The organism is Clostridium tetanomorphum (assembly GCF_017873215.1).
Lineage (GTDB): Bacteria > Bacillota > Clostridia > Clostridiales > Clostridiaceae > Clostridium_AO > Clostridium_AO tetanomorphum.
This window is the reverse complement of the sequence record NZ_JAGGKA010000003.1, coordinates 173015-230685: the sequence shown is the minus strand read 5'-3', so window position 1 is coordinate 230685 and position 57671 is coordinate 173015. Positions and strand designations below refer to the sequence as shown.

61 protein-coding genes and 1 pseudogene (2 of these 62 running past the window's edge) are annotated in these 57671 nt (G+C 28.5%); 9 read left to right on the top strand and 53 right to left on the bottom strand.

Annotated elements, in window-relative coordinates:
- The 5 genes from J2Z24_RS04635 to J2Z24_RS04615 form a co-directional block, all read right to left on the bottom strand.
- A protein-coding gene (locus J2Z24_RS04635) for a M56 family metallopeptidase (protein ID WP_051593186.1) crosses the window boundary here: on the bottom strand, positions 1–2176 show its 5' portion. It extends 5 nt beyond the left edge of the window; only the first 2176 of its 2181 coding nucleotides appear in the window; it begins with the start codon at positions 2174–2176; its stop codon lies beyond the left edge, outside the window.
- 12 nt (positions 2177–2188) lie between these two features.
- Positions 2189–2545 carry a BlaI/MecI/CopY family transcriptional regulator gene (locus J2Z24_RS04630; RefSeq protein WP_035146560.1) on the bottom strand — a complete coding sequence of 119 codons (357 nt, stop codon included), beginning with the start codon at positions 2543–2545 and terminating at the stop codon, positions 2189–2191.
- A 107-nt stretch (positions 2546–2652) separates the two neighbouring features.
- The gene (locus J2Z24_RS04625; RefSeq protein ID WP_035146558.1) at positions 2653–4869 is read right to left on the bottom strand and encodes a HelD family protein; all 2217 of its coding nucleotides are present in this window, start codon (positions 4867–4869) and stop codon (positions 2653–2655) included.
- Positions 4862–5476, bottom strand: a complete 615-nt coding sequence (locus J2Z24_RS04620) for a TetR/AcrR family transcriptional regulator (protein ID WP_035146556.1) — start codon at positions 5474–5476, stop codon at positions 4862–4864. Before J2Z24_RS04620 ends, J2Z24_RS04625 begins: the two co-directional genes overlap by 8 nt.
- Positions 5477–5733: 257 nt before the next feature.
- Positions 5734–7800, bottom strand: coding sequence for a penicillin-binding transpeptidase domain-containing protein (locus J2Z24_RS04615; protein ID WP_035146554.1), 2067 nt, complete (start codon positions 7798–7800; stop codon positions 5734–5736).
- 318 nt (positions 7801–8118) lie between these two features.
- Here J2Z24_RS04615 and J2Z24_RS21990 point away from each other — a divergent pair.
- Positions 8119–9399 (top strand): annotated as a pseudogene (locus tag J2Z24_RS21990) (oxidoreductase); the annotation flags it as partial.
- A gap of 60 nt (positions 9400–9459) precedes the next feature.
- Here J2Z24_RS21990 and J2Z24_RS04600 read toward each other — a convergent pair.
- The 7 genes from J2Z24_RS04600 to J2Z24_RS04570 all read right to left on the bottom strand — a co-directional run bounded on the left by J2Z24_RS04600 (position 9460) and on the right by J2Z24_RS04570 (position 15442).
- Positions 9460–9783 carry a hypothetical protein gene (locus J2Z24_RS04600; RefSeq protein WP_035146549.1) on the bottom strand — a complete coding sequence of 108 codons (324 nt, stop codon included), beginning with the start codon at positions 9781–9783 and terminating at the stop codon, positions 9460–9462.
- 12 nt (positions 9784–9795) lie between these two features.
- Positions 9796–10401, bottom strand: coding sequence for a hypothetical protein (locus J2Z24_RS04595; RefSeq protein ID WP_035146546.1), 606 nt, complete (start codon positions 10399–10401; stop codon positions 9796–9798).
- Between the two features lie 193 nt (positions 10402–10594).
- The gene (locus J2Z24_RS04590; protein WP_111947527.1) at positions 10595–11350 is read right to left on the bottom strand and encodes a YibE/F family protein; all 756 of its coding nucleotides are present in this window, start codon (positions 11348–11350) and stop codon (positions 10595–10597) included.
- A gap of 4 nt (positions 11351–11354) precedes the next feature.
- Positions 11355–12533, bottom strand: coding sequence for a YibE/F family protein (locus J2Z24_RS04585; protein WP_051593185.1), 1179 nt, complete (start codon positions 12531–12533; stop codon positions 11355–11357).
- A gap of 215 nt (positions 12534–12748) precedes the next feature.
- Entirely contained in the window at positions 12749–13624 is an 876-nt protein-coding gene (locus J2Z24_RS04580; RefSeq protein WP_111947528.1) for an AraC family transcriptional regulator, read from the bottom strand.
- An 18-nt stretch (positions 13625–13642) separates the two neighbouring features.
- Complete coding sequence (locus tag J2Z24_RS04575; RefSeq protein ID WP_035146542.1) at positions 13643–14758, bottom strand: C45 family autoproteolytic acyltransferase/hydrolase; 1116 nt, start codon at positions 14756–14758, stop codon at positions 13643–13645.
- Positions 14759–14848: 90 nt separating this feature from the next.
- Positions 14849–15442: a TetR/AcrR family transcriptional regulator gene (locus J2Z24_RS04570; protein ID WP_035146540.1), complete on the bottom strand. Its 594-nt coding sequence runs from the start codon at positions 15440–15442 to the stop codon at positions 14849–14851.
- A gap of 104 nt (positions 15443–15546) precedes the next feature.
- On the opposite strand from J2Z24_RS04570, the gene J2Z24_RS04565 reads away from it, so the two are divergent.
- On the top strand, positions 15547–15831 hold the full coding sequence (locus J2Z24_RS04565; protein ID WP_035146538.1) for a YciI family protein: 285 nt from the start codon (positions 15547–15549) through the stop codon (positions 15829–15831).
- Positions 15832–15886: 55 nt separating this feature from the next.
- Here J2Z24_RS04565 and J2Z24_RS04560 read toward each other — a convergent pair whose 3' ends face one another.
- The 9 genes from J2Z24_RS04560 to J2Z24_RS04520 form a co-directional block, all read right to left on the bottom strand.
- A complete protein-coding gene (locus J2Z24_RS04560; protein ID WP_085059012.1) occupies positions 15887–16249 on the bottom strand; it encodes a MutS-related protein in 363 nt (120 codons plus the stop codon).
- Positions 16250–16307: 58 nt separating this feature from the next.
- On the bottom strand, positions 16308–16502 hold the full coding sequence (locus J2Z24_RS04555) for a DUF4177 domain-containing protein (protein ID WP_035146535.1): 195 nt from the start codon (positions 16500–16502) through the stop codon (positions 16308–16310).
- Between the two features lie 43 nt (positions 16503–16545).
- Positions 16546–17436 carry a LysM peptidoglycan-binding domain-containing protein gene (locus J2Z24_RS04550; RefSeq protein WP_051593184.1) on the bottom strand — a complete coding sequence of 297 codons (891 nt, stop codon included), beginning with the start codon at positions 17434–17436 and terminating at the stop codon, positions 16546–16548.
- Between the two features lie 209 nt (positions 17437–17645).
- Complete coding sequence (locus tag J2Z24_RS04545; RefSeq protein ID WP_035146533.1) at positions 17646–18251, bottom strand: methyltransferase family protein; 606 nt, start codon at positions 18249–18251, stop codon at positions 17646–17648.
- Between the two features lie 59 nt (positions 18252–18310).
- Entirely contained in the window at positions 18311–18715 is a 405-nt protein-coding gene (locus tag J2Z24_RS04540) for a hypothetical protein (RefSeq protein ID WP_035146530.1), read from the bottom strand.
- A 26-nt stretch (positions 18716–18741) separates the two neighbouring features.
- On the bottom strand, positions 18742–19179 hold the full coding sequence (locus J2Z24_RS04535; RefSeq protein ID WP_035146529.1) for a LytTR family DNA-binding domain-containing protein: 438 nt from the start codon (positions 19177–19179) through the stop codon (positions 18742–18744).
- 303 nt (positions 19180–19482) lie between these two features.
- Entirely contained in the window at positions 19483–20778 is a 1296-nt protein-coding gene (locus J2Z24_RS04530; protein WP_035146527.1) for a DUF4272 domain-containing protein, read from the bottom strand.
- Positions 20779–20797: 19 nt separating this feature from the next.
- Complete coding sequence (locus J2Z24_RS04525; RefSeq protein ID WP_051593183.1) at positions 20798–22180, bottom strand: hypothetical protein; 1383 nt, start codon at positions 22178–22180, stop codon at positions 20798–20800.
- 87 nt (positions 22181–22267) lie between these two features.
- Positions 22268–22456, bottom strand: coding sequence for a DUF7021 domain-containing protein (locus tag J2Z24_RS04520; RefSeq protein WP_035146525.1), 189 nt, complete (start codon positions 22454–22456; stop codon positions 22268–22270).
- Positions 22457–22784: 328 nt separating this feature from the next.
- On the opposite strand from J2Z24_RS04520, the gene J2Z24_RS04515 reads away from it, so the two are divergent.
- On the top strand, positions 22785–22952 hold the full coding sequence (locus J2Z24_RS04515) for a hypothetical protein (RefSeq protein WP_035146523.1): 168 nt from the start codon (positions 22785–22787) through the stop codon (positions 22950–22952).
- Positions 22953–23197: 245 nt separating this feature from the next.
- Here the strand turns inward: J2Z24_RS04515 and J2Z24_RS04510 are convergent, their stop codons facing one another.
- The 19 genes from J2Z24_RS04510 to J2Z24_RS04420 form a co-directional block, all read right to left on the bottom strand.
- Positions 23198–23596, bottom strand: a complete 399-nt coding sequence (locus tag J2Z24_RS04510; protein WP_051593182.1) for a DUF3592 domain-containing protein — start codon at positions 23594–23596, stop codon at positions 23198–23200.
- Between the two features lie 13 nt (positions 23597–23609).
- On the bottom strand, positions 23610–24266 hold the full coding sequence (locus tag J2Z24_RS04505) for an ABC-2 transporter permease (RefSeq protein WP_035146521.1): 657 nt from the start codon (positions 24264–24266) through the stop codon (positions 23610–23612).
- Positions 24267–24271: 5 nt separating this feature from the next.
- Positions 24272–25123, bottom strand: a complete 852-nt coding sequence (locus J2Z24_RS21585; protein ID WP_035146519.1) for an ABC transporter ATP-binding protein — start codon at positions 25121–25123, stop codon at positions 24272–24274.
- Between the two features lie 3 nt (positions 25124–25126).
- Complete coding sequence (locus J2Z24_RS04495; protein ID WP_035146516.1) at positions 25127–25501, bottom strand: GntR family transcriptional regulator; 375 nt, start codon at positions 25499–25501, stop codon at positions 25127–25129.
- A gap of 224 nt (positions 25502–25725) precedes the next feature.
- On the bottom strand, positions 25726–26613 hold the full coding sequence (locus J2Z24_RS04490) for an AraC family transcriptional regulator (RefSeq protein ID WP_035146514.1): 888 nt from the start codon (positions 26611–26613) through the stop codon (positions 25726–25728).
- Between the two features lie 156 nt (positions 26614–26769).
- Entirely contained in the window at positions 26770–27264 is a 495-nt protein-coding gene (locus J2Z24_RS04485) for a DUF7832 domain-containing protein (protein WP_051593181.1), read from the bottom strand.
- Between the two features lie 85 nt (positions 27265–27349).
- A complete protein-coding gene (gene ybiA / locus J2Z24_RS04480) occupies positions 27350–28177 on the bottom strand; it encodes a riboflavin biosynthesis intermediates N-glycosidase (RefSeq protein ID WP_035146513.1) in 828 nt (275 codons plus the stop codon).
- Between the two features lie 106 nt (positions 28178–28283).
- Entirely contained in the window at positions 28284–28694 is a 411-nt protein-coding gene (locus J2Z24_RS04475) for a peptide deformylase (RefSeq protein ID WP_035146511.1), read from the bottom strand.
- Positions 28695–29205: 511 nt separating this feature from the next.
- Complete coding sequence (locus tag J2Z24_RS04470; protein WP_035146509.1) at positions 29206–29532, bottom strand: hypothetical protein; 327 nt, start codon at positions 29530–29532, stop codon at positions 29206–29208.
- A 220-nt stretch (positions 29533–29752) separates the two neighbouring features.
- Positions 29753–30076 (bottom strand): DUF4238 domain-containing protein, encoded by a 324-nt coding sequence (locus J2Z24_RS04465; protein WP_162175677.1) that lies wholly within the window; start codon positions 30074–30076, stop codon positions 29753–29755.
- A gap of 560 nt (positions 30077–30636) precedes the next feature.
- Positions 30637–30822, bottom strand: a complete 186-nt coding sequence (locus J2Z24_RS04460) for a hypothetical protein (RefSeq protein WP_051593180.1) — start codon at positions 30820–30822, stop codon at positions 30637–30639.
- 56 nt (positions 30823–30878) lie between these two features.
- A complete protein-coding gene (locus J2Z24_RS04455; protein ID WP_035146505.1) occupies positions 30879–31220 on the bottom strand; it encodes a hydrogenase maturation nickel metallochaperone HypA/HybF in 342 nt (113 codons plus the stop codon).
- 80 nt (positions 31221–31300) lie between these two features.
- Positions 31301–34000 (bottom strand): FAD-dependent oxidoreductase, encoded by a 2700-nt coding sequence (locus J2Z24_RS04450; protein WP_035146502.1) that lies wholly within the window; start codon positions 33998–34000, stop codon positions 31301–31303.
- Positions 34001–34034: 34 nt separating this feature from the next.
- On the bottom strand, positions 34035–34706 hold the full coding sequence (hypB, locus tag J2Z24_RS04445; protein WP_035146498.1) for a hydrogenase nickel incorporation protein HypB: 672 nt from the start codon (positions 34704–34706) through the stop codon (positions 34035–34037).
- A gap of 88 nt (positions 34707–34794) precedes the next feature.
- Positions 34795–35775 (bottom strand): DUF5692 family protein, encoded by a 981-nt coding sequence (locus J2Z24_RS04440; protein ID WP_035146496.1) that lies wholly within the window; start codon positions 35773–35775, stop codon positions 34795–34797.
- 347 nt (positions 35776–36122) lie between these two features.
- Positions 36123–36725, bottom strand: coding sequence for a GyrI-like domain-containing protein (locus J2Z24_RS04435; protein ID WP_035146494.1), 603 nt, complete (start codon positions 36723–36725; stop codon positions 36123–36125).
- Positions 36715–37791 (bottom strand): BtrH N-terminal domain-containing protein, encoded by a 1077-nt coding sequence (locus tag J2Z24_RS04430; RefSeq protein ID WP_035146491.1) that lies wholly within the window; start codon positions 37789–37791, stop codon positions 36715–36717. Before J2Z24_RS04430 ends, J2Z24_RS04435 begins: the two co-directional genes overlap by 11 nt.
- Positions 37792–37996: 205 nt before the next feature.
- The gene (locus J2Z24_RS04425; protein WP_035146489.1) at positions 37997–38812 is read right to left on the bottom strand and encodes a MerR family transcriptional regulator; all 816 of its coding nucleotides are present in this window, start codon (positions 38810–38812) and stop codon (positions 37997–37999) included.
- A gap of 164 nt (positions 38813–38976) precedes the next feature.
- Positions 38977–39648: a Crp/Fnr family transcriptional regulator gene (locus tag J2Z24_RS04420; RefSeq protein WP_035146485.1), complete on the bottom strand. Its 672-nt coding sequence runs from the start codon at positions 39646–39648 to the stop codon at positions 38977–38979.
- Positions 39649–39747: 99 nt separating this feature from the next.
- Between J2Z24_RS04420 and J2Z24_RS04415 the strand changes: the two genes are divergently transcribed.
- The 4 genes from J2Z24_RS04415 to J2Z24_RS04400 all read left to right on the top strand — a co-directional run bounded on the left by J2Z24_RS04415 (position 39748) and on the right by J2Z24_RS04400 (position 42371).
- Positions 39748–40230 carry a permease gene (locus J2Z24_RS04415; RefSeq protein ID WP_035146482.1) on the top strand — a complete coding sequence of 161 codons (483 nt, stop codon included), beginning with the start codon at positions 39748–39750 and terminating at the stop codon, positions 40228–40230.
- A complete protein-coding gene (locus tag J2Z24_RS04410; protein ID WP_035146479.1) occupies positions 40227–40952 on the top strand; it encodes a ferredoxin in 726 nt (241 codons plus the stop codon). Before J2Z24_RS04415 ends, J2Z24_RS04410 begins: the two co-directional genes overlap by 4 nt.
- Before the next feature lie 304 nt (positions 40953–41256).
- Positions 41257–41526 carry a CD3324 family protein gene (locus J2Z24_RS04405; RefSeq protein WP_035146476.1) on the top strand — a complete coding sequence of 90 codons (270 nt, stop codon included), beginning with the start codon at positions 41257–41259 and terminating at the stop codon, positions 41524–41526.
- A 128-nt stretch (positions 41527–41654) separates the two neighbouring features.
- On the top strand, positions 41655–42371 hold the full coding sequence (locus tag J2Z24_RS04400) for an SAM-dependent methyltransferase (protein WP_035146607.1): 717 nt from the start codon (positions 41655–41657) through the stop codon (positions 42369–42371).
- A 95-nt stretch (positions 42372–42466) separates the two neighbouring features.
- Here J2Z24_RS04400 and J2Z24_RS04395 read toward each other — a convergent pair whose 3' ends face one another.
- Entirely contained in the window at positions 42467–43861 is a 1395-nt protein-coding gene (locus tag J2Z24_RS04395) for a L,D-transpeptidase family protein (RefSeq protein ID WP_035146472.1), read from the bottom strand.
- Between the two features lie 420 nt (positions 43862–44281).
- Here J2Z24_RS04395 and J2Z24_RS04390 point away from each other — a divergent pair, with 420 nt between their 5' ends.
- Together J2Z24_RS04390 and J2Z24_RS04385 are read left to right on the top strand one after the other, a co-directional pair.
- A complete protein-coding gene (locus tag J2Z24_RS04390) occupies positions 44282–44560 on the top strand; it encodes a CD3324 family protein (RefSeq protein ID WP_035146469.1) in 279 nt (92 codons plus the stop codon).
- 254 nt (positions 44561–44814) lie between these two features.
- Positions 44815–45474: a FusB/FusC family EF-G-binding protein gene (locus J2Z24_RS04385; RefSeq protein ID WP_035146466.1), complete on the top strand. Its 660-nt coding sequence runs from the start codon at positions 44815–44817 to the stop codon at positions 45472–45474.
- A gap of 102 nt (positions 45475–45576) precedes the next feature.
- On the opposite strand, the gene J2Z24_RS04380 is transcribed toward J2Z24_RS04385, so the two are convergent.
- From J2Z24_RS04380 to J2Z24_RS04325, 12 genes are all read right to left on the bottom strand, one after another.
- Positions 45577–46488, bottom strand: a complete 912-nt coding sequence (locus J2Z24_RS04380; RefSeq protein WP_035146463.1) for a PhzF family isomerase — start codon at positions 46486–46488, stop codon at positions 45577–45579.
- Between the two features lie 28 nt (positions 46489–46516).
- Positions 46517–47842 (bottom strand): MATE family efflux transporter, encoded by a 1326-nt coding sequence (locus J2Z24_RS04375; RefSeq protein ID WP_035146460.1) that lies wholly within the window; start codon positions 47840–47842, stop codon positions 46517–46519.
- 101 nt (positions 47843–47943) lie between these two features.
- Positions 47944–48771: a MerR family transcriptional regulator gene (locus J2Z24_RS04370; RefSeq protein ID WP_035146458.1), complete on the bottom strand. Its 828-nt coding sequence runs from the start codon at positions 48769–48771 to the stop codon at positions 47944–47946.
- 227 nt (positions 48772–48998) lie between these two features.
- Positions 48999–49913, bottom strand: a complete 915-nt coding sequence (locus J2Z24_RS04365; protein ID WP_035146455.1) for an SPL family radical SAM protein — start codon at positions 49911–49913, stop codon at positions 48999–49001.
- 90 nt (positions 49914–50003) lie between these two features.
- Positions 50004–50423, bottom strand: coding sequence for a hypothetical protein (locus J2Z24_RS04360; RefSeq protein WP_035146452.1), 420 nt, complete (start codon positions 50421–50423; stop codon positions 50004–50006).
- 123 nt (positions 50424–50546) lie between these two features.
- On the bottom strand, positions 50547–51398 hold the full coding sequence (locus J2Z24_RS04355) for an AraC family transcriptional regulator (protein WP_035146449.1): 852 nt from the start codon (positions 51396–51398) through the stop codon (positions 50547–50549).
- Between the two features lie 104 nt (positions 51399–51502).
- On the bottom strand, positions 51503–52171 hold the full coding sequence (locus J2Z24_RS04350) for a SanA/YdcF family protein (protein WP_035146447.1): 669 nt from the start codon (positions 52169–52171) through the stop codon (positions 51503–51505).
- 255 nt (positions 52172–52426) lie between these two features.
- Positions 52427–53854, bottom strand: a complete 1428-nt coding sequence (locus J2Z24_RS04345; protein ID WP_173702717.1) for a methyl-accepting chemotaxis protein — start codon at positions 53852–53854, stop codon at positions 52427–52429.
- Between the two features lie 317 nt (positions 53855–54171).
- Positions 54172–54375: a PH domain-containing protein gene (locus J2Z24_RS04340; protein ID WP_278320935.1), complete on the bottom strand. Its 204-nt coding sequence runs from the start codon at positions 54373–54375 to the stop codon at positions 54172–54174.
- A gap of 3 nt (positions 54376–54378) precedes the next feature.
- Positions 54379–56589, bottom strand: a complete 2211-nt coding sequence (locus J2Z24_RS04335; RefSeq protein ID WP_035146444.1) for an FtsX-like permease family protein — start codon at positions 56587–56589, stop codon at positions 54379–54381.
- 39 nt (positions 56590–56628) lie between these two features.
- Positions 56629–57327: an ABC transporter ATP-binding protein gene (locus J2Z24_RS04330; RefSeq protein ID WP_035146441.1), complete on the bottom strand. Its 699-nt coding sequence runs from the start codon at positions 57325–57327 to the stop codon at positions 56629–56631.
- Between the two features lie 10 nt (positions 57328–57337).
- Positions 57338–57671: the end of an HlyD family secretion protein gene (locus J2Z24_RS04325; protein ID WP_035146438.1), read on the bottom strand. 1091 nt of this gene lie beyond the right edge of the window; only the last 334 of its 1425 coding nucleotides appear in the window; its start codon lies off the right edge, out of view — the gene reads right to left on this strand; its stop codon occupies positions 57338–57340.

The following is a 57671-nucleotide window of genomic DNA, read 5'->3' as shown; positions in this document are numbered from 1 at the left end:
TACCCATTTCAGCTATTCTCCAACCGCTTTTTTCAGCTTCTTTTTTCATGGTACAAAGATGAAAATCAGCACCATCATCTGATGTGATAAATTCAAAGTATTTAAAATCAGCTGTTGCCTTATAGATTAGTGTTTTGTCGTCATTATCAGCACTATCTAATTTTTTTACTTCTAATAGCTTTACACTTTTTATATTTGTATCACCAGCATCTTTTTCCTTGTTAAATAAATAATGATTATCCATATTAGATGTTAAATACTGGCATAAGGTCTTTCTTGTAATGGTTGCCCACTGCATTTTAGTATCATTTTTATCCAATGCTTTATAATGTTCCTTGATTATATCCTCTGGTTTCATTTTAGATAACTTTATTTCTAATTCGTCATCATAATTAATATAATTTTCAATCCACTGATCCCAATTTTTTTCTGTAATATTTTCCAGTGACTTTCTATCAAGAGAACAAGCAAATGAATAATGTCTTCCCATATCTATATATGCTCCAATTATTTTATCCTTATACTTTAAAATAACTCCCCTTGCATTTCTTTGAGGTTTCAAAAATTCTGGCAAAGGTTCCCTTAGTATATAAATTTCCGCTGTTATATTCTTTCCAAGATAGTTCCTAAAATTCAATCCAATTTGCTTAGACAATTCATTATTATAGGCCCAGTATATCTTAACTGGATATTCCCCTGCATTATGTTTTAAATTCTCTGGAAGCTTTTCTTTTAAAGTATTTATTTTATAATCAACAGTCCAATTATATTTTTTAAATAAATCTAATACTGGCTTTTCAATATTTGTATCAAATTTTTGATACTCAATTAAATTACACATATATCTAAAGAAATCATATTTAGGTTTTTTAATCTTTCCTCCTGTTTCTACATATCCAAATTCATAAAGGCTGTCAAATGAAAAGAAAATCTCTTCTTTACTTCCATCCTTTTTAGTTAAAATTAATTTATTACCATTACAATTCATCTTCTCCATATCTTCTAATTTTGTTTTGCCCTTTACCGTTTCACTATTTTCTATCATAGACATAATATCATTGATTATTTTTTTATCTTTAATTGATATATTTTTTAACTTAAAAGGACTAGCAGCATACTCGGCATTATTAAATGTAAAGTCAATTTTTTTAAATGTAAAGTCATTTTTTCCCTTGATGTCTTTATTGGTTAGAGTTACTATCATTATTAGACCTATCAATGTTATACAAAATAATGTAAACCAGATCTTTGGTTTCCTATAGTTCATTATATTTTTAATTCTTGTCTTTATATTTGTTTTTCCAAAACCTATAAAATTCTGTTCTAAAGGATGTATCTGTTTATCAGCAATATCTATTAGTGAATTAGCATAATCCCGTCTTATATCATTTCCCCAAATTCTCATTACATTTTCATCACAGGAAAGTTCCATATCTTCATTAAATAACTTTGCTGCTAACCAAATTATAGGATTAAACCAATATATAGCTACTACTATAACCCATATTAGTTTTAGTATATTGTCATACCTTTTAATATGTATCAATTCATGGATTAATATATGCTTTGATTCCTCTTTTTGTATGGTATCTTTCATAGAGTTTGGTATAATAATTCTTGGTCTAAAAAACTTATATACCATAGGACTTTCTATGCCACACAATGTATAAACATTAATATTTCTCCTTATCTTTACCTTTCTTTTAAGTTCTTCTATATCAAAATTATAAATATTGGACATTTCTAATATCTTTGAAGCCTTATAATATTTAATTAGTCCATGTAATATTAAAAATGCCAATCCTACTATCCATAGTATAGCTGCTGCAAATATAAACTTTTCCATTAAACTTACTGAAGTAGTAGCGTTTCCAATGTCAGTAATAGTTGATGATGCATTATTGATGGTAATGTTAGGTATTGTTTTCCTTTGCACTTCACCAATTATAACCCTGTCCATTACTGTATTTGATTCTGGTATATAATTAAATAAACTTAATCTAGATACAAAGTTTGTGGGAAATATTAATCTAACTAAAACAGCAAACCAAAGATAATAAGAAAAATTTTTAGGTAATCTCCTACCAAATGTAAATCTTATTACAATTATAAATAAAGCTATTATTGATCCTTTAATACCCATACTAACAATGGCCCTAAATAAACCTTCTAGCATACTAGTCATCCCCTATTTCAATTTATTAACAATTTCTTTAAGCTCTTTTATATCTTTTTGGGATAAATTATCCTTTTGAAGAAATGTTGCAAAGAACTTTTTAATAGAGCCATTGTATACCTTATCTATTAATTCCTCCGTTTCTGATAATTGAACTGATTTCCTATCTATAAGTGCAGATACTATTGAATTTTCATTAGATATAATGTTTCTTTCTTTTAATCTTCGTATCACTGTATAAGTAGTAGATTTTTTCCAACCTAATCTCTCATAAGCTAATTTTACTAAATCAGAACTTTTAATAGGTGAGTTTTCCCATATAATCTCCATAAATTTAAATTCAGCATCAAATATCTTGCAGTCCTTCATAAAATCCCTCCTTGGTTTAACATATTAAACCTATTTACTTTAGTTTATCCCATTAAACCAAAGTTGTCAACATTTGGATACATTTTTAAAGCTGTAACTTAATTGATTTATATTATAAACCTACTTTTATCCCCTATATTAACTAGTGATAATCTATGCAAAGCTCTTGTGCAAGCAATATATAAAAGCTTTTTATCCTCCTCTGTATTATAGTTTTCATCATCAGTTCCATAAACAATAACTCCATCAAATTCAAGTCCTTTAGCCATATAAACAGGAACTATACTAGTTCCACTAATATCATTACTTTTGTTAGTAATAATATTAATTTCTATTCTATCTTTTAATCTTTCATAAAGATTTTGTGATTGCTTCATGCTTTTACATATAATTGCAATTAATTCACATCCATACTCTTTATATTTTAGTATATAATTTATTACAGTTTCATCTAGTTCAGATACACTCAACTTTGAAACTATTTCTGGTGGTTCCTCATGTCTTTCAAATCTCTCTACTTGAAAATTCTCATGAAGAAATTTGCTACTAAATTCATTTATTTCATAGGAATTTCTAAAACTTTTATGCATAGATACCACTGTACTTTTAGATTTATTTAATATTGCTTTAATGTCATCATAAATGCAGATATCTGCTTCTTTTCCTATAGTCTGATTTATATCACCTAGCACTGTATATCTAGCATTTTTAAACATTTCCTTTAATATTTCAAAATGTATAGGGTAGTAATCTTGTGCTTCATCAACAACAACTTGTTTGATATCTTTATACTTGTCATATCCGCTAATTTTCACTTTTAAATATGTTAGTGCTAATATGTCTTCATATAACATAGCATCTTCATTATTACTTGAATTATTTAATATATCATCAATATTATCTGGTAGCCTAATGCCCTGCGCCAGCCTATAAAATAAGTCTTTATTTTGTAATAGTCTTTTATATACATTGATATAATCAATTTGGGTAAACTTTTTAATCTCTTTAAGTAATTTAGAACTTTCCTTTATTGAAATTAACCTTGCCAATGATTTTATTTCAAATTGATGTTCAGGATATCTACTTACAAAGGCCTCTAGCTTTTTTATACGTTCTTTTCTAATTGGTTTTATCTTATCTAATATTCTTACTTCGATTGTTTTAAGTCTCTTTTCAATGGGAATATCTATACTATCATTTAATAAAAATTCTTTTATCAAATGTCTATTCGCCATGTATTCTCCATTATAATAAATATCTCTAAAGTCTATCATTTTACGTTGAAAATACCATATAAATCTATTAAGGATTGTTACAAACTCTTTTGAAGTTTTAAATTCTAAACTGCTTTTTATAATATTTTTCTTCTTCTTGTGTTCGCAAACTATTATTTCTTCTAATGTATCATTTTTGGATTTAATACACCTATTATTAAAATTTTCTGAAAATATATTTTCAAATGTCAGTCTTATAATATTCTCTTCTCCAAGCTCTGGAAGAACATTTTCAATATACTTACTAAATAACTCATTAGGTGAAATTATTACTATATTGTTTGCATAAAGCTTTGTAAGAAGCCCTTGGTACATTAAAAACGCTACCCTATGCATTGCTATAGATGTTTTACCACTTCCTGCTACTCCTTGCACTATTAAAAGTTCACTTTCAATATCACGAATTACTATATCTTGCTCTCTTTGTATTGTTTCAACAATAGTTTTCATCTTTGAAGATGTATTTTTAGCTAACACACTTTTCAAAGTATTATCCATAATATTTAAACTAGAATCAAAAAAATAATTTATTTTTCCATTCTTGATATCATATTGACGCTTAAGTAAAACTTCACCCTCCACCTCTCCATCTGGTGAGTTATATTTTGCATTACCTAACTCGTATCTGTAAAATATGCTAGCAACAGGTGATCTCCAATCATATACATAAAAATCATAGGTTTCTTCATCTAAAAGATTAGAAACGCCTATATATATTTTTTCTTTATAGCTTCCCTTTTCTAAAAAATCAATTCTTGCAAAATAGGGTTTTTTAAGCATTCTCTTATATTTATCTATGTTCTTCTCTATTTTTTCATAGCTTGTTGTTTGCCCTTGAACAATTGCTAAATTCTGCTTTATGTCTGCTAGTCTATCAATATCATCAATAAAATGTACAGTATTTTCCCACATATGCCGTCTAACATAAATTAATTCCTCTTTAGCTTTTGATGCTTTGTTTGACTCTATATCTAAATTCTTGTTTATAAGTGACATTGTATTCTCAAGATAAGAAACTTCACTTTTTAATTCCTCATCATAATTACTCATAAAACCCCTCCCCCTCATTTAATAGAAGTCTTGTAAGTTTAATTGCTTCCTCAGTTACATATTTTTTAAAATCTATTTCATCCTGTATTAATGATCTTTTAGCAATATATATGGATACTTCTCCATGTATATAACAATGTACATTGTGTAACACATATTTAATTTTCTCTTTATTAGGAGTAAAGCCATAAAGATTATGCCAAATATTTTCTATTATATCTACAAATGCATTCACGGTTTCTACTGTAGCTATCTTATCATCTTCTGGACGTTCACCCTGTATTATTTCAAACCATGCAAGACGAAACCACCCTTTATTGTATAAAGGGAACTCCACAAAACAACTAAAAAAACATTGTAATTTTAATCTATAATCATCTATTTGTGATATCTTTTCACTAAGTCCATCCAAAAATTTTTTTAATATTGCTATATGAGTACACCATAATAAATCATCAAAACATCCAAAATGATTATATAAATTTGTATGAGCGCACCCTAGTTCACGAGCAATTCCCCTTAAGTTTACATCTCTTATATTTTCTTTATCCTTTATTAACCTTAATGTTTGTTCAACTATTTGTTCCTTTGTAATACCCTTTTTCATTGATATCTCCCCTCATAAATATTCTTATTACCACTGGTAATAAGAATTATACTATTTATTATTGTGAAGTCAAGTAAAATTTATGCATTGAAGTGATTATTAGATTTGGGTGAAGCTTGCTATAGTATTTATGGTACAAAAATACCGTACTGCTTTTTAATATACTGCTTTTATAATAAACAGTTCATATAAAAAACTATTTATATAAATTAGGCATATCATTTTACAGTACGGTAAAAAAATATTATTTTCTATTTTTACTTATTTCTTTCTCTTTGAATAAAATAATACTCTAATACTTTCTTTTCCATAGGTATAACATGATGACTTCCACCTCTTGATTTAACATCTTCAATAACAGTAGCTAATACCATCTTAGGATTATCAGTATTCATAGCAACAAGCCATCCATATTCTTCTCCAGTAGTATCCTCAACACTTTTTTTCAATTCTGCTGTACCTGTTTTTCCAGCCAATTTTACTCCATTTATTTTAACTCCATGTGCTGAACCAGATGGATTCTCTACAACTTCAGTAAGATCTTTCAATAATATATTTGCATTTCCCTCAGAAATAACACCTTTCTTCCATACTTTTGCTGGTGTCTTATCACCTGGAATCTGAAAAGTAGGTGTCATCATGTCACCTTTGTTTGCTACAGCACTATACATTAAAGCTATATGTAGAGGACTCATGAGAACTTGTCCTTGACCATACCCACTATCTGCTAATTGAATATCATTTTTTATAGTATTATCATAAGAAATTTGAGATTTTGCAATTGGGTAATCTATAGGTAGCTTTTCTCCTATACCCAAGGCTTTTGCTTTTTCTATAAAGGACTCTTTGCCCATTTTAAGTGCTTGTTGTGCAAAATATATATTATCAGAATATATAAAAGCATTCTTTAGATCTATTGGTTTTCCTGGGTCTGCCACCCTTGTAACTTTATATCCTCCCCAACTAGCATTAGGCTGCCACTTATTTCCTTGTATGTTAATGGCTTCTGATGGATTTATACTTCCTTTTTCTAATCCTGCTATTGCAGTAAATAACTTAAAGGTAGAGCCTGGTACATAGGAAGCTTTAAATCTATTATCAAATTGTATATTTTTATCCTTTTTCCATTGTGTTTTAATACTTTCAGGAGCATAGGTAGTAAATAAATTTGGATCAAATGCCGGCGAACTTACCATAGCTAAAACTTCTCCAGTTTTAGGATTTATAGCTGTAGAAGCTCCTTTATCCCCATTCATACTTTCATATATTTCCTTTTGAAGTTCCGTATCTATAGAAAGAGTTATGTTCTCTCCATCTTTTGGTTCTGTTTTTGCTATTTGTATTTTTTCTGATTCTCTTCCATCCTTTTGTTTGGATATATAAATAAATTTCCCATCTTTAGCTCTTAATCTACTTTCATAAACTTGTTCTAATCCTCTTTTCCCTATCTTGCTTGTAGAGCTATATCCTTGACCTTGGAATTTTTTAAGTTCTTCTGCTGTTATATCAGCTACATAACCTATTAATGGTCCTATAGCTTCTCCACCTTGATAAACTCTACCTTCCGATTCCTTATGTATTATTCCACGAATTTGCTTAGCATCTGCAATTATATCTTTTTTGTCAGCAGATATATTAACAATAGGTACAAAATATTCAGGGTTACTGTTAGCTTTCAATTTATCTTCTATTACCGAAGGTTTTACATCCAAAATTTTTGCTAGCTTTTTAATATTCTCATCTTTATTTAAATTAAAATCCACAGGTTTAATTCCAATAGTTACTACAATATCATTTATAGCAAGACCATATTTATTTCTATCATAAATTTCTCCTCTTTTAGCTTTAATAGTTTCCACTCTAACCTTATCTTTAGCTTCCATTTGAGGAAATATCATTCTTTCACTCCAATTAACGGTCCAAACTTTTTTACCATCTACCTTTTCTTTAATCATAGGTGCATCATAGTCCTTAACATTTATCTTTCCAGCTACAGTTGTCATAGTTAAAGAAAAAGGGATCTTTTCTGCATTTTTATCTGTATCTTCTATATTTATAGAAATATTATTTGCTTCTATACCATCGTAAATGTTGGAATATCTGCTTATAAAATTCTTTTCACTAATCTTAGCTTTTGCTTCATTAGATAACATGGCATACATGTTTTTATAATCTTTCTTCTGCCAATAATCTTTATATATATTAAAAGTTTCTAAAGAATTTTTGCCTTTGAAAGAACAACCACCTAAGCTAAAAGTTACTGAAATTAATATCATTATTGCAATTAATACAGTAAATGTTTTTTTAAAATTTGCCTTTAACATAAATTATCTTTAGTGAAAGTCATATGACAATTATTAAACCCTCACTAAAATCCACCTCTTTTCTATATAATTTTTGCATTTAACCTTGCTTACTTTGAAACCTTACAAAGTAATTATCGTATGTAAAAAACTTTTTTCATTGTAATAATCTTCAAATAATAGATTTAATCATAATGTAATTATACCACAACAAGTAATATTTTAGATTTATAGTTAGCATTTTCATAGTGAAACCTAATCAAAAATTCCCATACATAATTAGGTATATTATGGTTTATATTTTATTCGATTATTCTTTTGCAATTATGTAAAATAATACTAAATAAAGGATTTGGACGTGCGGCTATACCTCATTTGATGCAAAATGCTATTGCACCATTACGAATCAGCAATCGTTGGGATCCAAATATAATTCAAGAAGAGATGACTGTTGAGCAGATACATACTCTTATTGGTTCCTTTGTTAAGTCTGCTGTAATTGCTAAAAAAAGCGGGTTTGATGGAGTTGAAATCCATGCTGTTCATGAAGGATATCTTCTAGATCAGTTTGCCATCTCCTTCTACAATCATCGTACAGATGAATATGGTGGAAGCTTAGAGAATCGTCTACGCCTTGCCTATGAAGTGGTTCAAGGTATTAAGAAAGCCTGTGGAGAAGATTTCCCTGTTTCACTTCGTTACAGTCTAAAAAGCTTTGTTAAAGACTATCGTCAGGGCGCTGTTCCTGGAGAAGAATTTAAAGAAAAAGGTAAAGATATTGATTAAGGTATCCAAGGTGCTAAGATTTTGATAACTGAAGGTTACGATTCCCTTATGGAAACAGCCCGTGTAGCAGCAATACGAGGCCATGAAGTAGAATTATAGGAGAAGTCTGACAAACTTGGTGGTGTTGTTACCCCAGGAGGAATGCCTGATTTCAAAGAAGACGACCATGCTCTTATTTGTTGGTATGAACATCAGCTGGATAAACTTCCTATATCTATTAAGATGAATAAAACTGCTACAATTGAAGAAATTAAAGCCTATGATGCTGACATAATTGTGATTGCTACAGGGTCTAATCCTATTAATCTTAATTTTGCAGATGACGGAAGTGAAGCCGCAAAATCAAAGACTCTATGCCAAGCAGTAAATGTATTAAACGGTGAAGTTATTCCAGGACAAAAAGTTGCAATCATCGGAGCTGGTCTAGTTGGATGTGAACTTGCACTTTGGCTCAATAAAAAGAATTTGGATGTAACTATTGTAGAATCTACACCAGATATCTGTGGTGGTGGAAAAGATATGTGCTTTGCTAACTACGATATGTTAAGGGACTTATTGAATTTTAATAAGATAAGAGTTATGACAAATACCAAAGCATCTCAGATTACATCTGAAGGACTTTTAGTAAAATGTACTGATGATAAAGGTATTGAAAAAGAAGAAAACCTATCTGTAGACACAATAGTAACTGCAGTTGGATATAAATCAGAAAATAAATTATATAAGGAACTACAAAATGAACCTCGTCTTGTTTATCAGGTAGGAGATGCTCATAATGTTCACAACATCATGTCAGCTATATGGGATGCCTATGAGTTAGGACGCAGCTTGTAATTAATAATTACAATTATATTTTAATCTCCAGGTGAACCATCTATGGCTGACCTGGAGATTTTATTTTGACATGTGTAGTATTTTTTTCTCCAAATAATAAGCAATTAATCCAGTCTGCAGAACAGATAAGAACACAAAACCGTTAGAAGTTGTTATCCCTCCAAGCCTTGCATCAATAAATAAAGAAGTAGGAACATGCATGAATAACCAAATCAATTTTTGAATATAATCCCGTGGAAAACTTGTTCCTGAACATCTATAGCTTTCAACGCTTGGACTAATATATGGAAGTACAATACCTGAATATGCTAGCAACCAAGTTAAAAATAAATCAACAAGTACAACAATAACAACTATTTTATGTTTTTTTATAGTATTAATCATATAACCCTCCAATTAAAATAGCTTCTTGACCTGTTTAATAGCTTTGCTATCCAGAATTCCTCCTGTTGTTACACCAAATACATATTCTAAAATGTCACTGCTAGGTTGTATTTTATGAATTTCAGATAATATAGCTATTATGTCTAATAGGAGAAGTTTCTGTTGGCTGTCTTTTCGCTTGGATATATCTATACTTATAAGTTTATTTATAACTAATGGTAATAAACTTTTTTTATATAAAATCCATTTACTGATGCTCTGAATTGTCTGTCTTGCTGTAATAAATTTTTCATCATCACAATTAGACAAATAGATATCAGCAATCTCTTCAAACTTATTTTGCTCATCCCAACGAATATTTTCTGCAATAAGCATTATACCAATACTTCGCTGATAGGAGTTACTGCTATTTAATTTTTGGCTAAAATCCTCCCAATATGTATAAACATCAGAATACAATTTACTTCTACTCTGTAAAACAAGAAAAGCAGTATATCGTATTTTATCCTTTTTCTCATTTAATAGACTTATAAGATATTTTATATCATCACTTTCCAACTTCTTTGCAATGTCATCAATTTCATGTTCATTTTCAAGTAAAAATTCAATTGTTATCACAGCATAATACCTCCATAAAATGTAGATTTCTATACTTTTCTTTCATTTCCTTTTTCAATGTATATGATTTTAAAAAGATAAAAATCAAAAAATTTTAATATATATATTCAACTATAACTCTTATTCTAAATATATATGCTTGGAGCTTTAATCATTAATTATAGTGAAATTAAAAACTAAATTGTACAAACAGTTATGGATATTTTAAAAATAGAATTTTTGATGTTATAAAAGCAGTAATAGGTATGATAAGTATAATTCCTATTCCACTACATAAAATCTGAAATACTTCGGCACAAAATACCTTTGCATTTAATACATCTGCTATAGAATAATGAAGTTCAGTGAAATATATTATTAAAGTCATAAATCCACTAATAAAGGCAAAAAACAACGTATTAGTCATCGTTCCTAATATATCTTTACCAATATTCATTCCAGATTTGAATAAATTATTTTGTGATATTAATGAATTATTTTTATATAGTTCATTCATAGACGAAGATATTGAAATGGATACATCTATAATTGCACCTAATAATCCAACTAAAATTTCACATATAACTATCTTCGTAAAATTCAGTTGAACATAAAGTGAAAGACTTGAAATACTTTCATATTGTTCATAACCAAACCCTTGTATTTTTGCATTAATTCCTATCTTAGAGGTAATAATCATAGTTAACAATACAACTAAAGTTACTGATAACAAAGATGCAACAGTTTTCTTATTAAATCCATTAATATAAAACAAAGTAATAGAACTAATTATAATAGAAATAAAAATAGTAACTTTAATGGGATCTAATTTGCATGCTATCAATATAAGCATAATAAATAATATTATAAAATTAAAAATTAATGTAAAAAATGATTTAGCACCTTTTTTTCCTCCAACAACTAACATTAAAACAAATAGAATAATTAATAAAGCTGCAATTATGTTCATGACATTAAAAATCTCCAATCTTTTGAGTTTTAATAAGTATTACTGAAGTATAAATAGTAATTGGTATACTTATTACTATCCCTATACTTCCGGTAAGTGCACGTATAATTTCAAGACTCATATTTATATTAATAATATAAGAAAGTGGAAAATTATTTTTAATAAGAAGTAATATAATTGGTATACTACCACTAATGTAAGCAAAAACTAAAGTATTTGCCATGGTACCCATTATATCCTTTCCAATCACCAATCCTGAATTAACAAGAACTTTCCTGTCAATAAGAGGGTTTTTCTCATATATCTCCATCATAGAGGAGGAAATAGAAATTGCAATATCCATTATTGCTCCCAAAGTTCCTATTAAGATCTCAGCATAAAATATATTTTTAGGTGGATGTGTAAGAAATTCCATTTCTTCAAAATGTATTCCTCTAGAATTAGTTAATTTTATTACTATAAAAGCAATTAACATAGAAACAATAGTGCCACCCATTGTTCCAATTATAGAAGAAACGGTTTTTTTATTTATTCCACTTACTATTAAAATAGATACTACAATAAATAATATACTAGCTATAGCTGAAATTAATATTAGATTATATCCATGTAAAAACATTCCTATTATAACAGAAAAAATTATAATGTTTATTATCACACTTGTTAAAGATCTAAACCCCTTTAAGCCTCCTATCAATAAAATTAACATAACAAATAAAATTGTAATATAACCAATATATTTATCACGTTTAAAATCAATAATAGTAGCAGATATAATTTTCTTATTAGTATCTTTTTCAATATTTATAAAAACCTCATCTTTTACCTTTAAATCCATATCATAGACTTTGGAATAGGATGTAGTGTTTTCAAGTCGAATTTCCTTACCTTTTTCAACACCATTCATAATAACGGCTTTAATTTGCTGCTTTTTTATATTTTCCACACTTCCAGTAACGCCATTTGTTTGAGTTTCTTCTTTTTCTGTTATAGACGTAATTTTTGCTATTGTTTTGTTATAGTAATTTTCATTTGTAGATATAAAGTAAAAACTGAATATAGAAATAAGTATTAAAGATATTACAGCTATAAAAGTATATTTATTTCTATTATTATTTATATCATTCTTAAATATAGATATTAATTTCTGTAGTTTATCTTTTTCTAATAATGGTTGTCCCATTTATTTTATATCTCCTTCCTAATTTATTATTTCATTGATAATAATATATATCAAAAGCTATAAATAAATCTTAAAATCTATATTTACGTTATCCAACTATTTCTCATTGTAACATTCGCCTTTCATACAGTGTCTAGTTTACTTGGAAAAGAGCTATATTTTCAGCTTCTTTTTACGTATTTTCTATGGAATAAAGATTAAACTTATAATGTTTATTATACAATAGGAAAATAAATATCTATCTGTGATTTGTCATTTTCAGCACCTAAAAATCGTTCTGTATAACATTCAAAATCATCGCGTATATCAAGTTGATTATTGCTATTTGGAAACCATGTGGCCCAAATGTACTTATAAGTCATATAAAGAGTATCTACTATTCCTGTATGAGTAAACTTTGCATATTTTCCACCAAAAAACTCTTTAATTAACATATTATCAGGTGGAATACTTGTCTTATCAACCTCTATGCCAATGAATGCTGTAGTTAAACTATCCTCGTTAAATATTTTTGCTTCGCAATGATTGCTTATCTCAAAAAAACCGTATCTATTAGAATTAACAGGTGCAATTTTCATCTTTTTAAGGTGTTTATTAAAAATATTCCATTGTGTAACGCTTTTATTATCAGCAACACTTGTTTCAAAACGAATACCCATTATTGTTTTACTCTGTACCATAATTATTTCAGGTATTAATGTTATTTTGCTTTGTCGATGTACTAATTCATCTGCATCTAGCTGTAATTTATTACCAATAAGTGTATTAATACCATTGTTCCTATATTGCTTTGGTGTTACACCATATCTATTTTTAAAGGCACGAGTAAATGCTTCATGAGATTGAAAATGCAATAAAACAGCAATATCTAATATTTTCTTTTTAGTATATAATAGTGCCTTTGCCACTTCAGTAAGTCGTCTAAAGCGAATATATTCACCAATAGTTTCTCCCATCATAATGTGAAAATATCTATGAAAATGATAATATGAATAGTAAACCGCATTGGCAACACTACAAGCAGTTATAGGCTCATACAAATTATTTTCAATAAATATAATTGCCTGCTGAAGTATGTTTTTTCCATCCAACGCGATTTCCTCCATTTCTTAATCTAAATAAATTATATCATAAAATGCTTTATCTGCTTTTTCATATGGTAATTTAACCATATATTCCTGTTCTTCATTGGAGTTAATTGTAAATGTCTCCCACTCATTAACTTGTGGTGACCCAAAAGTCATTTTAATAGTTCTATCAGTTACATCAAAAATCATAGAACGAAGTGTACCAAAGAACTCCTCATAATAATGACAGCACAATCCTTGTGGATATGAAGTTGAAAGTAGTATTTTAAAATCATCATAAGAAATTTTTTTCTTCTCCTCAAAAGTTTTTACTATAATATCATTTCGTAGCTTTGAATTCTCTATAATCATCTTTTCATATGTTTTCAATTCAGGAAATAACACATGATTTGTTACACTTAAATAATTTTTATTGCTATTGCTATCCAATATTTCATAAGATTTATGTCCATCTATGCATTGAAATAATGCTATTTTATTACTTTTATCAGCAAGCATTAAATTAATGTTATAGCCTATAGGTGCTTTCATAGCAAAGTGAATTGCTTCCTGAACATTTTTACAATTTTCAAGAATACTTCTGATAACAATCCAAAACTGAAAGCCCGTTGCACCTGGCTTTTGTCCCCCTGGAAAGTTTCCAACAGGCAATCCATTGCTTGCTTTACAAGCTGCAAGACCATGTTCATTCATACCATCACATCTTCCAAATAGATTTAATAAGGACCCAATATGAGAGTATTTTCCTTTAATTTTTGTTTTAGCAAAACACATTTCTTCCATGGCATCGTTAAAATCATAATTTCTTGCCATGATTGTATGACCGTTTTCGGTTTTAGCAGGTAATGCTGCCATCAAACTGCAACCACGTTCCAGATATGTCATAGAATAGAATACTGCTTGTTCACGACTAACTCCAATAGTATCTGCAAAACCTTTGATTTCTTCATTGATACCACCACAACATTTGTCCAGAAGTTCTGTAATTGCTAAAAGTTTATCTTGTGGATATGTGTTTGGTGGCAATAGTGCCATATTAAGTATAGCAGGATGTGCTAATACCCATTTACCGACTTGTACACCCACTTCATAACTTGTACCTTCAAATTTCTTAAAATATGCTTTTATCTCTTTCATACAAAACACCTTACCTTTCATTTATAATATAAGGCAAGGCATTTTTTTATATTTGATATTTATTGCGGATTAACTCAATATATATTATGTTTATAGCCCTTTTAAAATTTCACTAATATATTTTTCTCCTGTTTTAACAATGTCAAATTCTCCATTTGAAAAACACCATGAGGCCATAAGCCCTCTTACAAAGCTTTCCAGATATAAAAATATTTCTTCTCCTGTTTGATCTGTATCAAATACCTTTTGATTAATTCCTTCTAAAATTAACATCTTTAAAACTCTGGTAAATTCTCGTCTTTCATAATGTTTACTATTTTCAGATATACATTCTGCTAAATTAGTTACATAAGCACGACATGTCATTGTATAGCCAACATAATTAGTAAACATAAGTTCCGATATAAGAAATTTTTTTATTTTATCCTTAATACTCATATTTTTATCTTGTGAAATTAAATCTTGATATTGTTTCATAACAAACTCGCTCATATCAGAATAGTAACTTTCTTTTATAATATCTTCTTTAGATTTATAATGAACATAAAAAGTACCTTTTGCAACTCCCGCGTTTTCGCATATTTGACTTATAGTAACGTTGTCATATCCTTTTTCTTTAATTAATTCAATAGCAGTCTCAAACACCTTATTTTTGGTAAGAATAGCCTTTTCCCTTCTTAACATATTTATCCCCTTCTTGATTTTTTTTCATTATTAATATATAATAATGACCATAGTCAATGACCGAAGTCATTATTATAATAAACTATTTAAAGGAGAAAATCAACATGTTTATACTAAACCTTACCTATATCAAACCTATTGATGAAGTGGAAAAATATTTGCCTAGCCACATATTATTTCTAGACAAATACTATAACACTGAAAAATTTATTTGTTCTGGAAGAAAAAGTCCTCGTACAGGTGGAATCATTCTTTGCAATGCTAAAAACATTAATGAAGTTAATGCTATACTAAGTGAAGACCCTTTTTACAAAGAAAAACTCGCTAGTTATGAAATTATTGAATTTATTCCTACCAAATATGCAGATAATTTCAAGACTTTTATTTAACAATGAAAAATCCTCAGTTTTATTATGATATGACTGAGGATTTTATAAAAAATCTTTACTTCACATTATTGCTTGCTTCTATCTTAATACCAGCTAACTTCATTAAGTACATAGCATTCCTTGTAGGTGAAACTCCAGCTTTTAATTTATAATCAAAGTAAATTTTACTGTGCCTATAATATTCGGAAAAGTGATAGTTTTTAATTTTTGAATCTTTACCTTTTCCCATTTCTCCTAACTCTAAATCATGGGTAGATATAAATTCCAAGTTTCCTTCTCTACGTAATTGTTTTACCAAAATCATAGCTCCAGTGTGCCTATCTGTTGAATTGGTTCCTTTAAAAATTTTATCTAATAAAAATAATACTCTTTTTCCTTCAGCCTCAAGTCTTTGTCTAAAATATAACTTTTGTTCCAGTTCTTTAACAGCAGATTGCCTATCATATTAAAGCAATGAACTCTGTTTATTTCATCACTTACTTTCTTCTTTTAAAAACCGCTATTGCTTCTCTACCATAACCCTGTCCTGCATTTGTAGAAAAACAAGATACTAATTCCCATCCTTGCTCTCCTAATTTATTAAGTTCATAGTTAAAGTCTTCTGTTTTCAATATACCTCCTGCTAATCCCTTAAGTTCAACTTTAATAGTGTTATATTCCCACTTTTCCAAAATAAGTTCCTCCTCATAGAATAATTTTGCTTGAAGTTACTAACTAAATCATTACTATATCATTGTAGCCTAATCTAGGTAAAAAACCAACTTGACCTGTATAAAGTACTTGTACATAATCATAAATTTGTATATCCCCTATTGGACCTTCTTCACCAGTAGGACTCGGAACTCCCCACATTAGAACTCTTATTTCTGTACCTTCAGGTATCACTGTAAATGGAGATGTATATATTGGATTTAATAATAATTTATTATCTCCAATAGTTACATGAATCCTTCTTCCAATATCTCTTACTAATCTTATTCTTTTTAATGCTAAAGAAGCCATATTAACTACATTTTTATCAGAGTCTTTTAACATTTGATTTAAGCTTGAAATTACTACACTACTCCAATTAGCTATTCTTCCCATACTTAATATTGTATATAGCCTTACTTCAGCACAGGAATGATCTAATAATTCAATCAAATACGGTATTGCCTCATTTCCTATAGCCTGCCACATAAAAGTACCTATATAATATATACCATGTATTTGAAGAGATGACATTTGTCCACAATATTTATCTCCTGTGGATTTCCACACATTAAATAATTCCATGGCATTAGGTTTCTCATAGGCTATTAAAAGTTCTGTTCCTGGATATATTAGATTAGGATTTTTTATTTGATTTCCATCTGCCAAGGCTTTTATACTTGTATTAAATTGAAATGCTATACAATATAAACTATCTCCAGGCATAACAATATAATATGGATACCCACCAGATTTAGGCAAACCTAAATTTGCTTCAGGAATAATTAATAATTGTCCTTTAAAGATTAAATTTGCATTACAAATAACATTAGCATTTAAAATATCTTCCATAGTCACATTAAACTTTTTAGCTATGTTATATAAAGAATCTCCATACTGTACATAATATAACATATGATTTCCCCTTAACACATATTGAAAAATATCACTATATATTATGAACATTATATAAAAGTTGCCACATAATATTCTTTTTAGTCTAATCACCATAAGTTCAAAATTATTTGTTGTTACCGTATCTAGCAATCAATTAAAACTTTATTTATATTTACCTTAATAATCTCTTTCTCAGTAGCTCTATTGGGTTGTAATTTTTTTAATAATTACCATATAAAAGGAATAATTTTGCTTGTATTTCTCTCATATTCCTTATAAATAGTTCCAAAACTATTCTCCAAAATTTTTTCCTCTATGGCTATCCTATTTCCATAGATAATAGCTATAATAGTAAGTGTAACTATTATTCCCATAATACTTCTAAAGCATAATGAAGTACCAATTAGAGATAATATACTTCCACTATATGAAGGATGACGAAGATATTTGTAAGGACCAATCTGAATTATTTTTTGTTCTGAATTCACTTGCACAGATAATGTAAAAAATTTGCCTAAGGTATATATAGAATATGCTCGTAAAAAAACTCCTAACATGATAAATATGGTACCTATCCAAAAGCACCATATAGGCAACAAATTAGAGAAAATTCTTCTGCAAATAGGATTTAAAGCTATTATAGAACAAAATCCTAGAACAATTAAGAAATAAGAACCTTTATCATATCTCTGCTTGCTTCCCATATTTTTTCTGTTATTGAATTTAATATCTATCCACATTAGTAATTCAGAAATGATAAAAAATAAAAATACACCTTGAAAAGTATTTTTAAGAATAAGCGTTTCAAAATAAGTATCTCCAAATAAATACATTAATGTTTACTCCTTTCATTTATATGGGATTATTAAATAATTATACATGTATTCCCTATTTACCCATGCTCCTTAAGCTTTTTATTTATATATTCTGCATCAACTTTACTGTTCAAATATAAAGTTATAATGGTAATTGCATAAGTAATTAAAATTATCGTTATAACTTCAAGCACTCCATGTATAGAATAATTTTTTATTAATTTCAGAGGTATTCCCGCAGTAAATGTGATAAGAATAATAGTAAGTAATTCAAGGACAATGTGTGCAACTTCTGATTTAATCTGTAGGTTTTCCATAAAGTAGAGAATTGTTTGTGCTAATATAATTATTATTATCATGCCAATATGTGATTTTACTTGAAAGGTCTCTATATGCTCCATAAGGTGTATAGCTATTGATATAATAGATGCTACTGTATAAGCGATACATCCTCCATAGATATATTGATTAATTCTTTTCATAATATCCCTCCAGTTATACTTGTAAACTATCTATTTAATTTCCGCTTTATTTCCAGAACATATCTTCGGTTTATAATAAGATTCTCTCCATTACATAAAGTAGCTAGTAGTCGTCCATTAATTTGACTTTTTACTTTTTCTAGTTTTGAAATATTCATAATGCAGGACTTATTTATGCGAGTAAATCTTGTCCCACTTAACTGTTCTTCCAACTCATATAGTTTCATATCACTTTGATAAACATGTTTTTCACAATATATATAAGTTCTATTGTCTACAGATTCAAAATAATATATGTCTCTTAAAGAAATCTTCACATATTCATTTTGCATTTTACCAGTTACATCCATTTGGACTTCCGTAAGATTTTCAGCTAATTGTTTTATATAATCATTATTCTCTTTACACAAAATATGAATTTCAATTTCTTCTATTAAAGGGTTCTCAATTATCTTTATTCTCATAACTTTCCTCCTTTAAGACAAATAATATCATAAGGATTTAACTACAACAATGCTTCTTCATCCATGTTGCATATTAAGCTTAGTAAGTTGCATTTTAAATTTTAATCTATAGTTGTTAAATAATGCTACAATATTAACAATTTATAAAATTATAAATAATAAAAGTGATTGTATGAAAATAAAATTTTCATACAGTCACTTTTTCAAAGCTTATGATACTTTTTCAACCATTTAATATCATAAATCCTATTTTTATTATTTTTCTATCCAACTAATTCTGTTTATCTTTGAATAAATTGAATTTTAAGTATCTGTACCAACTTCATCCCATTCTGCTGAATTTTCATATCCAATTAACCAATTTAATGATTTGTGTCGTTCCATTACTACTCCATTATTCATACCTGCAGGTGCTGGAAGATTATGAATTCTAGTATCAACACAAGCCCAGTCTAAACAGAAAATTAAATCACACTCATCCAATAAAGTTTCTTTTCTCTTAGGTTTTGAGTTTTGTAAAATTTCTTCAATTGTATTACAGTTCTTTAATAATCTTACTGTTAGTGGAACATCACAAATATGGTCTGGAAAACCTAATTCATCAACTAATCCTAATGCCCATTCCATAACAAATAAATTTTCATATTTCCATGAATACGCAATCTGCTCCTCTTGTGTAGAATTCTCATTATGAAGATATGACTTTTCTGCTGGTGACAAGAATTTTTCTGCATCAAATCTTTCTATAAATTCACTAACAAATTCATATGCCTCATTTACATTCATGTTCTCACCTAACAAGCATTCTGAATATAGCGAAACAATCATCAAAGCCACTGCTCTCTCTGCAATTTCTTTTGGTAAACGACATTTAGATTCTTTCACTGTTTCAATTAATGGATACCACACAGGAACATATATAAATTTTTCTTCTATAATTTTACGACTTTTTAGTCTACGATTAATTTGCTCTTCCTCAAGCTGTCCATCTTCTGCTTTCATAGAAAAAGTCTGTTCTGGTAAATAACCTATCAAGCTGCTATTACCACCATCAGAAAGAATAAGTTCCATAGCTCTATCTTTACCCTTACAGTACAATCCATCTTCTTTTCCTGGCAATAATATAACACCTTGTAGTTCTAGCAATGTACGAACAAACATTTCTTCAATCATAAACTGTTTATTAATTCCATCCTCAGGAATAAAAGAATACTCTATGTTAACAAATCCACATGTTTGTTGAAGTTTATATAAAAGGTTGGTTTTTATATCTATGTGTTCTGTTTTCACTTCATAGAAATGTCCGTATGTTCGCTGAACTTGATCCTTAATGAAAACTTGTATTTCCTCACCCATACTTGTAGCAAATACAGTAACATTAACTTTTATATCTTTATTATGTATTTGTATAGTATTTCCATTCCCACTAGAATTAATATTGAATATATTACAAATCACATTCATAATTTTATCTAAATCTCTTTCAGTACATAAAATATACGCTTTACCAGAATATAGCTCTTCTTTTTCTATATTATTGTCTTCCTCCAATGTTTCCTTCTGTTTCTTTTTATTTTTTAATATATCTAAGATTCCCATTTTATTCTCCTTTATAAAATTATAATCTATTAATAAATTCTTCTATTTTATTGAAATTTTTTTCAAATAATGAACCACATGCAACATTATAAAAACCATCATTTTTAATTAATGCTATAATATCTGTTTCATTATTACCATAGAATTCAACAGACATCCATGTATTCATAGAAATATGTTTATTTTTAAAACTATTTCTTATTTTATCAGCACTATCTTCTTCTATTTCATACATTTCTTCATATGTATAAGGAAGACCTAGTGATCCTTGCATATATGCCATGGCTATAAAAAACTCTGTCAAAGTTTCACTTTCTTTTACCCATTCTTTATCTTCATCATATGCCATATAAACAGGAGGATTATCAATGGTTAAATCCTCATACTTTATTCCCCATACACATGCTCTCTGATTTTCCTCGTAAAATACAAGATATCCTTTATCACATATATACAGCTCATCAGGACTTATAAGCTTGTCCTGGGTTAAATTCAATTTTTCATTTTGTCCAAGTTCTAAATAATAATCAACAAGAACTTTGGGAATATTCTCAAATTCATCTTTTATATTTTCAATATCATATGGTGAACAGCCGCATCTATGAAGCTTATCTATACCAAATAATTTTTTTATTTCATAGAAGTTAGTATTATCTGGACTTAAAGGCTTTAAGCTTTCTTCTTTATTTTTTGCTAATATTTCTATAAGCTCATCTATAGAATCTGCAAGAACTCCATTTGGATCTTCTTCAAGATTGCCAAAGCAACCATATTCTGTATCAAGCCATTCAACTTTTCCTGTATCATTATTAAATAAGATAAGCATTTGTCCCCTAGAATCCTCTAAATCTCCTATCCATATTCTAGACCCAAAGTTATTTCCACCTGTCCAATCCTCTAATTTTGCTTCTATAAATTCTTCAAAGTTATCTTTATTCTCTACTCCAAAAAGTTCAACATCAACATCCTCTAAAAACCATTGTCCCCATTTTTCAGTTGCTTTTATTTGATATGAATGAAGAACTCCTCTTAATTTACGTAAGTCAGTCTTTTTATAAAATTCTTTTAAATTATTATGTAATTCAAACTGAATCGATTCTTCACTTTTTAAAAAATCAATATTTTCATTATAATATCTATTCTCAAGATACTCTTTTGCTTCTAGTGAAAAAGGATTCTGACTTTTCCACACAAAGCTAATTTCATTTTCATCCATACCTTCTATAATTATTTCATACATTTGAGAATCTACACATATACTTACTTTTTCATTATTACTTTCAATATCTTCTCTATATTTATAGAATTCATCATTTGATACTATAGTTCCTAATTGAATATGTCCATAATCAACTAAATCTTCAATTTTACTAACTAACATTTCTTTATAATATAAATTCATATGCTTTACCTCCATCTCCAAACATAATTTCAAAATCATCTATTGTTACTGTATCTAACTGAAACAGTATGATGAAATATAAAATATTTATCCTGCAATCTCTGCAGAAGTAATATCCCCATTAATATTTCCACTAACAATAATAGAATGTCCCCGAAACATATCTCCGCCTGCTTTCCCTGCACCAACCCCTAATGCTCCTGTAACAGCTGCCACTTCAATAATATTATCTGTAAATCTATTTTCAAATTTACTTTTTTCATTTAATTTACTCATGTTACTCCTCCTGCCGATTAGTATATATTCCAATAATTTCATACATAGTTTACAATATTAATTATTATCGATTAATTATAACACATCATTAGGGAAAATTATGGTAAGATGATATAAATAAAACACTACAAAATTCAGTGTTGAATAATGCAGTGTTTTAAATAAGATTGTTTTAGTTTCCAATAAATACCCCTATATACCTTTTCATAATTATGGTACAATATCCAAGTATAATTTGTTGCCGTAGAAGGATGGCTACGGAGGTTTTGAACATTTTATCCTCCTTGAGCTATTGGTGAACTATTTCACTATAGCTAAGGGGGTGGTATTGGATACGTTTAATACTTTTATAAAGTGTGTATCAATTGTTTATGTTATTAAATTAGTCTTAAAGCATAATCTTTTTGTACATCACTTAAAAATTAAGATTAAGTTTCTTGGTATTGATATAGAAGTTAGAAGCAAAGAAAAAAGCACTCCATCCCAGCAAGAATAGTTGTGCTTTTTCTAATAATTTATACCAAATAAATTAAATCCAATAGCCCTAAAACAAAATAAATGTTCTAAGACTCAGCTTAGTGTTACCAGCACTAAGCTTTTCTTATTTATATTATATCAAAATCTATATAAAAATAAACATTTATTTTTATAATTTATTTAGTTTATGGTAAGACTTTTAAACAAATCATACTGTATAAATTTATAATCAATTTGCCAAAGATAATTCTCAATAGATTCCATTTAATTACTACCCCTAAGATAAAATGTAATTGCCATACACACAATCCCAATAATAAAAAATATACCTGCTTTTTTCAAACTTGCTGTGAACAGCTCACTAGGATTATCTTTATAATAAGCAATTCTTATTTCGTCCCCTACACAGGCATTCATTGAAACTTGAATTCTACTTGAAGATACATAATCTTTTTCACCTACTCTAAATCTTACAATCGCCCATCTAGAGTTATTTTTCTTCATAGCTTCTGGTACAACGGTGTTTGTATCAATGATTGTTGCTGTTGTGTAGCTTATTAGTTTCTTATTCATCATAAGACTAATATACTGATATGCAGAATATATCAAAGAAAATGTTGCTGCAACTCCAAAAAGGAAAATAGCTTGTGCACTCTCTTTCATTATAATCACCGTCCTAATATTCTTTGTTTTTAATAATATTATTTGATGCTATAGTTCCAATGCTAATGGATGCACATATCATCAATAAGGATAAACCCGCAATCGTCCCGGTGGAACTATTTTGAATATTAGCTATTACTGCCATGCCATTCCCTAAATAATTCATAATTAGTGGTATAACAAATGGAGATATAAACATTATTCCTGTACTAATTAATTGCAATTTAACATAACCAAACTTAAATGTCATAGGAATATAAATTCCAAAAAATATTTCTATTAATCCAAAAACTAGCAATATGTTTTTTATATCTACTTTACCTACATGAGTCACTGGTACCAGCGATAATATTAGAAATAAAACTGTAGTTACTATAAAGGCAAAGGTAACAACAATGTATTTTGCTATAACAACTTTTTTACTCTGTATAGGTGTTATTCTCAGATAAATTTCACCTTTTTGCTTCATTTCCTCCATAGATACTGAATGGTATACCATAAATGTCATCATCAATACCAATATGCTATAAAGAATATTTCCGCTGTTTTGAAATACAGGGGTTCTATAGGAAATGAATATGGGGGCTATCATAGTAAATACCAAGATGGTTACTAAATACTTCTTTATTAATAAAAAATCTTTCTTGAATAAATTGTAAATTACCTTCATATTTATCACTCACCTACCATTGTTAAAAATATATCTTCTAAATTTGCTTTTTCCATAATAATATTGGAATTTAGTGATTGTATTTTATCAAACTCTCTTGTAATACCTGTGAACCCATATCTTGATTTATCAAGTATTTTAAAAGGAACTTTCTTTATTTTTTCTAGATCATCTAGTGAACCTTTTATTAAACGATAGGATTCTATTAAATCATCTTTTCCTACTTGTTCTACAATCTTTCCCTTATCAATAATTATTATTTCGTCAGCGCATCGTTCTAAATCACTAGTAATATGTGTTGAGAAAAAAACACTCCTTCCTTCTTCTTGTACAAATTGATTTAATATATCCATTAATTCTTTTCGTATTTCTGGATCAAGTCCAGAAGTTGGTTCATCCATAATAAGAAAATCAGCACCATGGGATAAAGCTATTGCAAGAGAATATTTAAGCTTCATTCCTTTTGATAAAGTTGATATGGACTGCTTTGGATTTAACCTAAATTTTTTTAGGTATTCTTCATAAGTTTCTTCATCCCAAACACTATAACAAGCAGCAATTACATTTTTCATTTCATTTAAAGTTAGATTTTCATAAAAAAATCCATCATCTAAAACAACGCCTATTTTATTCTTTATAGAGGAATCATCATCTCCATATTTGTTTGAAAAAAATGTGATTTTTCCACTATCTTTTTTCAATAACCCTAATAAAATCTTTATTAATGTGGTTTTCCCTGCACCATTTTTTCCAAGAAATCCTGTGATGCAGTTTTCTTGAATATTAAAAGATATATTGTTTAGGTTGAAATTTTCAAATTTCTTTGAAACATTGCATATATTTAATACATCACTCACAACTTATACCTCCTCATATATAATATCCATCATATCCATAAGCTCTTTTTTACTTATTCCCATAGCTTTTGCTGTGGACACCATGTCAAACATTTTATCCTCCACCATTAATCTTTTTGTATCCTTCATTAAATCAGTGTTTCCTGCTAATACAAAAGTCCCTTTACCTGCTTGACTTTTAACAAATCCTTCTTTTTCCAATTCATCATACACTCTACGAATTGTTAGCACACTTACTCTAAGATCCGTTGAAAAATTACGGATAGATGGTAATAACTCTCCATTTTTTAGTTCACCTTTTAATATTGATGATTTTATTTGATCTTTAATTTGTTGATATAAAGGTTTTTCCGAAGTATTTGAAAGAACAATATTCAACTTATCACCCCTAACTGTGTATGTCTATACATCACATTATATACACCAAGCACACCAGTGTCAAGAAAAAAAGCCCGAGAATACTGGGGCTAGGTAAAAAAACACCAAAAATAGCAGTACCCGTTTGTAATTGGATGCTGCTGTTTTTGGTGTATTTTTCTGATTTACTTTACTTAAATAAAATATACTATATTTCTATTGTTATATATCTCATATATAATAAATTACTTTTTTTCTACTGGTACATAAATTTCCATTACAGTATCTTTTCGTCCATGACATCTCTCATCATAAAATTCAAAGTCAAATTTACTTTCATCAAAAACATATTCGCTATCTTTAAACCATTCCTCAAATATATATTTCCAAGTCTTTTTTATTGCCTCTGGAAAATCCTTATTATCTAAATCATTAGATGTATCTACTGGAGGTGTTGTAAAAACAGCATAAGTTGCTTCTGGAACTTCCACTGTTACCATTTCATTAGTAACATTATCAAAGTTGTCAACTATAACTCCAAGTAAATATATTGCATCCCCACTCTCTCCATTTGCTGGAACACATATTCCTACTTCACCATGCTTTGGTGGATTTAATATTTTATACATTTTACTTTCTAAATTTTCACCATCATAATTGCTCCAAAATGACGCTATATCTTTAGTGTAATTACCATCTGTAATATTAGTTTTAATTCCATAACCTGCAACTTTGAATGCAGGTTTTTTTATAATAACAGGCTTCATAATAACCCCTCCAAATTCTATGTTTAATTTTTCATTAAAATAATTACCCATACATTTTACATATTGCTTAGGACTAAATCCAAATTCCTTTTTAAATGCTTTTGAGAAACCATTATGTGTTTCAAAACCATAGTCAAGTGCAATATCTATTATTCTTTCACCTTTAAACAAGTCAATAGCTGCTAATGAAAGTCTTCTCTTTTTTACATATTCCATTAAAGTTATTCCTTTATTAATATTAAATATTCTTGAAAAATGAAAAACAGAATATCCACATTTGTTTGCTATTACTTCTGGTGTTAAATCACTTTTTATATTTTCCTCAATAAATTCAATACATTGTGATATTGCATTACTATAATTCAAATTATCACCAACCTTTCCCCACGTGGTAATTCTAATATATCATTGTAATTGGGACAATGTTATTCCTAAATTGCTAAAATTATTTATGAAATAAATAAAAGACTTAAGCTCTATATTTTATTAGCTTTAAGTCTTTATTTCTTAACCTTATTTATTCTATCTCACACGTCCTATTTTTTCTTTTTTAAAGTTACTATAAGCAATATCTAACATATCACTAATACTTTTATAGTTAGTCCATTTATCTTCAACTTCATATATGCTGTATTCTATATCAAACTCACACAAAACCAAGTCTGAATAATCCTTTAAATAGTATTCATAATAAGCCCTTGTAAATTCAAGACCCTCCTGATTAAAATCTTCACTCCACAGCTTACCATCACAATTTTTAAGTAAAAATTCCACTGCTGTCATCTGTTCGTTTCTTACTTTCTCCAAGTCTTCCTTTGAATATTTGTTATGAATACTTCCTTCCAAGTTATGTTTAATAATCCATGCCATATACATTCCCATATGGGTTGCGGCATACACTAACCCAGCTTCAATATGCTCACTATTTTCTTTATTATCTTCACAATTAAATCGCTTGCAATATCCATTATAAGCATCATCAAAATGCCAATTTACATTATCAAAATTATCTTCCATTTTATTGCTCCTTATATATCAATATTTTATATTAATTTTAAATCTTGGTATGAATTTGACTTTTTAATTAACCAGGAGAGATATGTTAAAATTTCACTTCATTCTCAAACTTCCATAACCTTGCTAACTCATCCCTTATTATCATCAACGCAAATCCAAGTAAATTTTTTCCTTTCCATTCTTCTATTTCACATAATCTAGCTTCATTTTCACCCATACCAATTCCCCATATTTTATCATACGGACTAGCTTCAACCAAAATCTTATTACCAGTACTTAAAAGATATTTTCGTAAACTTTCTACTTGTGAAAACTTATAATAATTTCCTGTTAATACAATCGGCATTTTAAATTGATTCCATACTTTTTCATCAAAATTTTTAACCTCACGTCCTAGCTGTTTTATTACTCTTTGATCCCTTGATTCCATAATTTTATTATTTGACTCTTCATCACCAAATAACAATGCTTTCTTTGACATTAAATATTGTTCCATACAACAGTAAGCAACATGTCCTACATTAAAATCTTTCATATACCACTGACTAAGGCATTCCTTCCCAACTCTATCCTTCTTATTAGAAGTATGTCCCCAAAAAAATATTTTATCTCTTTCTATTTTGTTTAATTTTTCAGTTACTATTAAATCAATAGAATACTTTGTGCTTATTCTATTTTCCCAATTATATACCCAAAATTTATTATGTCTTTTCAAATTAAACTCTTCCAAACTCCAGCAAATTGGTTCTGGAAACTTTTCTTTAAACTCTAGTTTTTCTTCATCACTTAATGAATAAAGCCAACTATAAAATTTATTTCCATATGATTCTCCATACCCCATTCTCCATCCAATACTCCCCTGTGGTATACCAGGATATTTTAACCACAAAGGTGCCATTACTTTAAACTCCATATTACTTTCTCCTAAAAAATAATTTTTAGATAAATTTTACCATATGTTTTATATTATATTCAAGCAACAACCTTTTCTTATGGTAAGTACTGTTTTAATTATTCAATTAGATTATTATACCTTCAAAATGATCCATTTCATGTTGAATTATTTGTGCTGTAAATCCAGTAAACACTTGCTTTTGCCTCTTAAAATTTCTATCAAGATACTCCACCTCTATCATTTCATATCTCTTTGTTTTTCTGAAGCCAATTAAAGATAAACAACTTTCTTCTGTTTCATAAAGCTTTTCTTTCTTTAATATAACTGGATTTATCATAGGTACAATAAGGTTGCCTACAGTAAATACCAATATACGCTTTTTTACTCCAATCATGTTTCCGGCCAATCCAACACAATGCTCTAAGTTTGCTCTTAATGTATCTATTAAATCATCAATTACTCCTATATCATTTTTAGTTGCCTCTTCTGATTTTTGTCCTAAAAACAATACATCTTTTACAATTGGTTTTATCATAATTTTACCTCTTTTTCAGTTATATTTTTTATAAAATAAGATATGATTTTAAAATCTACTCTATTCTTACTTTGTTTTATTGCTTATTCCCTAATAAATATTATTTATATTATGAACATTAGCCATTTCTTTCACTTAATACACATACTTAATTCGAAAGAATTATAACATAATCCAATGACACTTTTTAAATAAAATTTTTATATGCTTTAACTTCTTGTTGTTAGCCTAATATATATAGTTATACCTTGTCCAATTATATGGATAATGGGAAGTTAATAACTATATATAGTATCTACATCTCCAATACAGATAGTGTGACAAATTTAGAAAAATATGCATTAGGCTAGTTTTGTTCAATCATACAAATTGAAATTTAAATAATGCGATGCTTCTCATAAATATTCATTTTTATTGTTGTTATGTTAAATATGAAATATACAACATAACTGAATCTAAAATTATGTTATCTAAACTTTATATATTAGAATTTGTTGCTAAGCCTATAAGTTTATTCTTTTCTCAAAATCTCCTTAGGTGGCTCAATTTCATTTGCAATTGTATGTTCAGTAAGTTCAGATAATATTTTTATTTTCTTATTTATCAATGGTCTCATACAATTTGGTACATGTTCCTGATGTGCTCTGTGAATTGCCACACATTCTTTACAATTTCCATGATAACGACATGCCTTTTTACATGAACAATGATCCTTATCTTTATATTCTTCACGAAATTCCGAAGCAAACTCTTCCTGCAATCGCAATCCTTCTTTTCTGTCACCACGGTGAAATGCTTCCATTGCTTCTATTTCCTTTGGATTATTGTCAATAATCATAATAAAATATTCCCCCTTCAAATTACTATTTGTCTAAATATTATATGAATAAGCTTTACTTCGCAGTTTATTACATTGACAACACTGACAACACTTTTTAAATAAAATCTTTATATACTTTAACTTCTTAATTGTTAGTCTAACAGTTATAGTTATACCTTGTCCAATTGTATAGATAATGGGTAATTAACAACACTCGAAATCTATTCAATAATAACCATTAATGTAATATATATGGATGTAAAGCGAGTTCATCATTTGCAAATATCAGTTCTAGTGACTGACGTTCTACCATATCATTGTATTCTTTAACTCTTTCAATAGAGCATTTAGTATTGCAAAGTTGTTCTTTAGTTATTAACAAAGACATGGTTGGTGATAATGGATAATAAAGTGCTAAATCAGTGGTTTCAACATGTTTAATTAAGCTAGCATGAATATTAATTACGGGTTGATCTCCTGTAATAAATGGAATTTTCGAATCATTTTCCCAAACCTTTAAATATTTCTGCCAAACATACTGTTGATTTGGTTTGTTTCCCATATTTCCCATCTCAATACTCATATGAAAAATTATAACTCTCAGACTTAATCAACTTAGAATTCTAGTTATGTACATAACTACTGCTACAATCCTTAGTATACTTAAATTTCTTATAAATGTATGCATTCATAAAATAACTAACCTTTACTTTTGTCTTAAACTCATATCTACTACTAATTGAACAAATTTATCAGATAACTACTAGCTCTAACTCCCATCTTCTTCAAAGAGGAAGTAAAGAGCGGCTACGCTCTGGATAACGATTTATCTGAGCCTGGTTGATCCTAAATTAACAACAATAAAATGTTTCCTTTAAATTTAGTCTAATCCCAACCGTATAGACAATCATAATAATTGCCATTATCAAAATAAATACTAAATATTTCTTTGATAATAATGAATTTTAAATTTTTCTATCCTTGTTATAATCCATAATTTCCATCCATTTACACTTATATATAGATATTGCACCTGTCAACTACTTTGAGTTGTTTTTTCTTTTTAGAATGGTAGGTAATATAATACATACTATTAATATTAGATACATAAATTGTTATCCTTTATTTTATCTTCTGTAAATCAGACCTAATATCTTTATACACTAATGGTTGCATACTATCTTCTATATTTCTATATCTGCTTTTAATAAATTTTATTGCAGTAATAGGTTTCACATCTAAAATATATTTCAAATATTTATCAATAATTTTATTGCATATATCCCATTTGGCATTAGCAGCATCCATTTGTAATTGGATGCTGCTATTTTTAGTACTTTATAATACATCTTAACAACGTCATTTTAGCAAGCGACTATTTCCTTAATCATAAATTCTTTTCCACATAGTATCTCCCAATCTTTACTTTCGCAATTTGGGCATTTATTATTATTCTCAATAAGATTAAAAGCTTTATTACACTTTTTGCAAATAGCATTGCCTGGTAATATCTCAATTTTCAATTTTGTATCTTGCAATAATGTACCATCAACTGCAGCTGGGTAACATGCTTCAATATATCTTGGAATTACAGATGAGAGCTCACCAATTTGAAGAACTAATGTATCTATTTTTGTTAATCTATTTACTCTTGCAAAATTTTCAATATTTTTAATGACTTCAATCATAATTCCCACTTCATGCAAATGACTTCACCTCTCTTGTAAAAGTATAAAAAATGTACAAAACTACTCTTCCCTATCTTTTATTTGAAATAATACTTTAATTATTCTGTCTTATCTTTTTCTCTTGAGAAGATTGATTTCACTGATTTCTTTACACTTTTTACTGCAATTCTTCCTTGACGTTTTATAACATGTTTTATAACTGCAGGTTTCATATCTTTAAACTCTAAACCAGAACTATCATATTTTCTTATTAGTGAAATTGCATCAAATTTACATTTTATAGTGCACATTCCACAGCCCACACATTGGTATTGATCTACAACCACGGCACCACAGCCAAGGCAACGCTTAGTTTCCTCCTTTATTTGTTCTTCAGTAAATGTACCACGCAAATCCTTAAAGGTTAACTTTGATTCACTTCCTTCAACATGAAGTGGTCTTTGTCTAGGCAAACGATCATAGCCATCCATGTTTAAGTTTTCTTTATCAAGAGCATGATATTCTCTTTCACGGCTTATTGTTAAGTTATCACCATGAACATAACGATGAATTGAAATGGCACCTTGCTTGCCTAAAGCAATGGCATCAATAGCAAACTTAGGTCCTGTCAATGCATCTCCGCCAGCGAATACATCTGCCTCACCTGTTTGGAAAGTAATAGGGTCAGCTTTTATTGTCTTATTTGGGTTTAATTCTATTTTGGAATCTTTTAATAATTCTCCCCAATTCATTCCTTGGCCAACTGAAGTCAATACACTGTTTGCTTTAACAATCTTTGTTTCATTTTCATCGAATTTAGGATTAAACCTTCTATTTTTATCAAAGACAGAAATACATTTTTTAAATTCCACACCAACAACACGTCCATTTTCCTGAATTATACGTTTAGGTCCCCAAGAATTATTGATGCTAATACCTTCTGATAACGCTTCTTCAATTTCTTCCCCAAGTGCAGGCATTTCTTGTCTATTCTCTAAACAATACATATCTACTTGTGAAGCACCAATTCTTTCAGCAGTTCGAGCAACGTCAATAGCAACATTTCCTCCACCAATAACGACAACTTTTCCTTCCATCTTTAACTCTTCACCTAGACTTACTTTTCGTAAAAAATCTACACCTGTCATTACTCCTTCAGCTTCTTCACCCTCAAGCCCTAGCTTTCGGCCAGCTTGAGCCCCAATTGCTATATAAAATGCTTTGTAGCCAAGTTCTCTGAGTTTATGAAGAGTAATATCCTTACCAACCTGAACCCCTGTTTTAAACTCTACTCCTAATTCCTTCAAAATATCAACTTCTGCATTTACTACTTCTTTTCCTAACCTAAATGAAGGAATTCCAAGTGTTAACATGCCACCAAGTTTTTCTTCCTTTTCAAACACTGTTACCTGATAACCATCAACAGCTAAAAAATAAGCACAAGATAGTCCTGCAGGACCTGCACCTATTACAGCAATTTTTTCAGGTCTATTATCCTTCTTTTCAGGGACAAAGCGATGTTCTGCTTTTAAGTCCTGCTCAGCAATGAATTTTTTGATTTCATCAATAGCAAGTGGTTCATCTACATCTGATCTTGTACAAACAGATTCACATTTCCTTGGACAAATACGTCCGCAGATTGCTGGAAAAGGATTTTCTTTCTTTATAAGTTCCAAGGCTTCTCTATACCTTCCTTGAGATGCCATCTTGATATACCCTTGAATAGCTATGTGAGCTGGACATTCAGATTTACATGGACTTGTTCCGCCTTCAGCAACAACTTTACGATGACGATAATCAGGATTCCATTTGTCTTTTCCCCACTTAGTATCATATGGCGTTTCTTTTTCCTTCTCCACTGCAATAGGTTTCTTTGTGCATAAATTTTGTCCTAGTGTTAATGCATTGGATGGGCAATTTTCTACACATTCTCCACAGGCAACACATTTATCTTTATCCACTTGTGAAACATAATTTGATCTTGAAAAATCAGGGTTTCTATAAAGATTGGCATTCCTTAATCCAAAGCAGGAACATCCACAACAATTACAAATAGCAAGGGTTTTTCCCGGTCCTGATAAATTAGGTATCTGATGTATTAAACCTTCCTTTTCAGCTTTCTTACAAATAGCAATAGCTTCTTCTCTAGTAATCTGTCTACCTCTTCCTGTACGAATATAATACTCAGCAGCTGGACCAAGCTGAATACACATTTCTTCAACGGTATGTCCACAGCCTTGCCCAATAACTCTCATGGATGTACGACATGCACAATCCGCAACAGAAAAAACCTCATGTTTATTAATCAGTTCTGAAATTTCCTCATAAGAGGCCCTTCTTGTATCACCTTCAATGGCGCTTTCAATTGGTATAACTCTCATTACGCCCATTCCTACAGGAATATTTCCTGCCATTAACCCACCTAATTTTCTTGTATATTCTTCAAAGGATTCAGGAATCACTGGATACTTTTTTATATTTTCCCTATTTGCAACCATGTATTCCATGACACCAGGAACATAAAGCTCAAGGAAGTATTTATCAATACCATTCTCCTTTTCTACTTTAACTGAACCATCAACTGCCATCTTATATAGAATCCTCTCTACTTCATCTACAGGTTTTTTGCAAAGAGCAGCAACCTCCTCTAGGCTTTTGGGCTTTCGGATCTCTAAATTAAGTGCTACTTCTGCCATTTCATCTGTAGTAACTGCCTCAAGAATTTTATATTCCGGATCCGTTGGTTTTACTTTTACTAACCCACCAGTAATCCCAGCAGCAATCTTATTGGCCAGCTCAAGTACTTTTTTCTTTACCATACCTATTTCCCCCCAAATTAAATTTCACAGCTGCCTATTTAACACTCCAATTTTTTACTTCAGTACGTATCCAGTTGGCCCATTCATCAATTCCCTCACCAGTTTTAGCAGATATTTTGATAACCTTAATATTAGGATTTAATTTTTTTATACGTTCTTCTACTGCCTTAAAATCAAAATCAAAACTAGCTATTGCATCTATCTTATTAATTAATACAACATCAACAACGGAGAACATTAAAGGATATTTCAAAGGCTTGTCATCTCCTTCTGGTACACTTAAAATCATGGCATTTTTTGATGCACCAGTGTCAAATTCTGCTGGACATACCAAATTGCCTACATTTTCTAAAATCACCAAATCAATTCCTTCTGTTCCAAGGCCCAATAAACCTTGTCTAGTCATATCTGCATCAAGATGACACATTCCACCTGTGTGCAATTGAATTACCTTTGCACCAGTCTGAGCAACAGTATGAGCATCAACCTCAGAATCAATGTCCGCTTCTAGAACACCAATGTTCATTTCATCTTTCAAGGCTTCAATTGTTCTTAAAACAGTTGTTGTTTTACCTGAACCTGGTGATGACATCAAATTCAATAAAAAAGTCTTCTCTTTCTTTAATTCTTCCCTAAGCAAATTCGCTTGTCGATCATTGTCTTCGAAAACACTTTGCTTAATTTCAATAACTTTATATTTATCCATATTACCTTTACCCCCACTTTATATAAAAGTTTATTTATACTCTTTTTCTATTTGATGAATAAAAACCATATTCTATTTGATATGATATTTATTCTGCAAGTGATTTAACTTCCTTATATTTTCCTAGATCTGTATAAAGCTCACCAAGATAAGGATTTCTCTTTGTCTTACCTATTTTATAAATCATATAAATAAATACTGCTATATTTGAAACTAATGCTACGAAACTAAATGCAAATAGTGGTGCTGTATTGTAGGATGACATAACAGCAAAGGGGCCCTTATCAATAAATGATGGGAATGTCTGTGCAAACATACACCATAATGCCAGCGTTTGTGCACGATGTTGCAGCCATGCTCCTTTTCCAACAGTAAATGCACAAAGAGTTGGAGCCAATAATAAAGCAAACCCACAATACCAAGCATGACCTGGTAGACAGTTATAAGTATAAGCAAAATTCCATAAATCATATGCTATTATCCAAAACCATAACATATCAGGCCACAACATATCTTTGCTTCCATCTTTAGTAGTTTGTTTTCTTATACAAATTCCAAACCATCCGGTTATAGTTATTATATTCAAGATACCTGCTATACCATTCATAAAATTCCAGGAACCTCCAAGCACATACATAGCTTCATCTGCTAAAATTCCACCACCATGATATTGAATACCAACTTGGAAATCACGGACTACTGCCTCAATAATATTGATAGCAAGGATAAGTGGTGGAAAACATAATGCCAATTTTTTATCAGATAATCTCCATTCTTTACCTGTGAATTTATTTTTCCATTTAACATGCCTGATGCACCAAAAACCTATACATCCAGCTGTAGAAGAATACACCTTTGCTAAATGGAACCAATCTGTATAGGTTGTATCTCTTAATACAGTAAACCATAATATTGAAAGTATTAATGGTAAAATAAAAAAACAGAAAAAACCGATAGCTTTCGATCTACGAGCTATTTCATTAAAGCCAAAGAGTGCCACAAAAACAATTATCCAAACACCCCATACGCTTAATGCCGATGCTCCATCGGCGTAATTGAAAACAAACATACTTACCTCCTTAATATGAAATTATTATTCTATCAAGTCTATTATACAATTTATTCCAATCATTCTTCAATAGACAAATACCTAAAATTGTCTATTTGAACTGTTTAATTTCCTTCACTTCCCCAATCTATGATTAAGTTGTTAACCACATATTTACAAAAAAACAGCAAAAAATAATAGCTCTGTTGAAATGCACCTCTAAATGTTATATGTGTCTAACATTTAGAGTGCACTTTACGAATAGCTACTATTTTAGTGTGTAAGTTATAATTTCTCTAATTATTTGATATAAATTATAATTTTTTATTATGATTTTTTCGTTCATAAATATATTGTTTTTACTCTAATTATTCTTTAACCATATATCTTAGTATTGTTTTTAATTTATTACGTTCTACTTTTCTTGCATCTGACAAATATATTTCTCTATGAGTTTTCCCTCTTCTTTCTAGATTATTTTCATTCATAAATTTTATTATCTTTTGAAAGCTTTCTGGCTCATCATCATAATCTCCTATATGAAGAATTTGCACTGAAAGACCTTCTTCTATTTCATCATAATAAACTTCTTTTAAAAGTGGATTTGGTTTTTTCACATTTGCTATTTCAAAGGCTCTTTTTACAACATCCTCTGTAATAAAATCTGGTTGTCTTATCATGATTGTATAAGAAAATGTAGATTTATCACTTGCATCACACTCTTCCCAAATCCCTTCAAGTGGATATACAGTGTATTCAAAATATCCATCTGGTACAAATCCGCTTTTGGGCATCATTCTAACAGCATATGATAAAGAGTATAAAACGCCTATTCTCTCTGAAAAATCTTCATCATTAGGATTCCCTTTTCCTTTAATCATAAAAAATTTCTGTTTTGGAACAGATAATAACTGTGGTGTCACCTTAGGTGCATATAGTTCTTTTTCATGCTTTCTCCATTCATGCTTCATTTCTTATTCCCTCCAAAATTCTATGATATGCTTTTTCTTCAAGGTCTGCTATCTGATTAATCATATATGGTAATCCATTAAGCTCTTTACTTTCTTTCAATAGGTAACCTACTATTAAATCTGTCATCTCTTGAATAATACTACCGCTTTTTTTAAAAAGGTCAGCTGCTACTTTCCATTCCTGAAAACCGAATTTATCTCCTAATTGCATTAATAACTTAGCATATTCTCTTCGAGCGGCTTGATGTTCTATTTCATCTTTTTTATCTGTCATAAGTAATCTATTGGGAAGAATTGGAACAGTACCTGTAAACGTAACAATATGTTTAAGAGCTGTTTCATATTCTTCAGCATTTAATTCATTTTTCCAATTAAGAATTTCTTTGCTTAACTTTCTCATGCCAGAAATTCCGCAAAATCCTACCTTAGGATTAAGCATTTCCTTTGCTTTTTCATAAAACCCCTTTATAGCAATTTCCTTAATACTGTTAATTTTATCATCAAACTCTATAAGGCAAATTGAATTTTTATCGGATAAGGATGTCTTTTCAATATTCATAGCCTTTTCAAGAGTTTCATATTTAATTTTTTGTAACTTTTCGATTCCACAATCATATACATATGCACACTGCTCTTCATCATCATATCCAACCATTAATATATAATGAATTGGTATATGTTCTTTGTAATAAAACTTTGGATAATAACTTAAATAATACATATCCAAACATCCAAGAACAACTGGTTTTTCATTATCAATCTGCTCTTTTGACCTTTTCATTACATATTCAAATTTTCTACCTTCTATATGTTTATGTTTAAATCCTACAATATTACAAATTGATGCATACATTTTTTTGGTTTTTCCATCATTCCATGAAGTCATTCTTCGCATATTCCCACTACTAAACTTCAAATATACAAATCTTCCTATTCCACTTAAACAAAAGAAAAAATAATCTGGTATATCTTTACCTAATTTTGTCCCATATAAATCTTCAATACCATTCCACATACAGGTATAATCACAAACTTTATGTCTTAGTTCAATTACTTTTTTAGGCATATTTTCATCACTCCTTCTATAAAATTTTGTTTATCCCATGACTACCCGTTCTAATACTCACATCTTATTCAAAATGGGAGTAAAGAGCGGGTACGTCCTTGGATAACGATTCCTAAGTTTCAGTTGGAATAAAAACTCCATCTGAAACCAAGAACTCTGTTTATAGAAAAAGCATATACCCTCGCATTGTGCTAGAGTCAATACCCTATCTTTTTTTAATAGGAAAACATACTTCTGTAATAAATTTCTCTTCATTTACTCCATGTTCTGGAGAAATATAATAAATGTTAAATGCAGGTCCACAAATTTCAAAACCATTTTGGGTTATCCATTTAGCTATATAAATATTTATATCTTTAAGTTTGCTATATCCACCTTGATATACTAGTGCAGCTACTTCACAAGATGGTATACTATAAAACTTAACCTTATCTGTACTTTCATAAATGTTTTCAACTAATCTTTGAACTTCAACATCAATGTAATTTTCATCAAAATTTATTTCATGTTGAATAGCAATAGAATAATTTGCATCTGAAAATTCAACATTTAACTTTTCACATTCATCACTAAGTGTTTTCCATAAAATCCCTTCATCCGGAAACTCCTTAATTTTTTTTCTAAAGCTAGCAACTTTTCTATCTGGTATACACTTAATCACTATAGACAATGGATGTTTCTTTTCACTTGTCAAATCCTTCAGTACATTCTTCATTTGTGCTAACTGTCTTCTAATTAATTTTACTTCTCGTTCTTTAGCTTCAATTTTATTTTTTAATACATCTTTAAACTTGTCCATTTGCATGTATTCTAATTGTAACGCTGCTATTTCTTTTAGTCCAAATCCCATCATCTTTAAAGCTACAATTTGGTTTGCAATTGGCAATTGATCACTTTCATAATATCGATATCCTGTCCATTCATCTATATACTTAGGCGTTAATAATCCAATTTTATCGTAGTTTCTAAGCATATGAATACTTATAGATGTAAGTACTGAAAATTCACCTATTTTAAACATTTTTTATCCTTTCTAAACTTATTATATATGTGTCATATAAATCTCTTTTAAACTCTACGTCATTTATGATATAGTTCTCTACATAGATTGCAAGTAAAGTTTTAACTTTATATTCCATCATTTTATTTTAACATACTTATATATATTGGAAAAATTAATCTGTATTAAAATTTCATTAGTGAATCTTTATCTAAAATTGTAATAGAATATGCATCATATTCTATTAACCCCTCTTCTCTCATTTTCTTTAATTCACGAGATAAAGAAGTCCTTTGTACACCAAACTTTTCTGCTAAGTCTTTTTTAGTTAATCCTAACTTAATTTTATTATTTTTTTGAGAATAACTTTCATAGATTAAAAAATCAACTATGGATTTTCTTAAGGACTTAAATGATAATGTTTTTATTCTATCTGCTAAAATCAAAGTTTTATCTGATAGTGATTCAAGAAAATTAATCAAAAAATTAGAGTTACTTTGACAAAGCTTTAAAATTAAATCTTTTTTTAAATGAATAATTGTTACATCCGTTTTTCCTATAATAGTCATTGGATAAGAGTTTTTATGACAAAAAAGCAAATTACCGCCTATCACATTTCCAGCAGTAAAATCACTTATTGTAATATAATTTCCTTTATCATCAATCCCTTCTATAGAAACAACGCCTTTTAAAACTATGTCTAAAGTCATACATTTTTCGTTTTGAAAGTATATTACTGAGCCCTTCTTATATTCTTTAATATAAGAAGATTCTTTTGCAAGTAAATCTTCAATATTTTGAGAAGTAAGGCCTTTAAATAAATCTATATGTTGAAGCATCTCAATAAAGTCTAACATTAAAAAATTTCTCCTTTTTTAAATTAGTTACCTTGGTAACTGATTATAATTTTAAAACAACTTATACTTAGAGTAAAGATAGTGAAAGGAGAGAATAAAATGGATATTTTTATAATAAGTCTTTGGATAATAACATTAAGTTGGTTTATAGTATCTATTATTAAAGATAAAAAGAAAACAATTAATTCTATTAAAATGTCCAGTGGATTAATGAAAAACATGATAGGTGAAATTATAGGAATACTTTTTCTCATAGGTTTATTACTCACATTTATTCCGCCTGAAACCATTAAGCAATATTTAGGAGGTTCAAATATATTAATATCAACCATTATTGCAGCCTTTGTAGGAAGTATTACGTTAATACCAGCTTTTGTTTCTTTCCCACTTGTAGGTTCTCTTATAGATGCAGGAGCTAGCATAATTCCTATAGTAGCATTTTTAACAACTCTTACTATGGTAGGAATGGTTACATTCCCACTTGAGAACAGAGAGTTTGGACTTAAATTTGCATTAACTAGAAATTTGCTAAGCTTTATATTTGCAGTCATTATATCACTTTTAATGGGGGGAATAATATGAATAAATTTATTAATGAAATTAAGAATAACTTATTTTTAGTTTTTGTAATTTTTATATATGTATTTTTACTAATTTTAATGCCTGATAAAGGCATAAAGTCATTAAATAACAGTTTATATTATGTAAAAGAGATGCTTACCATACTGCCCATAATACTTTTATTGGTTTCTCTTATAGAAGCTTGGGTTCCTAAAAAAACAATTGAAAATGCTTTAGGAGAAAATTCCGGTGCAAAAGGGTTTCTATTTTCCTTTTTATTAGGCAGTTTTTCAGCTGGTCCTATTTACGCAGCATTTCCTGTTTGTAAAATGCTTATAAAAAAAGGAGCAAGCATAGCTAATATAATAATTATTTTAAGTTCTTGGGCTGTAATTAAAATTCCAATGCTTGCTAATGAGTCTAAATTTTTAGGACCTAAGTTTATGGCTATTAGATGGATATTAACTACAATATCTATTTTAATAATAGCTATTATTACATCGAAAGTTGTTAAAAAAGAAGATGTCCCTCTAGATGACATTGTAACTAAAGAAGATGCATTACTAAATATAAATGAAAATTTTTGCATTAGTTGTGGATTATGTACAAAAATAGCTCCAGAAAATTTTGTACTGGAAAATAAAAAAGCAAAAGTATTGGGTAAAATAATAAAATCTCAAGAAAATGATAAAATAAAATTAGCTATTGATAAATGTCCTGCAAAAGCTATTAAGTATATTTAACAATATATTTTTTAATAGTGCTTCTTAGTATATGTTGATTTTCTCACTTTATGCCATGACAATCTCGGAAAATGGGTATGATAATCAACCATCATGCCCATTTTCCCAGGTTATTTCATATATAATAATACTATTTTTTTCACTTGAACTATTTTCCTTTATGAAGTAGAATGAATGTACATAATATTGGAAAGGGGAATGACGTATCAGTTTAACATATACATTGCTGGTTCATTACAAATAGCAAGGGCTATTTATATCCTTTGCTAAATCCTAATCATAACAAATATTAGGAGGAAGTGTAATGGGCTATCAGAATGGTAAATTAATATTTCCAGAAAACCTATTGTCTGTAATACAAGAATATATTGATGGTGAATATGTTTATATTCCTCGTAAGCCATGTAATAGAAAAGCATGGGGAGTTACAACGAAAAATAAACAATACACCTTTGAACGTAATATAGAAATTTTTAATAAATACTCATCTGGTATATCAATAAGACAATTGGCTGAAGAATATTTCTTATCCGTAAAAACGATTTATAAAATTGTAGCTAAAATGAAAGATTAAATATTTAAGAGAACACCATATGGTTTTGTGGTGTTCTCTTTCTTTCTTCTGAAAAAAGATGTGGGAACATATATGAGATTTAATATAGTACAATTATAATGAAAATTGAAGGAAGGGAATGTGATACTATGGAATTTCTAAAAAGTTCAAAATATGATAATCAATTCGTTAAGGAAAATATGATGGGACCAAATGCGCTGAAAATGATAGAAGAATTGACTGTCAATCTTAACCTTCAGCCTGGCATGAAAGTTTTAGATTTAGGCTGTGGAAAAGGACTAACCTCCATTTTCTTGGCAAAAGAATTTGGTGTTCAAGTTTATGCAACAGATTTATGGATAGGAGCAACTGAAAACTTTCAGCGTTTTAAAGATTTTGGTTTAGAAGAAATGATCATTCCAATTCACGCTGATGCTAATGATCTACCTTTTGCCAATGAATACTTTGATGCTGTTATCAGTGTTGATTCATACTATTACTTTGGTAGAGAAGACGGATTTATGGACAAAAAGCTTGCTCCATTTGTTAAATCCAATGGAATTATTGCTATGTCCTTTCCAGGTTTCAAAGAAGAAATTCATAATAATCTTCCTAAAGAAATACTTCTTTCATGGAGAGCAGAGGACATGGAAACTTTTCATAGTTGTGAATGGTGGCAACAACTCCTTTCTAAGTCCAAGAAGATTACTGTGGAAGCCATTGATGAAATGATGTGCTTTGAAGAATGTTGGAAGGATTGGTTGAACTGCGAAAATGAATATGCTGTAAATGATCGTCGTGCAATGGAAGCTGGCGCAGGAAAATACATGAATATAATTTCTGTGATAGCCAGGAAACGAAGATAGTACATTTTTAAAAGCCCATTTATCAAAACAAATTGTATTTACAATTTATTTATAATCCCCGGAAACAGTAGTCTTTCCGGGGATTTCCTATATTTCTATTCTTCATAACAAATAATGGGAGTTCCTTCTTTTATATTATCAAAAATAGTTTTGGCTAAATGTAAAGGAGTATTTACACATCCATGGCTTCCATTTCTTTTATATATATCTTTTCCAAAGGAATGTCTCCAGCTTGCATCATGTATTCCTATATTTCCGTTAAAAGGCATCCAATAAGTTACTTGAGAATTATAATTTGGTCCAGTTAAAGTTGCTCCTTTTTGTTTATAATTAAGCATATACACCCCAACACTAGTTCCATTTCCCTTATTAGGATTGCCTGTTACTACTGACCCTTCAATTATAAGCTTTCCATCTTTATAAAACCATAGATGTTGTCTTGTTATGTTAATTTCTACATAAGTATTGCCTATGTCATCTTCATTTCTAAATAAAGCCTTTTGAATATATATAGGTTCTTTTTTTAATGCTTTACCAAGTTTTATATTTTCTAATAATACTTTTACTTCAGCAGCACAATTAATTTTCCATCCATAGAATCCTCCCTTAACTTCTACTATTTTATTTGTAGATGCTTTAATTTTTCTCCCTATGCCAACTGTATCATATTTTTTGCTTAAGCCTTGTACATATTCATTAACTGCTTTTTTATCTATTACTATGTCTAAATTCTCATCAATCCTAAGCCATTTATTTATTATATTTCCATCTAATATTTCATTTTTGCTTCCAAACACATAAGTAATTTTTGTCCCTACATATTTATTTAGTAAATTGTTAGTTTGAAAAGTTTTATCAGATCTTAAAGTATACTGTGGATTTTCATAACACAAATTTCTATTTAAATCTAATTTTGTTTTTCCTTCTAATATACTCATTTCTATAGCTTGATTTAATATATCTTTATATATCTTATTTCCATATATTTCTTTAACAGCTTCATATGAACCATTTGAATACTTAAAGCTTACATTTTGGGATTCTATAATATCTCTATTTAAACATTTTAATGTATTTATTTTGTTTTCTAATTTATCTTTATTATAAACAAATAAATCACATACATAATATTCTTGCTTCTTTATTAATGAACTTATCCATTTTAAAGAATTCTTCATTTGATAAATTCTATGAGCACTATTTTTCTCATTGTACTTCATTCCTATATCTTGTCCTATTATTTCTTCTATTTCTCCATTTCTTTCGATTAACTGTAGCTTATAATCTTTAATATAATTTATAATAATATTATTTACATCATCATGTGCTTTTAATGAAACATCTACTCCATTCATTACTGTATTAAAAAAATAATGATTAACAAAATATAATGAGATAAGTAAATATATTAGTATAATTGAGGCTATTAAAATAATAATATTTTTCTTAACCTCCTTTTTAAAGAACTTCTTTATATTAATATCCTTCATGCCTATCTATACCTTTCATCAAAAATACATTTTATTTAAACATAATAATTAGTTTATTGTATGTTTGCATTTTTGATTTTAAAACTAAAATATAAATATTAATCAAATTAATAAGATTTACCCTACAACTTTCACCCGAAAAAGGTTATAAAATTCTCCTCTAGGATAAACATATATTCAATTTAATGTTAATTATGATATAATAGGCGTAACGTATTGGGGGTGTTTTTATGAAGGTCATTGATACATTCAGCTCTAAATCAGCTTGCTCCTTGCAAAGACTACAACAAAGTCAGCTATCTTTGTTTGGAGCCTAAGCTGTTAAATTAGCTGAAATGCTTACATGTTTTAGGCTCTGTAACACATAGCTTCTTAGTATTCTTTGCTTTAATACTATGGTAAAAGTGGAGGAGTAAGGAAATGAAATATATAAAAGCACAAGATGTGTTACCAGAGGAAATTGTTAAAATAATACAAGAATATATAGACGGGGAATATCTTTATATACCCAGAAAAAATGGAAATCATAAGGCCTGGGGAGAAAAAAGTGGTATAAAAAGTAGTCTTAAGGTGAGAAATAATGAAATTTATAAAAAGTACATTGATGGGGCTACTATTAATGAACTAACTCAAGAATATTACCTGTCAGAAAAGAGTATAAGAAGAATAATAAGTCAAGAAAAACTTTTATGCTTATAATCATTACAGAATTATTTATTAGATTGAATGCTTATCTTAAACTATGCTATGATTTCATTGTGGCAATCCAATGAAAGTTATTATTTTTAATTTAAGACAAGCTTCAGAAATAAAATTATTATGAATATGTAGTATGTTTTAAACCAGGATGATTATTGTTACTTTCAGTTGGAGTAATAATAATCATCTTTTTGCTAGTGGACTGATGATAAAATAAAAAACAACATATGTTAAAAAAAGAGGTGCTAGATTTTATGAATGCTTTTATAAAAAAACATGAGTATAATTATATAAAAAAATGTTTAAATGATTTAAATAATGCCTTCAAAGGTTGTGTGGATGTTAATATTATTGAAACAACTAAAGCATATATACATGAGAAGATATTACGTATTTTTACAGATTTATCTGAGAAACAAAAAGAACTACTTGATATTAGTAAAATAAATGACCACTTGCAAATTGATAAGTATTTAGCTACATTGAATGAATATATATATGGAATGCCAAACGTTACAAATGCACAAATTAATAAATTGTTTAAAAAAGAAAAAAAATTAAAATTACCAAACCTAAATGTACAAGATTCAAAGAATGTGTATTTAGGTTGGATTGATGAATCCATTAGAAAATTATTTGTAGTTTACAATATGAATGGTAAACTCGTAAGTATGACATGTAGAATTCCAAATTATAGTTCCAATAAAACTCATATATGTACGCTTTGCAATCATGTAGGTGGGGAAAATGAAGTAGCCTTTGTTTCACCTATCTGTAAAACAGCTAATGCTGGAGAAGGTAACTATAGGTCAATAGGCTTTCATATGTGTTTAGATAGCGCAAAGTGTAATAACCGAATTGTAGCTGTGGAAAAGCTTGAAAAAATTTTAAAAGATGTTAACAATATCAAGTAATTGTTAGCTATGGACGTATCTGCCCTAATACTGCTACTGATAATAGTATTAGAGCAGATACATCATTAGATATTGTTTATTTATATTAGAAGTCTTTTTTATTTAATCATTTAATGATAACTGTGATTTAAATATTATTACTGCATTTCCAGAAATCTTAACTTCAACAGGTTCTTTATCTTCTATTTTCACCTCAACTTCAATAATGCCTTGTCGTTTTATAGCTTCACCCTGCTTAGCCTTAAATCTAAATAAAGAATTATTATGTTTAACAAGATTATGATGAACAAGATATGCACCCAAAGGACCATTTGCATTACCAGTAACAGGGTCTTCATTAATACCTACTGCAGGTGCAAACATTCTACCATGTATTAAAATATCACTATCCTGTGAATTAACAGTAAAAACATAATATCCATTGCATTTAATAATATTACTTAATCTAGAAAGTGCATCATAGTTTGGCTTTAATGTATTTAAAGTTTCAATATTTTTTATACCAATCATAACCTTAGAATGACCTGTTGAAACAATCTGAATTTTATAGTTTTCTAGCAAATCATTATTTGTTATATTAAGGGCAGATAGAAGTTTTTCTTTATTTGCTCCGTCAATAATTGTACCAAACTCAATTTTACCCTGAGTCATAACAATTTTGTAATCCTCATTTTCCTTTATTATATCAACAGGCAAAATCCCCGCACCAGTTTTATGATAAACCCTTGAAGTATCCAGTCCATTTTCAATAGCGCGAGCATAATGAGCAGCAATAGTAGCATGTCCACAAATTGGCACTTCATTTGTTGGAGTAAAAAAACGTACATGAGCATCATACTTGTTGCTATTTGAAGAAAAAATAAAGGCTGTCTCAGAATTATTAAGTTCTCTAGCGATTTTTTGCATTTCGTAGTCAGCTAATCCATCTGCATTTGTTATTACTCCTGCCGGATTTCCTGTGAATTTTTCCTTTGTAAACGAATCAATTTGATATAAAGTATATTTTCTTATCATGATTTATCCCCCTTATCTCTTTAACATTTTAAACTGTTTTTAGGCATAATTTTTTAAACAAATACATACCTATAATAAATGTCATACATTCAGCAAATGGAACTGTAAGCCATACTCCCCTCATTCCAATAATCATAGGAAGTATATTTATACCTAAAATTATAAATACTATGCCTCTACTTGCTGCTATTATAATAGATGACTTAGCATCACCTATTGCTGTAAAGTATCCTGAATTAATTATATTAAATCCACATAGTAAAAAGGCAAATGCATATGTTTTTGATCCCTTTACCGCCAAGCTTAAAAGTACTTCATTTCCACTTGCAAATAATGATACTAATTGCTTTCCAAATACAAATAATATAAAAAATAATGTTACTCCTATAAATAAATTCACCTTTAATGCTAACTTTAGTGTATCATTTAATCTATTTTGCTTTTTATATCCATAGTTATAGCTAAGTATAGGTCCTATTCCGTCTGACACACCAAACATTGTAAGTATTCCAAATTCAGATATATAATTTATTATTGTAAATGCTGCTACACCAGTTTCTCCAGCTATTTTCATAAATGTAGCATTGAATAAATATGCAGTTGTAGCCGCTGCAATTGACACTACTCCTTCTGATGAACCATTGTATGCCATTGGCATTATTGCTGATTTATCAAATTTACCACTAAATATATTTACTATATTATTTTTATTTAACATAGGAGGCATTACTATAAAAAATGCTACTACATATGCTATACCCGTAGCAAGTGCTGCTCCTCTTATTCCTAAACTTAATTGTTTTATAAATATAAAATCTAAACTTATATTAACAATTACACTTAAAATCATACCCTTTAAATATAATTCTGGCTTTTCTACCACCCTATTAGTAAATCCAAATAAAAACATTAAGGATATTGGTAGCGCAAATATAGATATAACTTTTATATATGTTGATACCCCTTCTAATAACACTTTATTTGCTCCTAATAATACTGCAATTTCTTTATCAAATAAGGTTCCAACTAATATTATACATAAAGATATTACTACAATACACATAAGTGCTGTTTTAAATATATTTTGTGCTTCTTCTTTTTTATGTTCTCCTAAACTTCTTCCTAAAAAGCTTAGAGAACCTACGCTTATTATCATACTGAAACCTATTATAGCTTGCACAAATGGTTGAATTATATTTACACTAGCCAGTGCATTTTGCCCAACAAAATTTCCTAAAAATATTCCATCTATTATAGTTTGTATACCTGCTATTACCATAGAAATTATTGCTGGGATTGAAAATTTAATGAACAGCCTAGATATTTTCTCTGTTCCCAATATATTTTCTCTCATTTATTCTACCTCCACGAAACATAATTAAGCATAAAATAACCATAAGGTTAATATGTTTTGTTCTCATGGAGTACATTATAAACCTTTGTGCTACACAAAGGTCAATACACTTTTATAGGTATTTGTATTTCAAATAATATTTCCTCTATTTTATCTGTGACACTAATATCTATTTGGACGATTTGAAGCACATCACCACATATTTTATATCCTTGTATATTAATGTATTTCATCATCTTTTTTAAATTAACTTCCATATTAGAAATACTTCCTTTGTAATACATGCAAGCATAAGTACCTTTAGCAATTTTTTTAATATAATTTTTATGGATATTTTCTTTATCCTTGATAAAAAGAAACATACTAGCTGATTCTATATACTTATTTAACTCTACATCCTTTTGTTTTATCATTGTTCCAAAGCGATTGCTTGCAACTATAGGAGCTATTTCTTTTAATTCATTCTCTAATTCAATACATGAATAACTTAAGTCAATTTCATTTTTTATAGATTTGTCAAAAGTAATTATTTCTCTCTCTTCAATTTCTTTAATAACTATATTTTGAAAGTCTGATAGCTTAGAGATGGATTCTAGGTGTTTTATTTTTTCACTAATACTTTCTTCCAATTGTTGTAATTCTTTTATTTTATTTATGAGTTTATCATGTTTATCTTTTAGTATACTAAAAGATTGTGTTAGATTTCTATTATTGAAGTACTTCTTAATTTCATCAATGCTCATGCCTAGTTGGCGAAGTTCTTTAATAGTTCCTAATTGTTCATACTGTAAAATAGAATAGTATCTATATCCAGTTCTTGCATCTACTTTAATAGGCTTAAGTAAACCTATTCTATCATAGTGCCTTAATGTTTCAGTGGTAATATTTCTTAATCTTGCAAATTCACCAATTGACAGTTTATCTTTCACTTTTTATCACCATTTCCTAACCATATAATTTATTCTCCATTGAATAAGTTTTGTTTAAGCTTTTCTTATAGAACACAGTATATGGAAACAAAAAATAGTAGTCCTACCCTTTATAGTATACTACTATTTTCTCACTATTTTTTATAAAAATAAATATTAATATTTTATACTGACAAACATACATACTTAAGAATTTCTTTTTCTTTAAATACTATGATAATTTTTTATTACTTTATGTTATCTTTATCAAATAATGAAATCTGAATATTTTCCTTAATATTCATTTTTTCTTTCATTGCCTTAGTATAACTACTAGAAAGGTTGTATTTATCTCTTAATTCATTAACAACTTCATATAATTTTTCTTTATATTCTTTACTTGCTCCACCTTTACTATATAACCCTTGTAACTTTTCGTATAAGTGTGCATATTCTTCTTTTATAAAATTAAAAAATACCTGTCTAGTATCTCCTCTTAAATAAAGAGTTCCTGGTAGTACATAATTAACTTTACAATCACTTGCCATGTTAAACATACTATTAAAATTCTCATAACTATCAGTAATATACGGTATTATTGGCATAACATGCAACCCAGTACTAGCATTAGTTTTTCTAAATTCTTTTAAAACTTCAAACCTTTCTAGGCTTGTTGCTCCAAAGGGCTCTATCTTTTTTCTAACACTTTCATCCATAGTAGTTATTGTTTCAGCAATATTAACATAAGTTATTCTTGATAACTTATCTATTAAATCATAGTCTCTTAATATAAGTTTTGATTTTGTTGAAATTATAGCTGGTGTTTTATATTTTATAAAAAGTTTCAATATTTCAGGCATAAGTTTATATTTACCCTCTGCTGGCTGATAACTATCAGTTACACCACCAATATTTACAACTTCTTTCTTCCAGTTATTATTTCTTAACTCCTTCTCTAATACATCTACTATATTAGTTTTTATATGAATATCTGTAAAAAAATCAACTGATCCTAAATACTTGTGAGAATACATAGCATAACAATATTTACACCCATGTTGACATCCTCTATAAATATTTAAGTCCCATCCATAAGGTATTCTTCTCTTCAATTTATTTAAAGCATTTTTACAACTTTCCTCTTTAAATATTATTTTATTCATATCAATATTCCCTTTATTTCTTAATCTATACTATTTTCTTCTGTTCCCCCTATTTTAACTACATTATTTTTAAATTTATCAGAACTAATATCATTGCTCACCTAATTTCTTTTTTAGATCTGAAACATATATTTTCTGCATTTTCTTTAAATCCATAAAAAAATAAGATAACACTTTAATTATAGGATTTTTAATAAAGATATTTTCTGTAAAAACTATTTTCGTTCCACCTGTTTCTGTTTCTGAAAAATATCCATTCCAAAAACCAGTGAACTTTTTATTTTCCATGTTAAATCCATATTCACTATACTCATTCTTTTTAGTAATGATAAATTTTGTAGCAATTCCGCTATGAGTATATTCAATAAATTCTTTTCCATCTTTAAGAATGTCGATTCTTTTGATATCACTCCTCCATTTATAATCACTATTATTAGTAACCACATCCCAAACAGTCTTTATATTAGAATTAAAGTATGCTGTTATTTGTGATACTCTTGCTTTCCCCAAAAATATTCACCTCACGAATTATAAAATCGTTTTTAGGCCATTGTGTAATGCCACAACTATTAATTTATCTATCTTTTAAGCCGTTAGGCCTTTTATATCATCCTCCACTGTAACATAATGGACTTACTCCTTTCTAATTGGTACCCAAACTTCAAACTTTGAATTAATTGGATCTTCATTTAAATATAGTTCAATATCTGGTCCATCTGCATATTCATATCCCGACGTTGGTAACCACTCTGTAATTATTCTTTCTTCAATTTCTTGAATTGCTTTTGGCATAGCACCCTCTCCAGGGAAAACTGCCCAAGTACCTGCTGGTATTATATATTCTTCCATACCCTTTGGTACTTCTTTATCTGTTTTTGTAGCTATATAATATTCCCATCGATCTAAGTCATCCATACAAGCACAAACTCCTAATATTCCCTTAGACTCTTCATTCATAAGAGATACTATCTGATTAATTACTCCATTTTGTGTTGATTCTTGCCAAAACTTAGGTACATCTTTAAAATTCTTTTCAATATTCTTTTCTAATTGTGCTTTTACTCCCACTATTCTGATTTCTTCCTTTTTAACTATACTATAATTCATTTCATCTACTCCTTTTATTGTTATTTTAAAACTAATAGGAGGATATGCCTTTAGGAACGTTCCCTTCTTTTGTGCTACTGAAGGTGATACATGATGTATCTTTTGAAAAGCCCTATTGAAAGCAGTTGGAGATTCATATCCATAACGTAATGCTACATCAATTACCTTATCACCACTTTGCAAATCAAAAGCAGCCTTTGTTATTCTTCTATTTCTTATATATTCTGACAGTGGTATCCCTGCCATATATGAAAACATTCTTTGGTAATGATATGCAGTACAACATGCAATTTTTGCCGCCTTTTCATATTCAATTTCTCCATCTAAATTTGATTCAATATATTGAAGTGATTCATTTAATCTTTCTAACCATTCCATTAAGCTATCTCCCTTACAAATAATAGTATAGTGAATCATTATTATAAAGACCTCTCATTTGATGCACAAATATGCGAGGTTCATTTTTCATATTTCGCAATTATCTACTTATCATGTGTAACTATACCATTTCCATTTACAGGTATAGCATCTCCTAGATATTTAGGTTTTGATTTAATTATATTAACATTAAAATAGTCCTTTACTCTTGCTGCAATTTCTCTAGTTTTATATTTAGATATCCCCCAATAATTTCTTGGATCAGAATTTACTCCATAAGCATCCAATCCAAGCTGTCTTGCTATATACACCGCTCTCATAAGATGGTATTCTTGAGTTACAATTATTATTTTTTTAGCTTTAAAAATCTCTTTTGCCCTATACATACTTTCATAGGTACTAAATCCAGCATGATCTAAAAATATATCCTCCTCTTTAACACCTTTCTTTTCAGCAACTTTCTTCATTGCGTTTACTTCATCATAATTAACTTGTCCATGATCTCCACTAAATAATAATTTTTTAGCTTTGTTATTTTTATATAAATCTATTCCTACCTCTACCCTATCTTGCAACATATCGCAAAGATTACCATCAGGCTTAACATAAGCTCCTAAAACTAAAATTGCTTCCGCCTCCGGAACATCTTTAGGATTTACAATGTATTTTTTACCTTTTTCTCTTACCTTAAAATCAATAAAAGATATTGCTGTTATTCCCATTAAAGCAATTACTATAATAAATACTACTATTCTTTTTATTTTATTTCTCAAAGTTTTACACCTCCAGCCATATATATATCCTAACATATTTCAAAGTATAGATAAAAACCTTTTATTATTCATTTCTTCACTATAAAAATTACTTAGCAATCTATACTTTGTAGTTTTTTTCATCATTAATTATAACATATTACTAAGAAAATTATGGCAAATTAAAATATTTTTCAGTAATCACCGAAAAATAGCTAGTAAAACTTAATACATTTTACTAGCCACTACTTTATCTATATTTTTTTTTCAATTATTCTAAAGTTGTATAGAATTTAATTCGTTACATATGTTATCAATGTCATTATAACTACTAGTTATATCCACTATACTATTATTAAGTTCATCAATGGCAGCAAATGTCTCTTCCATAGCTGTTGCTGTAGTTTCTACATTTTCACTAATATTATTTACTGAATTTAATATGTTTCTTATTGAATCTTCCAATACAACAGATTGAGAGTTAATATTCTTTGAGTGATTTAATACATTTGAAGTATTTTTATTTATATCCTGAAATAAGTTTTTGACATCATTAGTATGTTTATTACATAAATCAATAGACTTTTGTTCACTTAACACTTCATCAGATACTACTCTTGTTCTGTTAGAGATATTATTTAATATTACTTCTACTTCATAAGTAGATGCTTTTGAATTTTCCGCAAGTTTTCTCACTTCTTCTGCAACTACCGTAAAGCCTCTTCCCTGTTCCCCTGCTCTTGCTGCTTCTATTGATGCATTAAGAGCTAATAGGTTAGTTTGCTCTGATATTTCATTTATAGTATTAATGATCTGCACTATTTTTGTGTTTTCTTTACTCAATTCATTTATTAAATTTACTACATTTATAATCCTTGAATTTACATTATTCATTTCTAATGATAGTTTGTTTACTCTATTAGCACCTTTTAAAACAACATTCTCTGTAGATATTGATAATTGTTCCATTATATTAATTGCCTCTGTGACTTCTTTTACTTTTTCTGAACCTATTGCAATTGATAATTTCATATTGCTCATTATTTCTACTTCTTCTGTTGTTCTATTAGCAACATCACTAGTAGAGGTTACTATTTCTTCTGCTATTTGACCTGTTGTGGAAATTCCACCTTTAATTTTTTCATTAGCTGATGTTAAAGTTTTTATTATATCGTATATTTTATTTAATAATACCTCATCTTTAGCTTTTGCATCTTCAATAACTTTATAATTTTCTGCTAAATTTTTATATATAGTTTTTGTCATAATTGCATTAATAGATAGTATAATTGATCCTGCTATAATAGCTAATATAAAAAATGCCAATTGTTCATATCCAACAGAATCAAACAAAGTATTTTTGTAGTTTAAGAAGAAATATAATACAAGTACTATACTGCCTATTGCTTCTATTATCATTGCTATTAAATCTTGATATACACTTATTAAAATAATACCATAATAAATTAAAATAAAATTAGCCAAACTTGGTTCTGATACAAACATTATAAATATAACAAGTGAATACATTAATATTGTATAGTACATAGTTTGAATAATGTATTTCTTTTTTATTAAAATAATAGACCCTAAAGATAATGGAACTGACACTGCAGCTAATATAAATATAAATTTTGGTTCAACCTTTAGACATATATCAGAAATTATTCGTAATATTACCGAAAGTAAAAAGCCTACTAACATAATCTTATTTTTCAACTCTAAATTTTTCTTTTAATCCATAAATATTCCTCCGTATATTGATTGTATTATTTTTCTTTTAAATTTTATATCATTAAAAAATATATTAATTTTTTGCACACTCTTGTTATTATACGACTTAATTCATCATTTTACCATATAATTCATTATTTTTTCTATAATTTGTGTGATTTCCAAGAAGTATTATTGATATACAAAACATTGTCTATTTTTTTATATTACTTCATTACAATACTAATTAATTGTTTTAATATAAAAAAATCTCCACAATACAATCCTGTATTGTTGAGATTTTTATATTAGCACACATACATACTCAAAATTCTTAATAAGGTCTTTATATCTGTACCTTTCATGAATTCAAACTCTATTCTACCAATTCCAGAACACCATACTTTCATTTCAGCATCAATATCAAATGTTCCAGCACTTTCACAAGAAAAAGTTGAAATCTTAGAAAATGGTATTATCATAAACTCCTTTTTCTTTCCCTCCTGATATATTATTTAATCCCTATTTTTAAGCGCCTCGCTTAATGATATTGTATTAATGTACCTCTTTAATAACATATTGCTGATAAAATATGAAAACATTATTACTATTATTATAAAGCAGTAATGTTTAAATTGTAGTGTAATTGAAAAATATGCTTGTACATTGGCTACTAAGCTTGGATAAATTGTTTTTGTTATTTTTACTGTTAATGGTATTGAAACAGCTGCAGAAAATAATACAGTATATAGTGAGCTTCCTAAATATAATTTATTTATTTCTTTCTTATTAAATCCAAAAACTTTAACTAAAGAAATACTTGAAATACTCTTATCTATAGCTAATTTCAATAATAGGTACATACTTATAATAAAAAGTATACTTGAAAATATTATAAGAATTACAATGGTTGGTAACATCATAGATGTCATATTTTTAGCTGACTTAATCATATTTTTAGATGTTATTTCTGAATATATATAATCCTTATTAATATTAAGTTTCTTATTAGATAAATATCCATTGAAATAGGACTTATCCTTTTTTAGTAATGAATTTAATTGAGTTTGATTCATAAACACATTTAGTCCTGAATTATAGTCTACAATTCCTTTTACTTTTAGAATAAATACTTTATTTTCACTTTTATCCTTTAAATTAATAGTATCTCCTATATTTAAATTAAATTTACCCTTTACACTACTTGATATATATAGACCAGGATCATCTTGTGATATATTAAAAGAATAAAATTTAGAATTCTCCTTAATTCCTTGAAGCATTACATCCATATCCATATTTAGATCTTTAAAATACACTGAAAACCCTTTAAATGTAGTTTTCTCAAGTCCTTCATTTTCTGTAATTTCAATTGGAATCTTTAAGGTATACATATAATTATACATTACTTCCCTTTCAATATTTTTCACATATTCATTAATAGCAGAATTTATACAAACTCCAAAAACAAGTAAAAAAGTTGAAATTAAAATTCCTGAAAATAAAACAATGCTACTTCTAAACTCTCTAAAAAACTCTCTTAATCTAAATTTAATTACAAAATTAAAATGCTTTATCTTAATAGTGTTTAGTCTACTTGCTTTCTTTTCTTTTCTTAATAATTGCAGCGGAGTCTTATTAAGCTTTTTAGAAATTATAAAATAGTTTATCACTATTACTATTAACACAGGAACAATTATACCTAAAAAAATCAAATAAGGAGAATATATTCTTTCAATATTAGGAAGCACATAAACATCTGTGGTTGATTTTGATAATGGTTCTTCTATTGCAAATCCTAAACAAGTTCCAATAATTGCGCCTATACTAACAATCATTGTAGGCAAAATCATAAAGTGATTTAATATTTCTTTTTTTACATATCCTAAAGAATACAATGCTCCAATTATTGGGCTTTCTTCATCTATTGAATTAATAATAGACATGGAAATCATAAAACTAACCATTATACATAATACAATTCCAATTATTATTACTACATTTTTATTTATTTTGCTATCATCTATATATCCTATAGCTCTTGTATTATCTTCTATTTTAATAAATTCTGTTACATTAGCATTTTTAGAAACAATATTTTTTACTTTATCAGAAGAAACTCCATTTAATTTAAATACATAGGAATAAGATTTGTTTTTTAAATTTTTAAAATCCTCTTCATTTATAAAACCAATACCAAATTTTTTAGAATTAGGTACTACATCGCCAAATTTCTGAATAATATTAGTGTAATCTGGAGCTGCTCCATATCCAACTACCTTAAAATTTTTATTTTCAATATTTAAATTACTTAAAAGCTTATAATTATTGGCTTTTCCAAAATGCTCATCTATAACTATTTCACTTAATCCATTTAAATTGGTTCCTTTATTTATTGATATTCTATTTATATTTTTTCTTTCTTTAAATACTCTAATAGTTTGATTTTCATAAAGCTTATAATTCACATAAAAATTTTCTTCAATTTCAACTCCCAATGCCATTATTTTTTGGAGTGTTGTACTATTTAATCTATTATCAACATAAAATTCTCCATGTTCTAGATTATTTTCAACTGCAGCCTTTTCCCCAGTGTATATAATACAATCTGTTGAATTTGAAAAACCTACTATTAACATAGAACTTACCAGTACCAATACTATTAACCCCAAATATTTACTGATATTTTCTCTAAGTTCCCTTATAATTCTTTTATTTAATACCATTTATTCACCCTTTTCGCTATCTATGAATTATTTTAATTTCTACCAAGTGATATCCTTTGCTGCCATTAATGTTTTATTTTCATATTCTTCCTCAATTTGTCCATCTCTAACTTTCACCACTTTATGAGACATAAATTCTATAGCATTATTATGAGTAACTATTATCATAGTTGTGCCATATTTTTTATTAACAGATTCTAAAAGCTGAAGAATTTCTTTAGATGTTTTATAGTCTAAGGCACCCGTAGGTTCATCACAAAGCAATAATTTAGGATTTTTGATAAGTGCTCTAGCTATAGCAGTTCTTTGCTGCTGTCCTCCAGATAAATGTCTTGGAAATTTATCTTGATGCTCCCAAAGTCCTAATGTGTTTAGTAATTCTTCTTTATCTAAAGGATCTTTTGTAAGATACTCGCATACCTCTATATTTTCTTTAACAGTAAGATTAGGAACAAGATTATAAAATTGAAATATAAATCCTAATTTTTTTCTTCTGTAAAATGCTAAATCATCAGAATTTAAGTCTGAAGTTATAATATCATCAACTATTACCTTACCTGAATCTATGCTTTCCAGTCCCCCAATGACATTTAATAAAGTTGATTTACCAGAGCCAGAAGGTCCTAAAATTGTACATATCTTTTTTTCTTCTAATGTAATGCTTGCCCCTTTTAATACTTGCACCTTACTTTCTCCTTCTCCATATGCTTTTCTAGCATCAACAACTTCTAAAAACATTCTTTTCATCCTACCTTCCATTAATCTTAACTCTACTTCCAATCTCATAATCAGAAGGATTATTTAAAACTATAATTCCATCTTTAAGGTCTTGTCCCAAAATCTCCACATTGAGATCTGTTTCTGTACCTTTAGTTATAGGAATTTGTTTAACAATATAATCTTTCCCTTGTTTATCTGCTATATATAAACAATCATTGTTATCCTTATCGTTTATTATGCTTTCAGCAGGTACTGTATAAACGCCCTTTTTTTCACTTAGCATAATATTAACTTTTGCTTTCATACCTATTTTAAGTTTATGATCTTTATCATTTATTTTAATCTTAGCTTCAAATTCTGCT

Coding starts and splice junctions, on each gene's coding strand:
- J2Z24_RS04630 (WP_035146560.1), bottom strand. CDS start 2,545: ATGAAGGACTGCAAGATATTTGATGCTGAATTTAAATTTATGGAGATT.
- J2Z24_RS04625 (WP_035146558.1), bottom strand. CDS start 4,869: ATGAGTAATTATGATGAGGAATTAAAAAGTGAAGTTTCTTATCTTGAG.
- J2Z24_RS04620 (WP_035146556.1), bottom strand. CDS start 5,476: ATGAAAAAGGGTATTACAAAGGAACAAATAGTTGAACAAACATTAAGG.
- J2Z24_RS04615 (WP_035146554.1), bottom strand. CDS start 7,800: ATGTTAAAGGCAAATTTTAAAAAAACATTTACTGTATTAATTGCAATA.
- J2Z24_RS04600 (WP_035146549.1), bottom strand. CDS start 9,783: ATGATTAATACTATAAAAAAACATAAAATAGTTGTTATTGTTGTACTT.
- J2Z24_RS04590 (WP_111947527.1), bottom strand. CDS start 11,350: ATGAACATAATTGCAGCTTTATTAATTATTCTATTTGTTTTAATGTTA.
- J2Z24_RS04585 (WP_051593185.1), bottom strand. CDS start 12,533: ATGGGACAACCATTATTAGAAAAAGATAAACTACAGAAATTAATATCT.
- J2Z24_RS04575 (WP_035146542.1), bottom strand. CDS start 14,758: ATGAAAGAGATAAAAGCATATTTTAAGAAATTTGAAGGTACAAGTTAT.
- J2Z24_RS04570 (WP_035146540.1), bottom strand. CDS start 15,442: ATGTTAAGAAGGGAAAAGGCTATTCTTACCAAAAATAAGGTGTTTGAG.
- J2Z24_RS04565 (WP_035146538.1), top strand. CDS start 15,547: ATGTTTATACTAAACCTTACCTATATCAAACCTATTGATGAAGTGGAA.
- J2Z24_RS04550 (WP_051593184.1), bottom strand. CDS start 17,436: ATGTTATATTATGTACAGTATGGAGATTCTTTATATAACATAGCTAAA.
- J2Z24_RS04545 (WP_035146533.1), bottom strand. CDS start 18,251: ATGTATTTATTTGGAGATACTTATTTTGAAACGCTTATTCTTAAAAAT.
- J2Z24_RS04540 (WP_035146530.1), bottom strand. CDS start 18,715: ATGAAAAGAATTAATCAATATATCTATGGAGGATGTATCGCTTATACA.
- J2Z24_RS04535 (WP_035146529.1), bottom strand. CDS start 19,179: ATGAGAATAAAGATAATTGAGAACCCTTTAATAGAAGAAATTGAAATT.
- J2Z24_RS04530 (WP_035146527.1), bottom strand. CDS start 20,778: ATGGGAATCTTAGATATATTAAAAAATAAAAAGAAACAGAAGGAAACA.
- J2Z24_RS04525 (WP_051593183.1), bottom strand. CDS start 22,180: ATGAATTTATATTATAAAGAAATGTTAGTTAGTAAAATTGAAGATTTA.
- J2Z24_RS04520 (WP_035146525.1), bottom strand. CDS start 22,456: ATGAGTAAATTAAATGAAAAAAGTAAATTTGAAAATAGATTTACAGAT.
- J2Z24_RS04510 (WP_051593182.1), bottom strand. CDS start 23,596: ATGAAAGAGAGTGCACAAGCTATTTTCCTTTTTGGAGTTGCAGCAACA.
- J2Z24_RS04505 (WP_035146521.1), bottom strand. CDS start 24,266: ATGAAGGTAATTTACAATTTATTCAAGAAAGATTTTTTATTAATAAAG.
- J2Z24_RS04485 (WP_051593181.1), bottom strand. CDS start 27,264: ATGGAAGATAATTTTGATAATGTAAATTGGCATTTTGATGATGCTTAT.
- ybiA (WP_035146513.1), bottom strand. CDS start 28,177: ATGGAGTTTAAAGTAATGGCACCTTTGTGGTTAAAATATCCTGGTATA.
- J2Z24_RS04475 (WP_035146511.1), bottom strand. CDS start 28,694: ATGATAAAACCAATTGTAAAAGATGTATTGTTTTTAGGACAAAAATCA.
- J2Z24_RS04470 (WP_035146509.1), bottom strand. CDS start 29,532: ATGATTATTGACAATAATCCAAAGGAAATAGAAGCAATGGAAGCATTT.
- J2Z24_RS04465 (WP_162175677.1), bottom strand. CDS start 30,076: ATGGGAAACAAACCAAATCAACAGTATGTTTGGCAGAAATATTTAAAG.
- J2Z24_RS04460 (WP_051593180.1), bottom strand. CDS start 30,822: ATGGATGCTGCTAATGCCAAATGGGATATATGCAATAAAATTATTGAT.
- J2Z24_RS04450 (WP_035146502.1), bottom strand. CDS start 34,000: ATGGTAAAGAAAAAAGTACTTGAGCTGGCCAATAAGATTGCTGCTGGG.
- hypB (WP_035146498.1), bottom strand. CDS start 34,706: ATGGATAAATATAAAGTTATTGAAATTAAGCAAAGTGTTTTCGAAGAC.
- J2Z24_RS04440 (WP_035146496.1), bottom strand. CDS start 35,775: ATGTTTGTTTTCAATTACGCCGATGGAGCATCGGCATTAAGCGTATGG.
- J2Z24_RS04435 (WP_035146494.1), bottom strand. CDS start 36,725: ATGAAGCATGAATGGAGAAAGCATGAAAAAGAACTATATGCACCTAAG.
- J2Z24_RS04430 (WP_035146491.1), bottom strand. CDS start 37,791: ATGCCTAAAAAAGTAATTGAACTAAGACATAAAGTTTGTGATTATACC.
- J2Z24_RS04425 (WP_035146489.1), bottom strand. CDS start 38,812: ATGTTTAAAATAGGTGAATTTTCAGTACTTACATCTATAAGTATTCAT.
- J2Z24_RS04420 (WP_035146485.1), bottom strand. CDS start 39,648: ATGTTAGACTTTATTGAGATGCTTCAACATATAGATTTATTTAAAGGC.
- J2Z24_RS04415 (WP_035146482.1), top strand. CDS start 39,748: ATGGATATTTTTATAATAAGTCTTTGGATAATAACATTAAGTTGGTTT.
- J2Z24_RS04410 (WP_035146479.1), top strand. CDS start 40,227: ATGAATAAATTTATTAATGAAATTAAGAATAACTTATTTTTAGTTTTT.
- J2Z24_RS04405 (WP_035146476.1), top strand. CDS start 41,257: ATGGGCTATCAGAATGGTAAATTAATATTTCCAGAAAACCTATTGTCT.
- J2Z24_RS04400 (WP_035146607.1), top strand. CDS start 41,655: ATGGAATTTCTAAAAAGTTCAAAATATGATAATCAATTCGTTAAGGAA.
- J2Z24_RS04395 (WP_035146472.1), bottom strand. CDS start 43,861: ATGAAGGATATTAATATAAAGAAGTTCTTTAAAAAGGAGGTTAAGAAA.
- J2Z24_RS04390 (WP_035146469.1), top strand. CDS start 44,282: ATGAAATATATAAAAGCACAAGATGTGTTACCAGAGGAAATTGTTAAA.
- J2Z24_RS04385 (WP_035146466.1), top strand. CDS start 44,815: ATGAATGCTTTTATAAAAAAACATGAGTATAATTATATAAAAAAATGT.
- J2Z24_RS04380 (WP_035146463.1), bottom strand. CDS start 46,488: ATGATAAGAAAATATACTTTATATCAAATTGATTCGTTTACAAAGGAA.
- J2Z24_RS04375 (WP_035146460.1), bottom strand. CDS start 47,842: ATGAGAGAAAATATATTGGGAACAGAGAAAATATCTAGGCTGTTCATT.
- J2Z24_RS04365 (WP_035146455.1), bottom strand. CDS start 49,913: ATGAATAAAATAATATTTAAAGAGGAAAGTTGTAAAAATGCTTTAAAT.
- J2Z24_RS04355 (WP_035146449.1), bottom strand. CDS start 51,398: ATGGAATGGTTAGAAAGATTAAATGAATCACTTCAATATATTGAATCA.
- J2Z24_RS04345 (WP_173702717.1), bottom strand. CDS start 53,854: ATGTTAGTAGGCTTTTTACTTTCGGTAATATTACGAATAATTTCTGAT.
- J2Z24_RS04335 (WP_035146444.1), bottom strand. CDS start 56,589: ATGGTATTAAATAAAAGAATTATAAGGGAACTTAGAGAAAATATCAGT.
- J2Z24_RS04330 (WP_035146441.1), bottom strand. CDS start 57,327: ATGTTTTTAGAAGTTGTTGATGCTAGAAAAGCATATGGAGAAGGAGAA.